Genomic DNA, 55,962 nt, shown 5'->3' with positions numbered 1-55,962 from the left:
CGTACTCGTCCTGACCGACGAGCTTCCAGCGCTCGTACTCGTCGAGCTGCTGGTGCACCTCGATGAACTCGCCGCCGGGGAGGCGGACGATGCGGCCGGACTCGAAGCCGTGCAGCGCGATCTCGCGGTCCTTCTTCTGCAACGCCAGGCAGATGCGCTTGGTGATGAAGTACGCGATGAACGGACCCGCAATGAGCAGGAACTGCAGGCTGTGGATCACGCCCTCCATCGTGAGGTGGAAGTGCGTCGCGATGAGGTCGGACGACGCGGCGGCCCAGAGGACGGCGTAGAAGCTGACTCCGGCGGCGCCGATCGCGGTGCGGGTCGCGGCGTTGCGCGGGCGGTCGAGCAGGTGGTGCTCGCGCTTGTCACCGGTGATCCACGCCTCGAGGAACGGGTAGAGCATGACCACGGCGATGAACAGTCCGAGACCGACGAGCGGGATCAGGATGTTGAATGACAGGGTTCCGATGCCCGGGATGGCCCACTCGAGTCCCGGCGGGACGAGGCGCAGGGCGCCGTCGGCGAACCCGATGTACCAGTCGGGCTGGGTTCCCGCGGAGACGGGCGAGGGGTCGTACGGGCCGTAGTTCCAGATCGGGTTGATCGTGAACAGCGAGGCGATGAGGACGACGACGCCGAAGACGATGAAGAAGAATCCACCGGCCTTCGCGGCGTAGACCGGCAGCACCGGGTAGCCGACGACGTTCTGCTCGGTCTTGCCCGCACCGGGGAACTGGGTGTGCTTGTGGACGACCACGAACACGAGGTGGAGGGCGATGAACGCGAGCACCAGCGCCGGCAGCAGCAGGATGTGCAGCGTGTAGAGGCGGCCGACGATGTCGGTGCCCGGGAACTCGCCGCCGAAGAGCAGGAACGAGATCCAGGTGCCGACGATCGGGATGCCCTTGACCATGCCGTCGATGATGCGGAGGCCGTTGCCCGAGAGCAGGTCGTCGGGGAGCGAGTAGCCGGTGAAGCCCTCGGCCATCGCGAGGATGAAGAGGACGAAGCCGATGACCCAGTTGAGCTCGCGGGGCTTGCGGAACGCACCGGTGAAGAAGATGCGCAGCATGTGCAGGCCGATCGAGGCCACGAACAGCAGTGCCGCCCAGTGGTGGATCTGCCGCATCAGCAGGCCGCCGCGGATGTCGAAGGAGATGTCGAGCGAGGACGACATCGCCGCCGACATCTCGATGCCCTTGAGGGGCAGATAGCTGCCCTCGTAGTGCGTCTCGACCATCGAGGCCTGGAAGAAGAAGGTGAGGAACGTGCCCGACAGCAGGATGATGACGAAGCTGTAGAGCGCGACCTCGCCGAGGAGGAAGGACCAGTGGTCGGGGAAGATCTTGCGACCGAACTCCTTGACGACCGCGGAGATGCTCGTGCGCTCGTCGATGTAGTTCGACGCCGCTCCGACGTACCCCTTCTGGAACTTGCCGGATCCGAGGATGACGCCGTCCTCGGGCTCCGCGGGGGAGCTGGAGGGGCGTGAGGGGGTGGTGGTGGACATGTGAGTCATCGCTCCCAGAAGGACGGTCCGACGGGCTCCGTGAAGTCGCTTCTGGCGACCAGGTAACCCTCGGCGTCGACGGTGATGGGGAGCTGCGGAAGCGGACGCTTCGCCGGGCCGAAGATGACGGCGGCCTCGCGCGTGATGTCGAATTGCGACTGGTGGCACGGGCACAGCAGGTGGTGGGTCTGCTGCTCGTACAGCGCCACGGGGCAGCCGACGTGCGTGCAGATCTTGGAGTAGGCGACGATTCCGTCGTAGTTCCAGGTCTCGCGACCCTCACTGACGATGAGGTCCTCCGGCTTCAGGCGCATCAGGAGGACGGCGGCCTTGGCCTTCTCCTCCAGCTTGCCCTCGGCGTCGTTGAGGCCCTCGGGGATGACGTGGAAGGCGGATCCGAGTGTGACGTCCGATGCGAGGATCGGCGCTCCCGACGGGTCCAGGGTGAGCCTCGTGCCCTCTTCCCACAGGGTGGTCTTGAGGAGGGTGACGGGGTTCTGGTCCTGCGGGCCGAGGCCCCGGAACAGGATCACGGCGGGCAGGGGGAACACGACGAGGGAGGCGATCAGGCTGTTCCGGACGAGGGAGCGGCGGCCGAAGCCGGACTCCTTGTCGGACTGGTCGAAGATCTCGAGCGCACGGGCGCGGGTGGGCTCCGCGCTGCGGACGGGGTGGCGGATGTCGATGCCCTCGTGGTCCGACATCAGCTGCTTGCCCCAGTGGACGGCGGCGATGCCGATGCCCAGGAGCGCGAGGGACATGCCCAGGCCGATGAACAGCGTGTTCAGCCGGACCGACGCGACGTCCTCGGTGATCGGGAATGCCATGTAGGCGGCTACCGCAAAGATCGAGCCCGCGAAGGAGAGGTAGAAGAGCGTGTACACCGTGCGCTCGGCACGCTTCTCGACCTTGGGGTCGAGGTCGGTCATCCGGGGGCGGTGCGGCGGGAGGCCCGGGTCCTGGACGCGGTCCCGCGTCACGACCGCGGTGCCGGCCGGAGCCGTTCCGTGCCCGGTGGCCGACGAGGTGGCGAGGTCCGTGCCACCCTCATCGTGCTCTGCCATGGTTCTCCTTTTCACGCCGTGTCGGCACCAGTCGGTGCCGTGGGTCAGTCGCGCCCGTCAGGGCGCTGCAGTCGTCTAGTTGGATCGGGCGGTGATCCACACCGTCAGGGCCACGATCGCGCCGAGGCCGAAGATCCAGAGGAACAGGCCCTCCGCGACCGGCCCGAGGGAGCCGAGCGCGAATCCGCCCGGGGACGGGTTGGCCTCGATGTACTTGAGGTACGAGATGATGTCGCGCTTGTCCTCGGGCGAGATGTTCAGGTCGTTGAAGACCGGCATGTTCTGCGGGCCGGTGACCATCGCCTCGTAGATGTGCGCCTCGGTCACGCCGCCCAGCGGGGGAGCGAACTTGCCCTCGGTGAGCGCGCCGCCGGCTCCGGCGACGTTGTGGCACATGGCGCAGTTGATGCGGAACAGCTCGGCGCCGTTCGCCGCGTCGCCCTGTCCGTCGAGGACCTCGCCCTCGGGGATCGCGGGGCCGGGGGCCAGCGACGCGACGTAGGCGGCGAGCTCGCCGACCTGCTCGTCGGTGAACTGCACCGGCTTCTCGAGCGCCTGGGGGCCGTGCATCTGCATCGGCATGCGGCCGGTGCCGACCTGGAAGTCGACCGACGCCGCGCCCACTCCGATGAGGGAGGGAGCGTTGTCGGTGCCCGCGGCGTCGAGGCCGTGGCAGGTGGCGCAGTTCGCGGCGAAGAGCTTCGAGCCCTCGTCGATCGTCTGCTGGCTGGTGGACGACGTCTCCGCCGAGGCGGACGTCGCGACGCCAACCGCGGCGTAGGTCCCGCCGGTGAGCCCGAGGCCGATGGCGATCAGGGCCAGGGTGGCGAGCGGGTGGCGGCGACCCTTCTTGGCTCGGCTCTTCGTCTTCGGGGAGGCCATCGAGGCGTCCTTCCTGCGGGGGTCGGGAGTGGAGTGGGGCATCGGCGGGCGCGTCACTTGAGGAAGTAGATGACGGCGAACAGGCCGACCCAGACGACGTCGACGAAGTGCCAGTAGTACGAGACGACGATGGCGCTCGTCGCCTCCTTGTGGCCGAAGTTCTTGACCGCGAAGCCGCGGCCGATGACGAGGAGGAACGCGATGAGGCCGCCGGTGACGTGCAGGGCGTGGAAGCCGGTCGTCAGGTAGAAGGCGGAGCCGTAGGCGTTGCTGGAGAGCGTGACGCCCTCGGAGACGAGGGTCGCGTACTCGAGCACCTGGCCGGAGACGAAGACCGCGCCCAGGGCGTAGGTGAGGAAGAACCACTCGACCATGCCCCACTTGAACGGGCTGAGGCCCGTCGCACGCGGCTGCAGCCGCTCGGCGGCGAACACGCCGAACTGGCAGCTGAACGACGAGGCCACGAGGATCACCGTGTTCACGCCCGCGTAGGGGACGTTGAGGATCTGGGTCTCGGCGCCCCAGAGCTCGGGAGAGGTGCTGCGCAGGGTGAAGTAGATCGCGAAGAGGCCCGCGAAGAACATGACCTCGCTGCCCAGCCAGACGATCGTTCCGACCGCGACCGGGTTGGGTCGGTTCACTACGGGCGCGGTGGCCGTGGGGGAGAGAGAGGTGCTCGTCACACAGACCATTATGGCCGATGGCAGGGGAGGGAAGTCGCACTAGCCGGGAGGCGATCCTCGTCGCATAATCTGGGAGCCATGTCGGAAACCCTGTCCTGGCCGCACGTTCTCAGCGCACTCCTCGAGTCCTCCGATCTGAGCGTCTCCGAGGCGACGTGGGCCATGGAGCAGGTGATGGAGGGCGCGGCGACTCCGGCGCAGCTCGCCGGACTGCTGGTGGCCCTCCGGGCGAAGGGCGAGACCGTCGACGAGATCGTCGGCTTCCGCGACGCGATCCTCGACCACGCGGTGCCGCTGGACGTGGACCCGATGGCCCTGGACATCGTCGGGACGGGCGGGGACCGCTTCGGGACCGTCAACATCTCCTCCACCGCGTCGATCATCGCGGCCGCCGCCGGCACGCCCGTCGTGAAGCACGGGAACAAGGCCGCGTCCTCCTCCTCCGGCTCCTCCGACGTGCTCGCGGCACTCGGGGTCGACCTCTCCCTCTCCCCCGAGCGGGTGGCCGAGGTGTTCCGGCGGACGGGGATCGCCTTCGTCTTCGCGTCCCTCTTCCACCCCGGCTTCCGGCACGCCGGTCCGGTGCGCGCCGAGCTGGGCGTGCCGACGGTCTTCAACTTCCTCGGCCCGCTCTGCAATCCGGCGCGTCCCGAGGCCTCTGCGGTCGGGGTGGCGCACCTCGACCGGGTGCCGCTGGTCGTCGGCGTGTTCCGGACGCGCGGGGCGACGGCTCTGGTGTTCCGCGGGGACGACGGCCTCGACGAGCTCACGACCACGGGTCACAGCCACATCTGGGAGGTGTCGCGCGGCTCCGTGGTCGAGCACGACCTCGACCCGCGCGACCTGGGCCTGCCCCGCGCGCGGATCGACGAGCTGCGCGGCCGCGACGCCGCCTACAACGCGAGCGTGGTGCGCTCGGTGCTCGCGGGAGACGGCGGCCCCGTCCGCGACATCGTCCTTCTGAACGCGGCCGCGGGCCTCGCGGCGTTCGACCTGGCGCGCGACCCGGACCTGGTGCGCACGCCCGTCCTGGAGCGCCTGCGGACGTCGATGGACCGCGCGGCGGAGGCCGTCGACTCCGGGGCCGCCACGGCCAAGCTCGAGGAGTGGGTCCGCGAGACGCAGCGCGCCGTCGTCCCGCTGCCGTAGGCGCGAGCGCAGGGCGTAACGTGGGGCTGCTGTCCGCGACGGTGCGGGCGGCGATCCACCACGCGCCGGATCGCCCGCAGGTCACGGGACGCCCGAGTGGTGGCCCGATCCTGGAGGAGACCTCGATGAAGAAGCTCATCAACGACCCGAAGAACGTCGTCACGGAGTCGGTGGCCGGCTTCGGCCTGGCGCACGCCGACCTGGTCCGGGTGGTGTCGGATCCCCTGTTCGTGGTGCGGGCCGACGCGCCCCGCTCGGGCAAGGTGGGCATCGTCAGCGGTGGCGGCAGCGGGCACGAGCCGCTGCACGCGGGCTTCGTCGGATTCGGGATGCTGGACGCCGCCGTCCCCGGTCCCGTCTTCACCTCGCCCACGCCCGATCCGATCGTCGCGGCCACGCAGGCCGTCGACGGCGGCGCGGGTGTGCTGCACATCGTGAAGAACTACACGGGCGACGTCCTGAACTTCGAGACCGCGGCCGACCTCGCCGGCGCCGAGGGGATCGAGGTGCGCAGCGTGATCGTCGACGACGACGTCGCGGTGAAGGACTCGCTCTACACCGCGGGCCGCCGCGGCGTGGCCGGCACCGTGCTGGTCGAGCGGATCGCGGGCGCCGCGGCCGAGCGGGGCGACTCCCTCGACGAGGTCGCGACGATCGCCGAGACGGTGATCGCGAACGTGCGCTCGATGGGCGTCGCCCTCACGCCGTGCATCGTCCCGCACGCGGGCGAGCCGAGCTTCGAGCTGGGCGAGGACGAGATCGAGATCGGCATCGGCATCCACGGCGAGCCCGGCCGGGAGAAGATCGCGCTGGAGCCGGCCGACCGCATCGTCGACCGGATCCTCGGCCCGATCCTGGAGGACCTGCCGTTCTCCTCCGGGGACGAGGTGCTGCTCCTGGTGAACGGCATGGGCGGCACGCCGCAGATCGAGCTGTACCTCGCCTACCGCCGCGCAGCCGAGGCGCTGGCCGAGAAGGGGATCACCGTCGCACGCAGCCTCGTCGGCAACTACACGACGTCGCTCGAGATGCAGGGCTTCTCGCTCACCGTCCTCAAGCTCGACGACGCCCTGACCGAGCTGTGGGACTCCCCGGTGCAGACCGCGGCGCTGCGGTGGGGACGCTGAGCGCCCGCGCGCACACCATGACCGGAACGACAGCCGCAGGAGCGGCCCACGAGGAGGAGACGACCATGCAGGACGCACAGGGAGCCGGGCTCGACGCGGCGTGGGCGACGGCGTGGATCCGCCGCGCCGCCGAGTCGATCGCGGAGCACCGGGTCGAGCTGATCACGCTCGACCGGGCGATCGGCGACGGGGACCACGGCGAGAACATGGACCGCGGCTTCCAGGCCGTGGTCTCGAAGCTGGACGCGGCGCCGGAGCAGGGGCTCCCGGCGGACGTGCTCAAGCTGGTCGCGACGACGCTCATCTCCACCGTCGGCGGCGCCTCGGGCCCGCTGTTCGGCACGGCGTTCCTGAAGGCCTCCGCCGCGGTCGCGGGCGAGGACGCGCTCGAGGGCGCTGACGTCGCAGCTCTCCTGGCCGCGGCGAGGGACGGCATCGTGCTCCGCGGCAAGGCCGAGGTGGGCGACAAGACGATGGTGGACGCATGGACGCCGGCGGTCGACGCGGCCGCGGCCGCCGCCGAGGAGGGAGCGGCTCCGGCCGACGTCCTCGCCGCGGCGGCGGAGGCGGCGCAGAGGGGAGCGGAGTCGACGGACCCGCTGGTCGCCCGCAAGGGACGCGCCAGCTACCTCGGCGAGCGCGCCATCGGGCACCGTGATCCCGGCAGCGTGTCGACCGTTCTCCTGCTCCGCGCAGCAGCCGAGGCGGCGGCGTGAGCGTCGGGCTGGTCCTGGTCTCGCACAGCGCGCAGCTGGCGGAGGGGCTGGTCGAGCTCGCGGAGCAGATGGCGGCCTCGGTCGCGCTGGTCGCAGCGGGCGGGACGGACGACGGCGGCATCGGCACCAGCTTCGACCGCATCACGGCGGCCCTGGCGGAAGCGGACTCCGGCGAGGGGGTCGTCGTCCTCTGCGACCTCGGCTCGGCGATCATGACGGCGGAGACCGCGGTCGAGTTCCTCGACGACGACGCGCGCGCCCGGGTCCGGATCGCCGACGCCCCGCTGGTGGAGGGCGCGGTCGCGGCCGCCGTCGCCGCGGGCACGGGGGCGTCGCTGGACGAGGTGCTCGCCGCCGCGGAGTCGGCCCGGGGCGAGGCGCTCGCGGCTCCCGCCGAGGAGGCTCCGCCCGGTGACGAGCGCGTGCAGCGCCGCGTCCGCCTCATCAACCCGAACGGCCTGCACGCCCGTCCCGCGGCCGACTTCGTCACGCTCGCCGCCACCTTCGACGCCCGGATCGACGCGAACGGCAAGGACGCCACGAGCCTGCTCGGCGTGATGTCGCTGGGGCTCGACCGCGGGGACGAGGTCGTCCTCTCGGCGTCGGGGCCGCAGGCCCAGGAGGCGGTCGGCCGACTCGGCGATCTGGTCGAGTCGGGCTTCGGCGAGGTGTAGCGCGCCGTCGACCGGTCCAGGGACCGCGGAGGCGCCTCCTCCTACGCTGAGCGCATGGCCCTCCGCGGAACCCGACCCCCGTCCGTCCTGCTCCGCCGACTCGTCACCGTCCCGCGCGTCGTGCGCCGGGCGGACGCTCGTGCGGCCCGGCGGCTGAACGCCCGTCGCCCGTCGACCGTCGTCGACGGGGCGCTCGTGGGGCTCTCCCGGGCCGCGGACCACGGAGTCCTCTGGGCCGGCGTCGGCGTCCTGCTGCTCCTGGCGGGCCGTCCCCGCGAGGCTCTGCGGGGGACCGCCTCGCTCGCCGCGGCCAGCGCGCTCGCGAACCTGGTCGGCAAGCGCGTGTTCGGCGGCGACCGGCCGCTCCTCGTCGACGTCCCGGTCGGCCGGCGCCTGGCGACGGTGCCGACGTCGGCGTCCTTCCCCTCGGGGCACGCGGCGAGCGCCGCCGCCTTCGCCGCCGGGGTCGCGCTCGAGTCGCCCCGAGTGGGGGCGGCGGTCGCCCCGCTCGCCGCCGCCGTGGTCTTCTCCCGCCTGCACGTCGGCGTCCACTGGCTCTCGGACGTCCTCGGCGGCGCGGCGCTCGGCGCGGCGGTCGCGGTCGTCGGCCGAGCCGTCCTGCCGGCCGAGCCGCGCCACGTGCCCGTCTCGGAGCGCGCGACCCGGCCCCCCGTCGACCGCAGCCCGCTGGGGGACGGCGCCGCCCTCCTCGTGGTCCTCAACCCCGGCGCGGGCCGGGACTCGCACCGCCCCGATCCCGAGCCGCTGGTCCGAGCCCGGTTCCCGAAGGCGCGCGTGCACCGGCTGACCGAGGGGGAGGACCTCGCCGACGTGGTGCGCGAGGCGCGCTCGGGGGACTCTCCGCCCCGGGTGCTCGGGATCTACGGCGGGGACGGGACCATGTCGGTCGGTGCCGCTCTCGCCCGCGCCGAGGGGATGACGCTGCTCGTGCTGCCGGGCGGGACCATGAACCACTTCGCGAAGGCGCTGGGGCTGCTCACCGTCCAGGACGCGCTCGACGCGGCGACGATCGGCGAGCGCCGCGACGTCGACGTGGCCGAGGTCGTCGCGGACGGGGGAGACCCGGTCACGGTGCTCAACACGGTCTCGATCGGCGTCTACCCGGAGTTCGTCGCGGCCCGCGAGAAGCGCGAGAAGCGGATCGGGAAGCCGCTCGCCGCCGTGATCGCGGCCCTCTCGGTCGTGCGGCGCACCGATCCGTTCGAGCTCCGGCGCGACGGGCGCACGCAGCTCGTCTGGTCGTACTTCGTCGGGGTGAACCAGGAGCACCCGCGCACGGCCGCCCCGCTCGCCCGGCGTCGGCTCGACGACGGCCACCTCGACGTGCGCATCCTGCACTCAGGACGGACTCCGCGCACTCGGGGAGCGTTCTCGCTCCTGCTCGGCCGTACGGCGACCCCGGTGGTCGGCCGTGTGCCCGGCTGGCGGGCACCGGTGGTGGAGTCGTTCTCGACACCGGAGATCACCGTCGGCGCGCGCCGGCCCGCGGGGGACGACCCCGAGTGGGCGCACGACGGCGAGACCGAGCGCTTCGACGGCTCCCGCGACGGATTCGACGAGGCCGTGGTGCGGATCGTGCCGCTGGGCCTGCGGGTCTACGCGACCGCCGACTAGGGAGCGGTGCCGGCCCGGTCCCCGCCGTCCGGATCCGCCAGCAGCTCGGCCAGCGCGTCGAGGGCGGCGACCTGCCCGGCCACCACCAGCGAGCGGGCCTCGTCGAGCGGGTGCCACCGGGCGTCCTCCAGCTCGGGGAAGCTGCGCAGCACGCCGGAGCCCCGCGGCCACTCCAGCTCGAAGGTGTTGCTCGCGACGAAGGCGGTGTCCGCGAGTCCGCGCCCGGCGAAGACGGTGACGGTCTTGGCCGCGCTCTGCCGGAACGCACCGAGGAGGGTCAGCTCCCCGTCGGGCGGAGGAGCGCCGGTCTCCTCCTCGAATTCTCGGCGCGCGGCGTCCAGCGGCGTCTCGTCGCCCGTGTGCACGCCCTTCGGGATCGTCCACGCGCGGGGGCGCCGGGTCCAGAAGGGGCCGCCCATCCGCCCGAGGAACACCTCGGTGCCGGAGGGGCCCTCGCGGTGCAGCAGGATCCCCGCGCTCGTCACCGCGGCCATCGCGTCTCTCCGGTCATCCCGCCATCCTGCCCCGCGCCCGTGGAAGGATCGGCAGGACCCGCCCGCGACCGCACGGAGTGAACATGCACGACCACGAGATCCTCCGACAGCTGCGCGACGCGCTCGGCGACGCGGTCCTGACCGAGGGCCCCCGGTTCGAGGCCGTGCACACCGACAAGTCGGGCTTCTCCGCACCGGGTCGTGCGCTCGCGCTCGTCGCTGCCCGCTCGGTCGAGGACGTGCAGGCGGCGCTGCGCATAGCGACGGAGCACCGGCTCCCGGTCGTGCCGCGCGGAGCGGGAACGGGCCTCGCTGCCGGGGGAGTGGCGAGCGAGGGAGCGCTCGTCCTCTCGACCGCCGCCATGGACCGCATCCTCGAGGTGTCGCTCGAGGACGAGCTGGCGGTGGTCGAGCCCGGGGTCATCAATCAGGCGCTGTCGGACGCCGTCGCTCCGCACGGCCTCGTCTTCTCGCCCGACCCCGCGAGCCGCGCGATCTCGAGCATCGGCGGCAACATCGCGACGAACGCCGGGGGGCTGCTGTGCGCCAAGTACGGCGTGACCCGGGAGGCGGTGCTCGGGTTGACGGTCGTCCTCCCCGACGGGCGACTGCTCCCCACCGGCCGCCGCAGCGTGAAGGGAGTCACCGGGTACGACCTCACCGCGCTCCTGACCGGCTCCGAGGGGACGCTGGGCGTCATCGTGGAGGCCACCGTGAAGCTCCGCCCGATCCCGACCGGGCGCGTGGTCACGGTCGGCGCGTACTTCCCGAGCGTCGTCGCCGCGGCCGCCGCCTCCGCCGCGATCACCGCCGCGCGGCTCCGTCCCGCGGTGATGGAGCTGATGGACGAGGCGGCGCTCGCCGCGATCTCGCGCTACACCGGAGCGATGCTGGACCGCGGTGCCGCCTACCTCCTCGTCCAGACGGACGGCGGAGGAGCGGCGGAGGAGTCGCAGCGCGTCCTCGAGATCGTGACCGCCTCCGGGGGCGCCGCCGAGGCGACCGAGGACCCGGCCGAGGGCGAGGCTCTGCTGGCCGTCCGCCGGGCCTTCCACCCGGCGCTCGAGGCGGAGGGCCGGGTGCTGATCGAGGACGTCTGCGTGCCCCGCTCGGCGCTGCCGGCGATGTTCGCGGCGATCCGCGGCATCGAGGAGCGGACGGGGCTCAGCATCCCCACCGTCGCCCACGCGGGGGACGGGAACCTCCATCCGAACTTCGTGCTGCCCGCGGGGGACGGACCCGTGGGGGAGGACGTCTGGGGCGCCGCGGCGGAGCTCTTCCGCACGGCCCTGGCCCTCGGCGGCACGCTCACGGGCGAGCACGGCGTGGGACTGCTCAAGCGGCGCTGGCTGGCGGAGGAGCTGGGCGAGGACTCGCTGGCGCTCCAGCGCGGGATCAAGGCCGTGTTCGACCCGCTGGGGATCATGAACCCGGGGAAGGTCTTCTGAGGAGGGCGCCCCGGGCTACAGCAGCTCTGCCGTGATCATCGAGGCGGTGAGCACGATCGTCGCCGCGGACATGAGCCAGTAGAGGACCGTCTCGCGCCAGGACCCGGCGGAGCCCAGCACGGGCAGCGCGGCGTAGCCGCCGGTGGTCCAGACGTGGCGCAGCGGTGTCCGGCGCAGGCGCCGCGGCAGGCGCACGCGCAGCGGCCACAGCCAGTTGATCCCGCCGGTCGTGAGGGCGTCGCCGGCCACGTGCACGAGGTAGCCCAGCGTCGCGGAGACCCGGAGCCACGCCCAGGTGCCGTCGGCGAGCGCGACGAGCAGGACCGTGACGACCGTCGCCCCGGCCCAGGCGATGCGCCAGGAGGGGGCGGCCCGGACGGCCTTCGCGGCGAACGCGAGGGCGGGCAGCGTGAGCACGGCGGCCACGGCGACGGGGCCGACGACCGGCACCGGGAAGCGCAGCGCCGTGAGCACCGGCACCAGGTACCAGACGACGGCGACCGCGAGCAGCGAGTGCATCCCGTGCCGGTGCCCTCCGCTGATCCGGCCCGCGGTCGCCGTGAGCAGGGAGGCGCCCGGCGCCGAGCGGGAGACGGTCGCGCTCGCGTGGTCCGCGTCGGGCACCAGGGCCCAGCCGGCGGCGACTCCGAGGCCGACCAGTCGGAGGTCGAGCGGGAGACCCGCGAGGCCGAGGGGCCCGGCGACGGCGGGCACGGAGGCGGCGACGGCCCAGGCGAGCGCACCGGAGACGGCGTGCGAGCGGCCCATCATCGCGGGTCGGCTCCTTCGACTGGGCGCTGCGAGGCCGAGGACGACCGCGGCGGCACGAGAGAACCCCCGGCCGAGTGCGTGAGCACGGACCGGGGGTGAGGGTGGGCGATACCGGACTCGAACCGATGACCTCTTCCGTGTGAAGGAAGCGCGCTACCAACTGCGCCAATCGCCCAGGGGGACGTGCTGGACGACCCGAGAGACGATCGTAGCGGATCCGCGGGGCCCGGATGCACCGCCGACGCCCGCCACGCCCGGGTGAACGGACGGTGACGAGCCGGTTTCGCGCGGAAAGACGCGGATCGGACTCCGAGCGGCGGGATCGGCGTCCGCTCGATTTGGATTCCGGCGCCGCTGTCGTATACATTCTTCTAGGTCGAGCCGGGCAGCGAAAGCGCCGGACAGACAGCAAGACAGCACGACACGCAAAACGGCAACACCAGTACGACCTACATGCGGATGTGGCGCAGCGGTAGCGCATCACCTTGCCAAGGTGAGGGTCGCGAGTTCGAATCTCGTCATCCGCTCGAACACCGGTCCTCGGACCGGCGTCATCGGGACGGCACCCTCGGGTGCCTCCCACCTGGTCGGCCCTCGGGCCGCCGACACCGAATCCCGTACACGGTGGATTGGCCGAGAGGCGAGGCAGCGGCCTGCAAAGCCGTATACACGGGTTCGAATCCCGTATCCACCTCGATCGTTCACCGAACGAGGTGCTCCGCACGGAGCAACGGGCGATTGGCGCAGCGGTAGCGCGCTTCCCTGACACGGAAGAGGTCACTGGTTCGATCCCAGTATCGCCCACCACGAGAACCCCCGGCCCCTGGCCGGGGGTTCTGTCGTTCCCGGCTCCGGCGCTACCCTCGCAGGATGCCCGCCCCGATCCCCGTCGACGACCAGGGCACCCTCCTGCGGCTCGTCTCGCGGGACGACGGACCGGCCCTCGCCGCCGCGTACCGGCGCAACCGCCGGCACCTCGCGCCCTGGGAGCCGACGCGCTCGACCCGCTTCTTCGAGGCGGGGGGCCAGACCGACGCCGTCGCTGACGCACTCGCCGCGCACCGTGCCGGCAGCGTCCTCCCGCTCGTCCTCGACGCGGGCGGCGTGATCGTCGGTCGGCTGACTCTCGCGAACATCGTCCGCGGCGCCTTCGACAGCGGCGATCTCGGCTACTGGCTCGACAGCGGTCTGCAGGGCCGCGGCGTGATGACCCGCGCGGTCGGAGCCGTCCTGCGCACCGCGCGTGAGGATCTGGGGCTGCACCGCGTGCAGGCCGGGACGCTCCTCCACAACGTCGGATCGCAGACCGTGCTGCAGCGCAACGGCTTCGAGCGGATCGGCGTCGCGCGGCGCTACCTGCGGATCGCCGGGGAGTGGCAGGACCACGTCCTCTTCCAGGCGCTGCTCGAGGGCGGCCCGCTCCAGCCTCCGCCGACTCCGCTCGTCTAGGGTGAGCGGCGCCGGCCTTCTCCCGGCGCTCCGAGCGGGAGGGACGCGCCCATGACCACGCGGCACATCGGCGGACGAGAGTTCGACTTCGAGCGGCAGGTGGCCGTGATGGCGGTCGTGAACCGCACACCCGACTCCTTCTACGACAAGGGCTCCACCTTCGCCCTGGACAGCGCCATCGCGGCCGCCGTGCGCGCCGCGGAGCTCGGCGCCGACTGGGTCGACATCGGCGGAGTGCCGTTCGGCCGCGGCCCCGCTGTCACGCTCCAGGAGGAGCTCGACCGGGTCGTCCCCGTCGTGGCGGGCATCGCGGAGCGGAGCGACGTGGTCGTCTCGGTGGACACGACGAGCGCCGAGGTCGCGCGCGCGAGCATCGCCGCGGGCGCCTCCGTCATCAACGACACGAGCGGGCTGCACGACCCCCGGATGCTCGAGGTCGTCGCCTCCTCCTCCGCCCAGCTCGTCATCACCCACAGCGTGGGCGCCCCCCGCAGCGAGCCGGAGAGACCCGAGTACGACGACGTCGTGGCGACCGTGGTCGACCATCTGCGGAGCCGCGTCGATCGCGCGCTCTCGGGTGGAGTGCCTGCCGGGAGGATCATCGTCGATCCGGGTCACGACCTGAACAAGAACACCCTGCACACGCTCGAGCTCACCCGCCGGCTGGGCGAGGTGGCAGCGCTCGGCTTCCCGGTGCTCGCCGCGGTCTCCAACAAGGACTTCATCGGCGAGGCGCTGGACCGGCCGCAGGGGGAGCGCCTCGAGGGCTCCCTCGCCGCCGCGGTGATCTGCATCCTGAACGGTGCGCGGATCGTGCGCATGCACGACGTGCGCCAGGCGGTGGACGCCGTGCGGATGACGGAGGCGGTGCTGGGCTGGCGGGCGCCCGCCTTCCTCCGCCACAACGTGGAGCCGGCGGCGTGAGCGCCCGCATCGACGGCCTGTCGCCGGCCGGGCAGGACCTGTCCGACGAGGCTCTGCTGGCCCTCTACGCGGACGGGGCGGGCGAGGAGTGGCTCCGGGTCAACTTCGTCGCGAGCGTCGACGGAGCGGTCACCCGTGACGGCGTCTCGGGCGATCTCGGGGGCGCGGCGGACCTGCGCGTGTTCGACCTGCTCCGCCGGCTCGCCGACGTCGTGCTCGTCGCGGCCGGCACGGTGCGGACCGAGGGCTACGGCCCGATGGTGCTGAGCGACGAGTCCGTGCGGGCCCGGCTCGGCACCGGGCTCGCCCCGCAGCCCGTCTTCGCGATCGTCTCGGGGTCGCTCGACCTCGATCCCGCTTCGCGGATCTTCACCGAGGCGCCGGTGCGTCCGATCGTCGTGACCACCGGCTCCTCGTCGGCCCGCCGCCGCGCGGAGCTCGCCGAGGTCGCCGACGTGCTCGTCTGCGGCGACGCACGGCTCGACGCGACGCGGATGCGGGCGCAGCTCGCAGAGCGGGGGCTCGGCAGGATCCACTGCGAGGGTGGTCCGTCGCTGCTCGGGACCCTCCTCGCCGCGGACGCCGTCGACGAGCTCTGCCTGACCGTCGCTCCGACGCTCGAGGCGGGGGACTCCGGGAGGCTCGCCCGCGGCGACGTCCCCGGACCTCGCCCGCAGCACCTGGCGCACGTGCTCAGCGCCGGCGACACGCTGCTCCTGCGCTACCTCCGCCGGCGCTGACCCGCCCTACTCGCGGCGCCGCTCGTTCTCGTCGCGCTTGGCCTCGGAGGCCGGACGGGCGGCGATCACGGGGTGGGCGCCGGTGAAGCCGTCCCGGGCGGACGCGATCGCCAGGATGCGCGGCTTCGCGACGTGCCAGCCCACGATCAGGGCGGGCACGCCGACCACCGCGACGATCCCCACGGTCCAGGTGCCGGTCGGGAAGTCGACGGCGATGAGGACCACCACGATCACCAGGAACGCCAGGGTGAGCCACGAGGTCACCGGGGCGCCGGGCATCCGGAAGGACGGGCGCTCCAGGCGCCCGTGGGCCGCCCAGCGCTGCAGCTGCATCTGGCAGAGGACGATCATGCCCCAGCCCGTGACGATGCCCAGCGCCGAGACGTTGAGGACGATCTCGAAGGCCTCGGACGGCACGAAGAGGTTCAGCACGATACCGATCAGGGTGATGCTCGCCGTGAGCAGGATGCCTCCGTAGGGGACGCCCTGCTTGTTCATCCGGCCGGTGAAGGCGGGGGCGGAGCCGTTGAGCGCCATGGAGCGGAGGATGCGGCCGGTCGAGTAGAGCCCGGCGTTGATGCTGGAGAGCGCGGCCGTCAGCACGACGAAGTTCATGATCGATCCGGCGATCTCGCCCGAGGAGCCGTCGCCCAGTGAGCTGAAGAACGTGACGAACGGGCTCTCGCCCTTCGAGTAGGCCGTGTAGGGCAGCAGCAGCGTCAGCAGCAGCACGGAGCCGACGTAGAAGACGGCGATGCGCAGGATGACCGAGTTGATCGCGCGCGGGATGACCTTCGCCGGCTCCGCGGTCTCGCCCGCCGCCGTGCCGACCAGCTCGACTCCGGAGTAGGCGAACACCACGCCCTGGACGACCAGGACGCTGGCGATCAGGCCGCCGGGCAGGATGCCGCCGTTGTCGTTCCAGAGGCTGACCCCGGGGTCCACGGCGACGCCGCCGGACTGCAGCGGCCAGCCCGCGGCGAGCACGACGACGCCGATCACCAGGAAGACCACCAGCGCCGTGACCTTGATCAGCGCGAACCAGAACTCCAGCTCCCCGAAGACCTTGACCGAGACGAGGTTCAGCGAGAGCACGACGACCAGGGCGATGAGTGCGAGGAGCCACTGGGGCACGGAGGAGAAGAGCGACCAGTACTTCACGTACAGGGCCACCGCGGTGACGTCGGCGATCGCGGTCATCGCCCAGTTCAGGAAGTACATCCATCCGGCGACGAAGGCGGCCTTCTCGCCCAGGAACTCGCGGGCGTAGGAGATGAAGGAGCCCGAGCTCGGCCGGTGCAGGACCAGCTCGCCGAGCGCGCGGAGGATCAGGTAGGCGAAGACGCCGCAGACCGCGTACACGACGACGAGCGAGGGACCGGCGGTGGCGAGTCGGCCGCCCGCGCCGAGGAAGAGGCCGGTGCCGATCGCGCCGCCGATGGCGATCATCTGCAGCTGCCGGGGCTTGAGCCCGGGACGGTAGCCCTCCTGCTCCTTCGAGAAGTCGGGCTGCACGGGCCCGCGGTCGTCGTCGCTCTGCGTCACGGGGGCTCCCTCGTCACCGGATCGCGCCGGGCGGCTGCTCCGGCACGCCCGTCAGGGTAAGGGCGCGCTGCTCGGAGGAGGCGGGTGGCGCGGTCCGCGGCATGCGGATCCTCTCAGGATCGGGGCGCCTACCCTGGAGGCATGAGCGGTCCCGACCTCGCACGGCAGTCCTCGCTCGAGGGCGTCCGGATCCCGTCGCCGGCGAGGCGCCTGAACGGCGGCACCGATCCGGCGCTCGTCTGGCGCAACAAGCTCGACGGGCTGACCTTCCGCGTGGACGCCGGGTACCTGAAGTGGAATCCCCGGTCCACGGGCGTCGACCTCCGTCGCGAGATCGCGCGTCTGCGCTGGCTGGAGGGGCGGATCGACGCGCCCCGGATCCTGGAGGCGGGCGAGGACGAGGAGGGGCAGTGGCTCCTCACCGCACCGCTGCCCGGGCGGAGCGCCGTCGATCCGAAGTGGACAGCCCGGCCGGAGGAGGCCGTCCGCGCGATCGCGGCCGGCCTGCGGGCGGTCCACGCGCTCCCCGTCGACGCGGTGCCCGAAGAGCTGCGCGGCGACTCCTGGTTCGCGCGCCGGCCGTCGGCGCTCGGCGCGGCTCCGGAGCTCGTGGACCCCGTCGTGGTGCACGGCGACGCGTGCGCTCCGAACACGCTGGTCGACGACGACGGACGCTGGAGCGGCATGGTCGACGTCGGCGACCTGGGGGTGGGCGACCGCTGGGCGGATCTGGCGGTCGCCGCGGTCAGCCTCGGCTGGAACTACGGCCCCGGCCACACCCCGCTGCTCCTCGCGGAGTACGGAGCGGATCCGGACGACGAGCGCGCGGCCTACTACCGCGCGCTCTGGTCGTCCGAGTCCTGAGTCATTTCTTCTTCGCGGCCTCGTCGTCCTGGGCCGCGCCCTCGTCGCTGCGGTTCTCGCTCGCCAGGCGCAGCCAGCGTCCGTCGCGGACGTCCTTCTCGTGCACGGCCGCCTTCTTGTCGCTCGCGGCGGTGTCGCGCGGGGGGAGCTGGATGGTCTCCTCCGCCTCGATGCCCGCCTGCAGCTCGCGTCCGCGCTCGAGCTCGGCGTCGAACTCCGCGCCGAAGAGCAGGGCGATGTTGGTGATCCAGATCCAGAGGAGGAAGACGATCACCGCGCCGAGCGAGCCGTAGGTCTTGTTGTAGTTGGAGAAGTTGGCCACGTAGAACGCGAAGCCGGTCGAGGCGATCAGCCAGATCGCCAGGGCGACGATCGATCCGATGCTGATCCAGCGGAACTTCGGCTGGCGGATGTTGGGCGCCCAGTAGTACAGGGTCGCGACGATCACGATCGCGATGACCACGAGCACCGGCCATTTCGCGATGTTCCACACGGTGAGGGCGGCGGGGCCGAGGCCCACGACGTCGCCGACGGCGGTCGCGACCGGTCCGCTGAGCACCAGGATGAGCGCCGCGATCACGATCAGGACGACCGTCACCACGGTCACGCCGAGCATCGTCGGGCGGAGCTTCCAGAAGGGGCGCCCCTCGTCGATCTGGTAGACGCGGTTCATCGCGCGGCCGAAGGCGCCGACGTAGCCGGAGGCGGACCAGATCGCTCCGACGACACCGGTCACGAAGGCGAGACCCGCGGCGGAGGAGCTGGTCAGCGCCTGGATCGGGTCGCGCAGCAGGTCGACGACCTCGCTCGACGCGAGGTTCCCGATCAGGTCGAGCACCAGATCGGTGGTGGCCTGCGCCTGGCCGAAGAGCCCCAGCACCGACACGATCGCGAGCAGGGCGGGGAAGAGCGCGAGCACGGCGTAGTAGGTGAGCGCGGCGGCGAGGTCGGTGCACTGGTCCGCGCCGAACTCGCGGGCCGTCTTCTTGAGGACGTAGAACCAGGAGCGCTTGGTGATGTCGGTGACGTCGTCGGGCTTCCGGGAATCGTCGGGATCGGGCGCTGTCTTCTCGCGGGTCGTGCTCTGCTCGGCCATGCGGACACGCTACGGGGCCGACAGTCGTCGGACGGCCCCCTTGACGGCGCGGCCGGTCGTGTCGCGGGTCAGGCCCGGCGCTGGCGCGCGGCGGCGAGGGTGCCGAAGAGGAGGAAGGAGCAGGTCGTGGCGAGGACGGTCAGCAGGGGAGCCTCCCAGCCGCCGCTCGCGTCGTGCGCGAAGCCGATGACGGTCGGGGCGGTGGCGGCCACGGCGTAGCCGATGCCCTGCACCGTGGCCGAGAGCCGCGACGCGTGGGCGTCGGAGCGGGAGAGCCGCACGACGAGCACGAAGACCACCGTGAATCCTCCGCCCTGGGCCGCGCCGCCCAGCACGCACCAGAGCGCCCAGAGCTGCGGGGCGAGCAGCAGCCCCGCCGGCACCGTGCACCAGAGGAGGCCGACGAGCACGATGCTCCCCAGCGGTCCGAGCCTGCGGACCAGGAGCGGGACGCCGAGGGCGCCGGCGACCGCGGCGAGCTGGAACACCGAGGCGCTCGCGCCCGCGGTCGCGATCGAGAAGCCGTTACGGTCGACGAGCAGCGAGGGGAGCCACGCCGTCACTCCGTAGTACGAGAACGCCTGGCTCGAGAAGCAGAGCGCGAGCGCCAGCACGGTCGCGCTGCGGAAGATCCGCGGAGCCGGTGCGGCCGGTGCGCGGTCGGCGCGGGCCGGGCGGGGAGTCGGACGCAGGGCCGCCCGAGGCCCCACGGCCACGAGCCAGCCGGCCAGAGCGAGGGCGTTGAGGGCGAGCCAGACGAGCAGGGCGCCGCGCCAGCCGAGGGTTAGAGCGAGCGGAGCGGTGCCGAGCGAGGTGATCGTCGAGCCGATGTTGAGGGCCGCGGTGTAGACGCCCGTCGTGAGGTCGACGCGCTCGGGAGCGACGTCCCGCCGGATCACGACGGGGAGGACGACGTTGCCGATCGTGATGGAGACGCCGATCAGGACGGTGCCCGCCACGGCCGGTCCCACGTCGCCGATCGATCGGACGATCGTGCCGAGCGCGACGCCGATCACCGTGACGGTCACGGCGGCGTCGGGTCCCGCGCGGCGGATCACCAGGAGGGCGAGCGGAGTCGCCAGGGCGAAGCAGAGTACGGGGATGCTGGTGAGGATCCCCGCCTGGCCCGCGGACAGCGCGAGGTCCTCGCGCACCTCGTCGATGATGGGCGCGACGGCGACGATCGGACCGCGCAGGACCAGCGCGACCAGGGCGACCGCCACGACGAGGAGCCAGGGAGCGCTCCGGCGCGCGGTCATCGGGGCGTCGAGGGCCGCGGCACCCCGGTCAGCCGGTCAGGCCGGGGACCCCGGCCGAGAGGTTGCCGACGATGGTGAAGACGCCCGACACCAGACCGAGGATCCCGGTGACGAGTCCGGCCGTCGCGAGCCCGCGACCGCCTAAGACGAGCGGTGCGGCCGCCCGGCCCTTCGCCGAGAAGACGATGGCGAGGATCGAGGGGATCAGCAGCGGATTGATCAGCAGGCTCAGGACGCCGAGCACGAGGCTCGCGATCGCCATGGGGTTGCGGCCCGCCGCGGAGGACGGGGCGGACGGATAGGCGTACAGCTCCTGCTCCGGAGCGCCCGGGGGCGTGCCGTAGGCGGGAGCGGGCGCCGAGGAGGACGGGCGGGACCGGTCCGTCCACGCCGCGCCGTCCCAGTAGAGCTCCGAGCCGAGGTCGGCCGGGTGCGGGTACCACCCGGGCGCGGGCAGCGGAGCGGAGTCGTCGGGCATGGGGCGAGTCTAGAGCGGCGCCGATCAGCTCTTGGGCTGCTCGAAGCCGAGCGCGTTCCCGTCGGGATCGAGGATCCAGGCCGCCCAGACGCTGCCGCGGTCGGCCACGCCGTTCTCGGTGCGCAGCTCGTCGCTGTCGTAGTCCTCCGGAGCCACGCCCCGAGTCGCCAGCGCGTCCAGCTCGGCGCGCAGGTCGGCCACCCGCCAGGCGGCCTTGGTCTGCTCGTCCTTCGAGCCCGTGGTGCTGGCGGTGACGGTGAGCCGCGTGCCGCCGCAGGAGTAGGCGATCGCCGACTCGCTCTCCTCGAGGACCTTCAGTCCCAGGGAGCCGGCGTAGAAAGCGCGGGAGGCGGCGAGGTCGCGGGAGAGCAGAACGGGGCCGATGGGGGAGTCGGAGAGCACGGTGAGTCCTTTCGTCGGTGGGCCTCCAGTCGACGCCCGCTGCGTTCCGGCGCGGAAGGGGTTGCCACCGGGTCGGCCGGAGGGGGCTGGCGCGGCAGAATGGCCTCGGCCGTGCCCGCCGCGCGGCCGGGAGGAGCCCTCATGAGCTGGACCATCGACGAGGTGGCGTGGACCCACCCGGACGCCGAGCGTCTGCGCGACGCGCAGCGGCGCGAGCTCGACGAGCGCTACGGCAACGACGACCACGAGCCCGGTACGCCGCCCTCGGCCGACGACGTGCCCGTCTTCCTCGTCGCCCGCGACGCGAGCGGCACGGCGGTGGCCTGCGGCGGACTGCGGCCTCTCGACGACGACGTCCTCGGACCGGGGGCGATCGAGGTGAAGCGGATGTTCGCCGACCCCGCCGCCCGCGGCACCGGAGCGGCCACGGCCGTCCTGCGCGCGCTCGAGGCGCGGGCGGCCGCTCTGGGCACGACGCGCCTGGTGCTGGAGACCGGGACGCTCCAGCCCGACGCGATGCGGTTCTACCTCCGGGAGGGCTACCACGCCATCCCGCCGTTCGGCGCCTACATCGGGTCCGAGCACTCGGTCTGCTACGCCCGCGATCTCGCTCCCGGCGCCTGAGCGTCAGCGGCGCAGGGTCTCCACCGGGTACTCGCCGAAGCGGCGGTGGTACGCCCCCGAGAAGCGGCCCTGGTTGAGGAAGCCCCAGCGCGCGGAGACGGCGCGCACGGTCTCCTCGCCCGGAGCGGCCTCGCGAAGCTCGACGCGCGCCCGGTCGAGACGCACGCCGCGCAGGTAGCCGAGCGGAGTGTCGCCGAAGTGCCTCCGGAACGCGGCCTGCAGCGCCCGCGGAGTGAGCCCCGCCGCTGCCGCGATGTCGGACACGGTGACGGGTGATGCGGCGAACGCGTGCAGGAACTCGGCGGCCCGCAGCAGGTGCTCGAGCCCCGGCCGCAGCACCTGCGGCGGGACGACGACCGGCCGGTGCGCGAAGGTCGCGAGCAGGTGCAGAGCGACGCCGCGCTCCGCCGCCACGAGCTGCAGCGCGGTCGCCTCGCGGCCCGACCGCAGGACGCCCGCGAAGTCGTCGACCGCCCGCCACCAGCCCGGGAGTGCCGACAGGGAGGCGATCGAGCGGTGGTCGAAGACGAGCGGCAGCGGCACGCCGTCGCCGGCCTCGGACGCGACCTGCTCGAGGAGGCCGGCGGCCACGTGCACGAGCCGCTGCTGGAAGTCGCGGCTGACGAACTCGAACGGACGCGCGCTGGGGAACACGACCGGCCGCCCCGGCAGGTGGACGATCCGATCGCCCTCCGGGTCCACCACGCTCGTGCCGGAGAGGAACCACGAGACGACGTACTCGCCCTCCGGACGCAGCCCCCCGGACACGGAGCCCCGGAACACCGACGTCCGCAGGCTCACGCCCTCGCTCCCGGAGACGTCGTAGCGGAAGGAGAAGGGCCGCTCGACCGTCTCCGTCCGGAATCCCGACCCGCCGTAGCCGTCCGAGTAGAAGCGCCGCGCCTCGTCCAGGTCGGCCCCGGAGCGCGTGAAGCGCTGCAGCGCAGGACCGGCACCCATCTGACCAGGATGACACCTGGACGGATTGCGCACCGGTCGCCGCCGCGCCCCTCTCCGGGGCACGTCCTGTCGGCAGGGTGACGGGGTCGGACGACACGGACGGAGACGCATGGAGATCAGCGCACGCAGACTCGCGGCACGCGACGCGGTGGCCGTCGTCGCCGTGCTCGCCGCACTCGAGGGGGCGCTCGCCGTGGACTCCCTGCCGCCCGGCCTGGAGGAGGTCCTCCTGCACCAGCTCGAGCGCAGCTCGCTCGTGCTCCCCGGCGCCGACCGGGACGAGCTCGCCTCCGCTCTGCGCGCGCTCGGCGTCCGCGTGCGCGACGCGCTCGGGTAGAGGCCGCCGCCGACTACAGTCGAGGGGTCAACCGAGCCCGAGGAGTGCCCGCACGTGTCGAACGAACCGTCGAATCCCGCAGAGAACGAGTCCCACTCGGTCGTCACCGAGGCGGGCACGGGATTCACGCACTTCACCGACCGGGCCGTGGTCGCGATCCGCGTCAACGGGGAGCTCAAGGACCTCGCCGCCGACGTCGTGCCGGGCGACCGCATCGAGCCGGTGCTCATCTCCTCGCCGGACGGGCTGAACATCCTCCGCCACTCCGCGGCCCACGTGCTCGCGCAGGCGGTGCAGCAGATCAACCCGGAGGCGAAGCTGGGCATCGGCCCGCCCGTCACCGACGGCTTCTACTACGACTTCGACGTCGAGGAGCCCTTCACGCCCGAGGCGATGAAGGCGCTCGAGAAGGCGATGGACCGCATCGTCCGCCAGGGCCAGCGGTTCGTGCGCCGCGTCGTCTCCGAGGAGGAGGCGCGCGCCGAGCTCGCCGGCGAGCCCTACAAGCTCGAGCTGATCGGGATCAAGGGCGGGGGAGCCGAGGACGAGAGCGTCGAGGTCGGCGGCGCCGAGCTCACCATCTACGACAACGTCGACCCGCGTTCCGGCGAGACGGTCTGGAAGGACCTCTGCCGCGGCCCGCATCTGCCCAACACCCGCATGATCGGCAACGGCTACGCCCTGACCCGCAACGCTGCCGCCTACTGGCGCGGCTCGGAGAAGAACCCGCAGCTGCAGCGCGTCTACGGCACCGCGTGGCCCACGAAGGACGAGCTGCGCGAGCACCAGGCCCGCCTCGAGGAGGCGGCGCGCCGCGACCACCGCAAGCTCGGCCACGAGCTCGACCTGTTCTCCTTCCCGGACGAGATCGGCTCCGGCCTCGCGGTCTTCCACCCCAAGGGCGGGATCATCCGCTACGAGATCGAGCAGTACATGCGCGAGCAGCTGCTCGCCCACGACTACGAGCTCGTCTACACGCCGCACATCACCAAGGGCGACCTGTTCCTCACGAGCGGGCACCTGCAGTGGTACTCCGAGGGGATGTTCCCCCCGATGCACCTCGACGAGCTGCAGGACGAGGACGGCAACGTCACCCGCCAGGGCCAGGACTACTACCTCAAGCCCATGAACTGCCCGTTCCACAACCTGATCTTCCGCTCGCGCGGCCGCAGCTACCGCGAGCTCCCGTTGCGCCTGGCCGAGTTCGGCACCGTGTACCGCTACGAGAAGAGCGGCACCCTGCAGGGCCTCACCCGCGTGCGCGGCCTGACCCAGGACGACGCCCACATCTACGTCGCGCAGGAGGACGTGTCGGCCGAGCTGACCCGCAACCTCGAGTTCGTGCTGCAGGTGCTGCGCGACTACGGCCTCGACGACTTCTACCTCGAGCTGTCCACGAACGAGGAGGGCAACCCGAAGTTCGTCGGTGCGCCCGAGCAGTGGGAGGAGGCGATCGAGTCGCTGCGCGCGGTCGCCGTCGCCTCCGGTCTCGAGCTGGTGCCGGATCCGGGAGGAGCGGCGTTCTACGGTCCGAAGATCTCGGTGCAGGCGCGCGACGCCATCGGCCGCACCTGGCAGATGTCGACCATCCAGCTCGACTTCAACCAGCCCGAGCGCTTCGAGCTCGAGTACACGGCCTCGGACGGCTCGAAGAAGCGGCCCGTGATGATCCACCGCGCGCTCTTCGGCTCCATCGAGCGCTTCTTCGCGATCCTCACCGAGCACTACGCCGGGGCGTTCCCGGTCTGGCTGTCGCCGGTCCAGGTCGTGGGCATCCCGATCGCCGACGAGTACCTGCCCTACCTCGAGGAGGTCGTCGGCGAGCTCAAGCGGTCGGGCATCCGCGCCGAGATCGACTACTCCAGCGACCGGATGCAGAAGAAGATCCGCAACGCCACGCTGCAGAAGGTGCCCTTCCAGATGATCGTGGGGGAGAAGGACCGCGACGCCGGAGCCGTCAGCTTCCGCTTCCGCGACGGCACGCAGGAGAACGGGATCCCGGTCGCCGACGCCGTCGCGCGCATCCGCGAGGCCGTCGCCTCGAAGGCGCAGGTCTGAGCGTGAGCGACGGCAACGTGCCCGAGGGAGCGGAGGGCTCGGCGCACCTCGCCGGGGTTCCCGACGAGTTCCAGCGCCTGTGGACGCCGCACCGGATGGTCTACATCCAGAAGGGGCAGCCCGGAGCCGACGACTGCCCCTTCTGCGTGGCGCCGACGCTGAGCGACGAGGAGGCCCTCATCGTCGCCCGCGGGGAGCACGCCTACGTCCTGCTGAACCTGTTCCCGTACAACTCCGGCCACCTCCTGGTCTGCCCGTACCGGCACATCCCGCTCTACGACGAGGCCACTCCCGAGGAAGTGGCCGAGATCGGAGCGCTCACGCAGACGGCCATGCGCGTCGTCCGCTCGGTCTCGAACAACGACGGCTTCAACCTCGGGATGAACCAGGGCGCGGTCGCGGGAGCGGGGATCGCCGCGCACCTGCACCAGCACGTGGTTCCGCGCTGGGCGACCGACGCGAACTTCTTCCCGATCATCGCCCGCACGAAGGCGCTCCCGCAGCTGCTCGGCGACGTGCGGGCGAGCCTCGCGGCGGCCTGGCCGAGCCTCTAGACCGCCGCCCGGCCCCCTGTCCAGCGCCGCGGACGGCGGGCGCCGTCTCGTAGACTCGGAGCTGCCGTCGGCGGAAGTCGCCGCACAGAACAGGACTCGCGAACATGACCGACACCACCACTCCGTCCTCGTCCGCTCCCGAGCAGTTCGGCTCGAGCCGCGTCAAGCGCGGTCTCGCCGAGATGCTCAAGGGCGGCGTCATCATGGACGTCGTCGACGCCGATCAGGCCCGCATCGCGGAGGACGCCGGCGCGGTCGCCGTCATGGCGCTCGAGCGCGTCCCCGCCGACATCCGCTCGCAGGGCGGCGTCGCACGCATGAGCGACCCCGACCTGATCGACGGCATCGTCTCCGCCGTGTCGATCCCCGTCATGGCGAAGGCGCGCATCGGCCACTTCGTCGAGGCGCAGATCCTGCAGGAGCTCGGCGTCGACTACATCGACGAGTCCGAGGTCCTCTCGCCCGCCGACTACGTGAACCACATCGACAAGTGGAACTTCACCGTCCCCTTCGTCTGCGGAGCGACCAACCTGGGCGAGGCGCTGCGCCGCATCACCGAGGGCGCAGCGATGATCCGCTCGAAGGGCGAGGCCGGCACCGGCGACGTCTCCGAGGCGACCAAGCACATCCGCACGATCTCCGGCGAGGTCAATCGCCTGAAGGCGATGACCAAGGACGAGCTCTACGTCGCCGCCAAGGAGCTGCAGGCCCCCTACGACCTGGTCGTCGAGATCGCCCGGACCGGCAAGCTCCCCGTCGTCCTCTTCACCGCCGGCGGGGTCGCGACCCCGGCCGACGCGGCGCTGATGATGCAGCTGGGCGCCGACGGCGTGTTCGTCGGCTCCGGCGTCTTCAAGTCGGGCGAGCCCGCCAAGCGCGCGGCCGCGATCGTGAAGGCGACCACCTTCTTCGACGACGCGAAGGTCGTCGCGGAGGCCTCGCGCGGCCTGGGCGAGGCGATGGTCGGCATCAACGTGGCCGACGTGCCCGCGCCGCACCGCCTCGCCGAGCGTGGCTGGTAGCGCCGACGCGCCGCTCGCCGGCGCAGGACCGACGCGGGAGTCCCTCGAGGGGCTCCGCGTCGGCGTCCTCGCGCTGCAGGGCGACTTCCGCGAGCACGCGCACGTCCTGCGCGAGCTGGGCGCCGAGGTGGTGCTGGTGCGCCGCCCGGAGGAACTGGCCGCCGTCGCGGGGCTGGTCATCCCGGGCGGCGAGTCCACGGTGATGGACAAGCTGTCGCGCCTCTTCGGCCTCGCGGAGCCGGTCGTCGAGGCGATCGGGGCGGGGATGCCCGTCTACGGGACCTGCGCCGGGCTGATCATGCTCGCCGACCGGGTCCTCGACCGCATCGACGGCCAGAGCAGCTTCGGCGGCCTGGACGTGTCGGTCCGGAGGAACGCGTTCGGCAACCAGCTCGACTCCTTCGAGACCGATCTCGACGTGCCGGCCATCGGCGATCCGCCGGTGCACGCGGTCTTCATCCGCGCACCGGTCGTGGAGGAGCTGGGGGAGCGGGCGACCGCTCTCGCCAGCGTCGCCGACGGGCGGGTGGTCGCGGTCGAGCAGGGCAACCTCCTCGGGACGGCGTTCCATCCCGAGATCACCGGCGACTACCGGTTCCACGAGCTGTTCCTGCGGAAGGTCGCGGCGACGCGCTTCGGCGACTGACCCGCTGCCGTCCCCTCCGCCAGGGGTGGACGGCGCGGGAACCGCGGGCCAGGGTGGTCGCATGCCCGAACTCCCCGAGGTCCAGGCCCTCGCCTTCGATCTCGACGCGCGCCTGGGCGGACGCGTCCTCGAGCGGCTCGACGTGTTCGCGATCTCCGCCCTCAAGACCGTCGCCATCCCGCCGTCGGCTCTGTCCGGCGAGACCGTCCACGGAGTATCGCGGCACGGCAAGTTCCTCGACCTCGCAGTCGGCGAGGCCCACGTCCTCCTGCACCTCGCCCGCGCCGGCTGGGTCCGCTGGCGGCCCGAGCGGCCGACGGCTCCGGCGAAGCCCGGCCGGGGCCCGCTCGCCGCTCGGCTGGTCCTCGACGACGGGTCGGGGTTCGACGTGACGGAGGCCGGCACCAAGAAGAGCCTCGCGCTCTCGATCGTCGCCGATCCGCTCGACGTCCCGGGCGTCGCCCGGCTGGGTCCCGATCCGCTGGACCCGGAGTTCACCGAGGAGATCCTCGGCGCGATCCTCGCCACGGCGGGCCGGGCGCAGGTGAAGGGCGTCCTCCGCGACCAGTCCCGCATCGCCGGCATCGGCAACGCCTACTCGGACGAGATCCTCCACGTGGCGCGCATGTCGCCCTTCAAGCCCGCCGCGCTCACCGCCGACGAGCTGGACCGCCTCTACGCGGCCCTCCGCTACACACTCGAGGAGGCGCTCGCCCGCGCCGAGGGCCTGCACGCGGCCGACCTCAAGCGCGAGAAGAAGCTCGGCATGCGCGTCCACGGCCGCACAGGAGAGGCGTGCCCCGTCTGCGGCGACACGATCCGCCAGGTGGTCTTCCACGACTCCACGCTCCAGTACTGCCCCACCTGCCAGACCGACGGCAGGATCCTCGCCGACCGGCTGCTGTCGCGGCTGATCAGATAGCGAGCCGGTCCCTGCCCGGCTCGCCGCGGTCGGCTCTCGGGGGTGGCTGGGTGGGTGGAGCGGGTCGCGTTCGCCTACAGCGATCCGCTGGTACGCGGATCACTGGTTCGGCTGTGCATGTGGGGAGCCGGTCCCTGCCCGGCTCGCCGCGGTCGGCTTTCGGGGGTCGCGGGGTGGGTGGAGCGGGTCGCGTCCGCCTAGCGCGATCCGCTGGGACGCGGATCGTGCGTTCGGCGGTGCGGGGGCTGCCGAGACGGCGGCTCGTCTCCGGCGAGGAGGGTGTGGAAGTCTCGGTGCTCGGGCCGAGACGGGCGCGGACCGGCTCTCGAATAGACTGGCCCCTGCCATCAGCGGCGCCCTCGGGGGCCGCACGCAACGAGATTTCCGAGGGAGCACCGTGTCCGGGCATTCCAAGTGGGCCACGACCAAGCACCAGAAGGCGATCAAGGACTCGCGCCGCGCGAAGTCCTTCGCCAAGCTGATCAAGAACATCGAGGTGGCCGCCAAGATCGGCGGCGCCGACCTCTCCGGCAACCCGACGCTCGTCGACGCCGTGCAGAAGGCGAAGAAGACCTCGGTGCCGAACGACAACATCGACCGCGCGATCAAGCGCGGCGCCGGCCTCACCGGCGAGGTCATCGACTACACGACGATCATGTACGAGGCCTACGGCCCCAACGGCATCGCCCTGCTCGTCGAGTGCCTCACCGACAACAAGAACCGCGCCGCGGCGGACGTCCGCACCGCGATGACCCGCAACGGCGGCACCATGGCCGACCCGGGCAGCGTCGCCTACAACTTCGCGCGCAAGGGCGTCATCTCCGTGCCCCACGGAGAGAGCGTCACCGAGGACGACGTGCTCGGCGCGGTCCTCGACTTCGGCGTCGACGACGTGCTCGACCACGGCGAGAGCTTCGAGGTCCGCGTCGAGCCGAGCGAGCTCGTCCCGGCCCGCTCGGCCCTGCAGGAGGCAGGCATCGACTACGACTCCGCCGACATCGAGTTCGTCGCCTCCCTCCAGGTCGAGGCCGACGCCGAGACGGCCCGCAAGGTCTTCCGCCTGATCGACGCGCTCGAGGACTCGGACGACGTGCAGAACGTCTACACCAACCTCGACATCACCGCCGAGGTGCGCGCCGAGCTCGAGAACGAGGAGTGACGCGGTGAGCCCGGCCCGATCCCGAGGGGCGGCCTGATGCGCGTCCTCGGGATCGACCCCGGGCTCACCCGCTGCGGCGTCGGCATCGTCGACGTCTCGCGCGACCGCCGCGCGACCCTCGTGCACGTGACGGTCCTCCGGACACCGCCCGATGACGCGCTGGAGCGCCGCCTGCTGGCCCTGGGCGACGGGCTCGAGGCGCTGCTCGACGAGCACCGCCCCGACGCCGTCGCGATCGAGCGGGTCTTCGCGCAGAACAACGTCAGCACCGTGATGGGCATCGCGCAGATCAGCGGCGTCGCCCTCGTCGCGGCGGCCCGGCGCGGGCTCCCGGTCGGGATGCACACTCCGAGCGAGGTGAAGGCCGCCGTCACCGGCTACGGAGCCGCGGACAAGCGCCAGGTCACCGCGATGATCCAGCGCGTCCTCCGGCTCGACGCCCCGCCGCGGCCGGCCGACGCGGCCGACGCCCTCGCCCTGGCCGTCTGCCACGCCTGGCGGGCCCCTCTCGCGCCCTCCTCCGGGTCGGCGGGAGCCGGTGCCGACGGAGCGGCGGGCGGCACAGCAGCGCAGCGGGCGTGGCGCGCCGCCGAGGCCGCGAGTCGAACGCCTGTTCGAGCATCTAGACTGACGCGGTGATCTCCTCCCTCCGCGGCACCGTCCTCTCCGCCCGCGGGAGTCTCGCCGTCCTCGACGTCCACGGCGTCGGCTACGCGGTGAACGTGACCCCGCAGCACGCGCTCGAGATGCGCGTCGGCGACGAGACCACGGTCAGCACCGTGCTCGTCGTCCGCGAGGACTCGCTCACCCTCTACGGCTTCCCCGACGAGGAGCAGCTCGAGATCTTCGAGCTGCTGATCGGCGTGACCGGCGTCGGCCCGAAGTCCGCCCTCGGCGTGCTCGGCGCGGTCGAGCCGGACCGGATCGCGCAGGCGGTCGCCGACGAGGACGACGGGGTGTTCCGGAAGGTCAGCGGCATCGGCCCGAAGACGGCGAAGCTGATCATCCTGTCCCTCGCCGGCAAGGTGACCGTCCGTCCGCGCGCCGCCCGCGGTTCCGGTCCCGCCGCCACCGCCGCGCAGAACGTGCTCGCGGCGCTCGTCGGCCTCGGCTGGCCCGAGCGCACCGCGGCCGACGTGGTCGACGAGATCCTGCTCGACGCGCAGGCCTCCGACGCCGCGAACGTGCAGGCGCTGCTCCGGCTCGCCCTCGCCCGCCTCGGCCCGGCGGCCCGCTCGTGAGCGACGAGGTGCTGGGCGCCGAGGTCGCCTCGGAGGCCGAGGTCGCCTTCGAGGGTGCACTGCGCCCCAGGAACCTCAGCGAGTTCGTCGGCCAGCGCAAGGTGCGCGGCCAGCTCGAGCTGCTGCTCAAGGCCGCGGCCATGCAGGGCCGGACCCCCGACCACATCCTGCTCGCGGGCCCGCCCGGGCTCGGCAAGACGACCCTCGCGATGATCGTGGCGGAGGAGAGCTCCTCGCCCCTGCGGCTCTCCAGCGGCCCCGCGATCCAGCACGCGGGCGACCTCGCCGCCGTCCTCTCCTCGCTGCTGCCCGGCGAGATCCTCTTCATCGACGAGATCCACCGCATGGCGCGCTCCGCGGAGGAGATGCTCTACCTCGCGATGGAGGACTTCCGGATCGACATCATGGTCGGCAAGGGGGCGGGAGCGACGTCCGTCCCGCTGGATCTCGCCCCGTTCACGCTCGTCGGCGCCACGACCCGCTCCGGCCTGCTGCCCAATCCGCTCCGCGACCGCTTCGGCTTCACCGCGCACCTCGAGTTCTACGCGGAGGACGAGCTGCGGCAGGTGCTCGCCCGGGCGGCACGGCTGCTCGAGCTCGACATCGACGCGGACGCGATCGCCGAGATCGCCGGCCGCTGCCGAGGCACCCCGCGCATCGCCAACCGCCTGCTCCGGCGGGTGCGGGACTTCGCCCTGGTCCACGGCGGACGGGCCGACGTGACCGCCGTCCGCGCGGCGCTGGAGCTCTACGACGTCGACGCGCTCGGACTCGATCGGCTCGACCGCGCGGTGATGGAGATCGTGCTGACCCGCTTCGACGGCGGGCCGGTCGGCCTGAACACCCTCGCCGTGTCGGTGGGGGAGGAGGCGGAGACGGTCGAGGCCGTCGTCGAGCCGTTCCTCGTGCGGATCGGATTGCTGACCCGGACGCCGCGCGGCCGCGTGGCGACCCCCGCCGCCTACCGCCACTTCGGCATCGACCCACGGGGGACGGCGGCTCAGCCGCCCCTGTTCCCCGATGATCTATGATTCTCTAGGCCCGACGGGCCGCTCGATCCGCTCCGCCTCGACCTGAGGCCGCGCGGCGGATCGCCCATCCACTCCGGAAGGCCCACCCATGGATCCGACGATCATCCTGCTCGTCCTGCTGCTCGCCGTGATGATCATCTTCATGTTCCGCAACAACAAGAAGCGCCAGCGCGACGCGGAGAGCATGAAGAACAACCTCCAGCCGGGGGTGGAGCTGATGACCGGCTCCGGCCTCTTCGGCACCGTCGTGTCGATCGACGACGAGGCGAACAAGATCGTCATCGAGTCGACCCCCGGCACGCTGCTGACCATCCACCGTCAGGCGATCGCCCGGCTCATCGACCCGAGCGAGAACGCCGTCGTCGTCGAGACCGAGGACGAGGCCGACCCGCTGACCGCGACCGGCTCGCCCGAGTTCGGCGAGCGCGACTCCGCGCACCGCGACCCGCTGGTGGACCCGGTCGAGCGCGACCGCCGCCCCGACGCGCAGTAGTCTCCTGGGCGGGCCGGGCGCATCGGCGCCCGCCCGCCCTTCTCCACACCCGGGCGTCCCCGGGCCGATCACCGTCGACCGAAGAGAAAGCTGAGCCCTGGGTGGCCGCATCAACCCCCGTCCGGAAGGCCCGCCGCTCCCTGAGCTGGCTCGGTGTCCTGATCCTCGCTCTCGTCGGACTCAATACGGCGGCCGTCCTCTGGGGCGGCGGCTCCTGGACGCCGAAGCTCGCCCTCGACCTCGAGGGCGGCACGCAGATCGTCCTGCAGCCGCAGCTGAACGACGGCGACACCGTCTCGTCGGAGCAGCTGACGCAGGCCGTCTCGATCATCCGCCAGCGCATCGACGCGTCCGGCGTCTCCGAGGCCGAGATCACGACCCAGGGCTCGAGCAACATCGTCGTCTCGATCCCCGGCACGCCCGACGACGAGACGCTCCAGCGCATCGAGGCCTCGGCGAAGCTCGACTTCCGCCCGGTCCTCGTCGCGAGCCAGGCCACCAACAGCTCGGTCGGCGGCGACGCGACGTCCTCGCCCACGCCGACACCCGTCGACCCGTCGCTCGCGACGGAGCCGACCGCCTCGCCGACGAACGCGAGCGACCTCGCCTACCTCACGCCGGCGCTCGAGGCCCAGTACACCTCGTTCGACTGCGCGTACCTCAACGGCCAGGACCCGAACCTCGCCCCGGCCGACCAGCCGCTCATCACCTGCGACGACAGCGGGACGGTGAAATACGTCCTCGGCCCGGTGGAGATCACCGGCGAGGACATCTCGGACGCCTCGAACGGCCTGATGACGACTTCCTCCGGTGCCAGCACCGGCACCTGGGCCGTCAACCTCTCGTTCGACGACCAGGGCACGCAGGCCTTCGGCGCCACGACCTCGCGCCTCGTGGCGCTGCAGGGTGCGCAGAACCAGTTCGCGATCGTCCTCGACGGCCGGGTCATCTCGGCCCCGTCGACGAACGCCGCCATCACGGACGGCAACGCGCAGATCTCGGGCTCCTTCACGCAGGAGTCGTCGAAGACGCTCGCCGACCAGCTCAAGTACGGCGCGCTGCCGATCGGCTTCCAGGTCCAGAGCTCGGACAGCATCTCGGCGACGCTCGGCTCCGCCCAGCTCGCCAGCGGCCTGCTCGCCGGCCTCATCGGCCTGATACTCGTCATCGTCTACTCCATCGCGCAGTACCGCGTGCTCGGAGCCGTCACGATCGCCTCGCTGCTCGTCGCGGCGATCGTCACCTACCTCGTCGTCACGCTGCTGTCCTGGCGGGAGGGACTGCGCCTCTCGCTCGCAGGAGTCGCGGGTCTCATCGTCGCGATCGGCATCACGGCCGACTCGTTCATCGTGTACTTCGAGCGCATCCGCGACGAGCTCCGCGACGGACGCGGCCTCGAGTCCGCCGTCGAGTCCGGCTGGCGGCGCGCGCTGCGCACGATCTTCGCGTCCGACATGGTGAACCTGCTCGCCGCGGTGGTCCTCTTCTTCCTCGCCGTCGGCAGTGTCCGCGGCTTCGCGCTCACCCTCGGGATCACGACGATCATCGACCTGATCGTGGTGGCGCTGTTCACCCACCCGATCCTGCAGCTGATGGCCACGAGACCGTTCTTCGCCGAGGGGCACAAGGCCTCGGGCCTGGATCCCCGGGCGCTCGGGGCCGTGTACCGCGGCCGAGCCGCCTTCCGTCCGCAGGACCAGGTGGTCGCCGGCAAGCGCGCCTCCGCGTCCCGTGAGGCGGCCAAGCGCCAGACCATCGCCGAGCGGAAGGCCGCCGAGGCGGCCGGCCTGCGCGACTCCAACGACTCGAACGGGAAGGACGCGTGATGGCCAGCTTCTCGCAGTTCGGAAACGACCTCTACACCGGTGCGCGATCGATCGACTTCGTCGGCCGGCGCCGCACGTGGTACCTCGTCTCGCTCGCCCTGATCCTGATCACGCTGCTCGGGACGGTCGCCCGCGGCGGCTTCAACTTCGGCATCGAGTTCACCGGCGGCTCGCAGTTCACGGTGTCCTCGCCGTCGAGCCTCGAGCAGGCGACGGCGACGGATGCGGTGACCTCGGTCGCTCCCGAGACCGTGCCGCGAGTGTCCATCGTCGGCGACGACTCCATCCGCGTGCAGACCGGCCAGCTCTCGACAGACGAGTCGACCGCGGTGCGGAACGCCCTGTCGGAGGCCTACGACGTGCCCACCGACCAGGTCGCCTCCTCCTTCATCGGAGCGGCGTGGGGCAACGACGTGACCCAGCAGGCCCTGCGCGGCCTGGTGATCTTCGTGGTCCTCGCGGCCCTGGCCATGTGGGCGTACTTCCGCACCTGGAAGATGTCGCTCGCGGCGATCGTCGCGCTCCTGCACGACCTCGTGATCGTGGCGGGCGTCTACGGCATCACCGGCACCGAGGTGTCGCCGGCGGCGGTGATCGGACTGCTGACGATCCTCGGCTACTCGCTCTACGACACGGTCGTGGTCTTCGACAAGATCCGCGAGAACACCGTGGAGGCGCTCGGCAGCACGACCCGCACCTTCTCCGAGACGGTGAACCTGGCCGAGAACCAGACTCTCGTGCGCTCCATCAACACCTCGATCGTCGCCGCCCTCCCGGTGGCCGCGATCCTCGTGATCGGTGCGTTCGTCCTCGGCGCGGGCACGCTCCGCGACATCTCGCTCGCCCTGCTGATCGGCATCATCGTCGGCACGTACTCGACGATCTTCGTCGCGGCGCCGCTGTACGCCCAGCTGCGCAGCCGGGAGCCCGAGATCTCCAAGCACGACAAGCGCGTGGAGTCGGCCCGGGCGAAGGCGACCGCTCCGGCCGCGCCGGCCGTGCAGGGCTGAGCCGTGGCCGACTACGCACAGGTCACCGCGGGCGACGCCGTCGGACTCGTCGCGCGCGACGAGGTCTGGCTGCTCGACGTCCGGGAGCCGCACGAGTGGGCGGCGGGGCACGCTCCGGCCGCCCATCACATCCCGATGGGGGAGATCGGCGCCCGGCAGGACGAGCTCCCGGCCGACACGGCGATCCTGGTGGTCTGCCACTCCGGAGTCCGCTCCGCGATGGTGACGCAGGCCCTCGAGGGCGCCGGATACGAGGTCGCCAACGTCGACGCCGGCATGACCGCCTGGGCCGCGGCGGGCGGCGACGTGGTCGACGGCGAGGGGCGCCCCGGACGCATCGGCTGACGCCGGCGCCGTCCGCCCCGGGCGGAACGGTCATCGGCACCGTCCGCACGGGCGATAATGGGGCGATGGAGATCCTCGCGTGACGGAAACGACGACGACGTCCTCGACCGCTGCCCTGCGCAGACTGGTCCCGCGGATCTTCTCGCGCGCGCAGCCCTCCGGTGCTGTCGACACCCTCGTCCGCACCGTCCGGATGCACCATCCGAAGAGCGACATCGCGCTGATCGAGCGCGCGTACTCGGTCGCGGAGCGGGCGCACGCGAACCAGAAGCGCCGCAGCGGCGAGCCCTACATCACTCATCCGCTGGCCGTCGCGCAGATCCTCGCCGACCTCGGCATCGGCTCGAAGACGATCGCCGCCGCGCTGCTGCACGACACCGTCGAGGACACCGATTACCAGCTCGACGAGCTCCGCGCGGACTTCGGCGACGAGGTCGCGATGCTCGTCGACGGCGTCACCAAGCTCGACAAGGTCAAGTACGGCGACAGCGCGCAGGCCGAGACCGTCCGCAAGATGATCGTGGCGATGTCGAAGGACATCCGCGTCCTGATCATCAAGCTCGCCGACCGCCTCCACAACGCGCGGACCTGGGGCTTCGTCCCCGCCGAATCCGCCGCCCGCAAGGCCACCGAGACTCTCGAGATCTACGCGCCGCTGGCGCACCGCCTCGGCATCCAGGCGATCAAGTGGGAGCTCGAGGACCTGTCCTTCGCGGTGCTCTACCCCAAGATCTACAACGAGATCGAGAGCCTGGTGAAGCGGCGGACGCCGCAACGCGAGGAGTTCGTGCAGAACGTCATCGACCTGATCAGCGAGGACCTGCGGGCCGGGCGGATCCGCGGTCGCGTCGTCGGCCGGCCGAAGCAGTACTACTCGATCTACCAGAAGATGGTCGTCCGCGGTCGCGAGTTCGACGAGATCTACGACCTGGTCGGCATCCGCGTCCTCGTGAACTCGGTGCGCGACTGCTACGCCGTGCTCGGCTCGATCCACGCCCGCTGGACGCCGATGCCGGGCCGGTTCAAGGACTACATCGCCACTCCGAAGTTCAACCTCTACCAGTCGCTGCACACGACGGTCGTCGGGCCGAAGGGCCGCGCGGTCGAGATCCAGATCCGCACCAACGAGATGCACCAGCACGCGGAGTTCGGCATCGCGGCGCACTGGAAGTACAAGGAGCAGATGGCCACCGGCAAGGTGCCCACCTCCGGATCGAACGACACCGACCTCGCCTGGCTCGCGCACCTCTCGGACTGGCAGTCGGAGACCACCGACCCGAACGAGTTCCTCGACTCCCTCCGCTTCGAGATCGGCGCCAAGGAGGTCTACGTCTTCACGCCGAAGGGACGCGTGATCGGCCTGCCGACCGGCGCGACCCCGGTCGACTTCGCCTACGCGGTGCACACCGAGGTCGGGCACCGGACGATGGGCGCCAAGGTCAACGGGCGCCTCGTGCCGCTGGAGTCGGCTCTGACGACGGGCGACGTGGTCGAGGTCTTCACCTCGAAGAACCCCGACTCGGGACCGAGCCAGGACTGGCTCCACTTCGTGCAGAGCCCGCGGGCCCGCAACAAGATCCGGCAGTGGTTCACCAAGGAGCGGCGCGACGAGGCGATCGAGCAGGGCAAGGACTCCATCGCCCGGGCGATGCGGAAGCAGAACCTGCCGCTGCAGAAGCTGATGAGCCAGGACACCTTCACCGAGGTGGCCAGCCAGCTGCGCTACAACGACGTCGAGGCGCTCTACGCGGCCGTCGGCGAGGGCCACGTCTCGACCCAGTCGGTGCTCGAGAAGGTCGTCTCCTCCATCCAGGGCGATCCGGAGTCGGACGAGAACGAGGTCACCCTCCCGCGCTCGCCCCGGCCGCGGAGCCGGAGCAGCGAGTCGGGCGTCCTCGTGAAGGGCGCGCCGGACATCCTCGTGAAGCTCGCGAAGTGCTGCACTCCGGTTCCGGGCGATCAGATCGTCGGATTCGTGACGCGGGGAGCCGGCGTCTCCGTGCACCAGGCGAACTGCCACAACGTGCAGGAGCTGCTGAAGGAACCGGAGCGGATCGTCGACGTCGAGTGGGCGCCGTCCTCCAAGAGCATCTTCCTCGTGCAGATCCAGGTCGAAGCGCTGGACCGCTCGGGCCTGCTGAGCGACGTGACGCGCGTGCTCTCGGAGCACCACGTCAACATCCTCTCGGCGACGGTCTCGACCTCGAGCGACCGGCTGGCGATCAGCCGGTTCGTCTTCGAGATGGGCGACACCACCCACCTGGACCGCGTGCTGAACGCCGTGCGCCGGATCGACGCCGTCTACGACGTCTACCGGGTGAACGCGGGCTGATCCCCGGGCGGCGCCTCGCCGAGCGCCGCCCGCAGCCGTCGTCCGACGATCCTCCGTCCGGCGACGGCGCTGCCCTCCTCCAGCCTCGCGAGGACGGCGTCGAGGCCGGTCCGGGTGCTCCGAGAGAGCGCCCGGAGGATCCGGCCCGCGTCCTCCGTCCGGGCGAGGTCGATCAGCGTGCGAGCAGGCGACGTGACCGGCGCGCCGCCGAGGAGGACGACGTCGTCCTCGTCGAGCAGGACCTCGTGGCACCGCAGGCGGGGGTTCGACGGCGCCTGCCGGCGCTTCCGCCGGTCGATCGAGGCGCTGTGCACCGGCGGCGGACGGTTCGTCGCTCCGTGCACCCACGCGGCGGAGAGACGATCGGCGACGGCGCCGCGGGGGAGCAGCGAGCGCAGGGAGGCGGCCCGCTCGGACGCCCCCAGGGGCAGGTCCGCGACGAGGAAGCCCTCGTCGAGCGCGACCAGCTCGCCGTCGAGGCGGGCGGCGCACAGCTCCGCGAGAGGAAGGTGCCCAGGGAGGAGCACGGAGGGGAGGCGCATCCGGCCATGCTGGCCGATGCGCCTCCCCTCCGGAGCGTCGCGAGCGGATCTGTGGAGGGATCCGCCGGAGCGGGTCTAGCCGATCGCGTCGAGCCAGACCTTGCGGGCGTCGAGCGCCTCCTGAGCCTGGGCGATCGCGTCGCGGTCGCCGCGCGCCTTCGCCTCGTCGAGCTCGTCCTGGAGCTTCTGGATCGCGGCGGTCAGCTGCGAGGCGAGACCCTCGGAGCGGGCCTTGCGCTCCGGGTTGCTGCGGTTCCAGTGCTCCTCGTCGAGCTTGCGGACGTGCGCCTCGACCTTGCGGAGGCGGTCCTCGACGGTGCGCACCTGCTCGCGCGGCACGCGGCCGACGGCGTCCCAGCGCTCCTGGATCGAGAGCAGCACCCGCTTGGCCTTCTCGCGGTCCTGCTCCTGCAGGAGCGGCTCCGCCTCCTCGAGGAGGGCGAGCTTGAGGTCGAGGTTCTCGGTGTACTCGACGCTCTCCTGCGCGACGATCTCGGCCTTGGCGCCGTAGATCGCGTCGCCGGCGGCCTTGAAGCGCGCCCAGAGCGCGTCGTCGAACCGCTTGCCTGCACGGCCGGCGACCCGCCAGCGCTCGAGGAGCGCGCGGTAGTCCGGGATGGCGTCGGCGCCCTGGGGCACCAGCGCCTCGGCCTGGTCGATGAGCGCCTGCTTGGCCTGCTTGGCCTCGCGGTGCGCGGAGTCGAGGTCGGCGAAGAACGCCTTGCGGTTCTGCTCGATCGTGGTGCGCGCACCGCGGAACCGGCGCCACAGCTCGTTCGCGTCGTTCTTGGGCAGGCGCGGGCCCTGCTGCTGGTGGTTCTGCCAGCGGGCGAAGAGGTCGTCGATCGCGGCGCTGGCCTGCTTCCACTGCGTCTTCGCCGGGTCGACAGCCGCCAGGGCCTCGGCCTCAGCGACGATGGCCTCGCGGTAGGCGAGGGCCTCGGACAGCGCGGCCTTCGACTCGGCCGCCTGCTGCTCGGTCAGATCCTCGACGGAGCCGCTCAGCGCGTCGACCCGGGTCTGCAGCGACTCGAGGTCGCCGACCGCGTTCGCCTGCGCGATGGCCGCGGACAGCGACTGCACCGTGCGGGCGACGTCTCCGGCGGGTGCGCCCCGCTTGGCGCGCTGCTCGAGCAGGGAGACCTGCCCGGCGAGCTCCGTGTACTTGCGCTCGTAGTAGGCGAGCGCCTCCTCGGGAGTCGCATCGGGGTACTGGCCGACCTCTCGCTCCCCGTCGCCGACGCGGACGTAGACCGTCCCGTCGTCGCCGACCCGTCCCCACGGCTGCTGGTCACTCATCGCTCGGAGCCTCACCTTGCTGTTCGATGTCGTGCTTCTCGGTGCCCGTCGCGTCGTCGGCCGGTGGGGCTCGACGGCCGGAGGGCCGAAGACCGCGCTCGGCCGCGAACGGGCAGTGACGACAAGCCTATTGCACTCCCCGCGCGGGCGGACCGTGACGACGCCGCGGGTGCGGCTACTCGACGGAGACGGAGGTGATGGTCACGGGCTCGGCGGGGGCGCCGTCACCCGATCCGTCGGCCGTGCCCTTCGACACGACGTCGCTGACGAGCGCGTCCAGTCCCGAGGTGACCTGCCCGAGCACGGTGTACCCGCCGGCCGCGTCGGCGGGCAGGGTCGTGTCCTGGTAGACGACGAAGAACTGGCTGCCCTGGCTGTAGCCGTTGCCGCCCTGGCGGGCCATCGCGATGGTCCCGGCCGGGTAGACGCCGTCCTCGGGCGCGTTCTCGACGGGGCCGTAGCTGTAGCCCGGTCCGCCGGTGCCGTCGCCGTCCGGGTCGCCGCACTGGAGGACGTAGAGGCCCTCCGTGGTGAGGCGGTGGCAGGAGACGCCGTCGTAGAAGCCGGACTGCGTCAGCGAGATGAAGGAGGACACCGCCTGCGGGGCGGCGGCGCCGGCGAGCGTGATGCCCAGCGGGTCCTCGCCGATCGTGAGCGTGCCCGTCCAGTCGCGGCCCTCGGCGATGTCGGAGGAGGGGACGTCGCCGGTGTTCGACCCCGTCGCCTCGGGCGTCGGGGTCGCGGAGGAGGAGGAGGTCGGCTCGGCGACCGGGGTGCCGGGGCCGCCGGAGAAGTAGAGGATCTGGGCGACGACCGCGAGCCCGATCACGACGACGGCGGCGATCGCCGCGATCACGTTGTCGCGCACGCGCCGCTTCTGCCTCGAGCGGTGGAGGCTCTGACGGGCCTGGTAGGCCCGGAGCCGGGTGCGCGCCTCGCGGTCGTTCGACTTGCCCTGGGCCACGTGATCCTCCGACGTCCTCGTCCGCGCGGCTTCGGCGCGGCGGCCCGCGCACGCAGGCCGCGTCGAGCCTACGAGAACCGCCGGAGGCGCGACAAACGCCGCTCCGTCGCGCCGGGCAGTCGGGCCGGGGCTCTGTCGGAGGCCGTCGTTACGCTGGGGGCATGACCATGCAGCAGGCCGGACTCCGCTCCGGGGCGACTCCGCTCGCCGTGCGGATGCGGCCGCGCAGCCTCGAGGAGGTCGCCGGCCAGCGCCACCTCCTGACGCCCGGCTCGCCCCTGGTCGCCCTCGCCGCCGACACGACGGGGGAGCGGGGAGCGGTGTCCGTGATCCTCTGGGGCCCTCCCGGCACGGGCAAGACCACGCTCGCGCAGGCGGTGGCCCACTCCAGCGGCCGCCGCTTCGTCGAGCTCTCCGCCGTCACGGCGGGCGTGAAGGACGTGCGGCAGGTGATGGAGGAGGCGCTCTCCACCCGCGACCTCTACGGCACGTCCACCGTGCTCTTCCTCGACGAGATCCACCGCTTCACCAAGGCGCAGCAGGACGCACTGCTGCCCGGGGTCGAGAACGGGTGGGTCATCCTCATCGCGGCCACGACCGAGAACCCCTCGTTCTCGGTGATCGCGCCGCTGCTCTCGCGCTCGCTCCTGCTGACCCTCGAGCCGCTCAGCGACGACGACCTGGGCGTCCTGGTCGACCGCGCCCTGCACGACGAGCGGGGTCTGCGCGACTCGGTGACGCTGGAGGAGGAGGCCCGGGCGAGCATCGTGCGGCTCGCCTCCGGAGACGCCCGGCGGGCGCTGACCGCGCTCGAGGCCGCCGCCACCTCCGCCCGCTCGGAGGCCCGCGAGGCCGACCGGGTCGCCCGCGCCGCCGCCGCGGAGGACCCGGACGAGGAGGACGAGGACGACGAGGGCGCTCCCGTCGAGGCCGCCGCCGAGGAGCCCGCGCTCCCCGTGATCACGACCGAGGTCGTCGCGCGCGCCGTCGACCGCGCCCTGCTGCGCTACGACCGCAACGGCGACGAGCACTACGACGTCATCAGCGCCTTCATCAAGTCCATCCGGGGCTCGGACGTGGACGCGGCGCTGCACTACCTGGCCCGGATGATCGAGGCGGGGGAGGATCCGCGGTTCATCGCCCGCCGCATCATCGTCTCCGCGTCCGAGGACATCGGCATGGCCGACCCGCAGGCGCTCGTCGTCGCGATCGCCGCGGCCGACGCCGTGCAGTTCATCGGCATGCCGGAGGGGCGCATCCCGCTCGCCCAGGCGGTCGTGCACCTGGCGACCGCCCCGAAGTCGAACGCGTCCTACTCCGCCATCGACGCGGCCATCGCGGACGTGCGCGCGGGCCGCGCGGGTCGGGTGCCGGCGCACCTGCGCGACGCGCACTACCCCGGCGCCAAGAAGCTCGGCCACGGGAAGGGCTACCGGTACCCGCACGACGCCGACCTCGGCGTCCTCGAGCAGCAGTACCTCCCGGACCCGCTCCAGGGCGCGCGGTACTACCGGCCCACCGAGCACGGCAACGAGCGCGACGTCTCCGCACGACTGGCGAAGCTCCTGCGCATCATCCGCGGCGACCGGGGCTGACCCCGCCGACCGCGAGCTCGCGCGACCCGCACGGGAGGCCGTGGCCTGATAGTCTTGCGAGGTTGCCCACCGCTCTGTAGCCGAGCGGAGCAGCGCATCCCTCTGAATCGCGCAGCCCGCCACTGCGGTCACACTTCCCCCGCACCCGCGGAGGACACGACCGCGGCGTCCGCCCTCCTCCCGGAGCCGGCGGTCGAGAGCTGCGACCGAACCTCTCAGACCTTGGAAGGACCACTGTGTCGACCACGTCCCGTACCCGCTCGAAGACGCGCCTCTCGCGCGCCCTCGGCATCCCCCTGACCCCGAAGGCCGCCCGCTACCTCGAGAAGCGTCCCTACGCTCCTGGCGAGCACGGCCGCTCGAAGCGCAAGGCCGACTCCGACTATGCGGTCCGCCTGCGTGAGAAGCAGCGTCTGCGCGCCCAGTACGGCATCCGCGAGAAGCAGCTCCGCATCGCCTTCCAGGAGGCGCGCCGCACCCAGGGCCTGACCGGTGAGAACCTGGTCGAGCTCCTCGAGATGCGCCTCGACGCCCTCGTCCTGCGCTCGGGCTTCGCCCGTACCACCGCGCAGGCCCGCCAGTTCGTCACCCACCGCCACATCATGGTGGACGGCAAGACGGTCGACCGCCCCTCCTTCCGCGTGAAGCCGGGCCAGGTCATCCACGTCAAGACCCGCTCCGAGGGCACCGAGCCCTTCCAGGTCGCCGCCGCCGGTGGACACGTCGACGTCCTCCCCAAGACCCCGGGCTACCTCGAGGTCGAGATCGACAAGCTGCAGGCGACGCTCCTGCGCCGCCCGAAGCGCGCCGAGGTCCCCGTGACCTGCGAAGTGCAGCTCGTCGTCGAGTACTACGCGGCCCGCTGAGTCCAGCCCCGCAGAGAAAGGCCCCGGTGTCCGCACCGGGGCCTTTCCCGTTCCCGGGGTCGCGATCCGGAGTGCCCGCCGCGCTCCGAGAGTCCCGCGCTGCGCCCGATCCGGCCGTCGCGCCCGAGCCGAGCGCCCGTCCCCGCGTCCGACCCTCTCGCGGCCCGTCGGTAGGCTGGAGTGCCGCGCTGGGCGGCATCGAACGGAGGTCACCGTGACCGGTGGAGACATCGCAGGGCTCATCGCCGCGGGGGTGTTCGCGATCCTGGTGGCGATCACCGCCGTCCCGCTCTGGAAGCTCGGGCGCGTCTTCGACAGCACGAGCGAGGCCATCAAGCAGGCCAGCGACGGCCTGACGCCGATCCTCGACGAGTCGGCCTCCACCCTCCGCGAGGCCAACCACCAGCTCGCGCGGGTGGACACGATCACCAAGGACGTCGCCGAGGTCACCGGCAACGTCAACGCGCTCGTCGCTCTCACGGCCGCGACCGTCGGCGGTCCGCTCATCAAACTCGCCGGCTTCACCGCCGGAGTCCGCGCCGTGCTGGTCGCCGGACGGACGGCCGACAAGGCCGGAGCCGCGGTCGGCCGCTCCGCCGCGAAGCGCACGAAGCGCCCGCGCTCGAAGTAGCGCCGCGCCCGCGCCCTAGAATCGAACGGGTCGTCGCGCCGTCGCGCCCGCCCCGCCGCTGTGGAAGGACACCCCGTGAAGAACATCCTCCTGATCGTCATCGGGATCGGCCTCGGATTCGCGGTCGCCCACCAGGTCTCGCGCACCGAGGCGGGCGCCCGGCTCTTCGCCGATATCAACCGCACCGCGAAGGAGCTCGGCGAGGCCGTCTCCGAGGGCTACCACCAGCGCGAGGCCGAACTGAAGGCCGCCATCGGCGAGGGCTGACGCCCCGCCGCCCGACATCCGCGTCGTCACCGACCGAACCGTAACGGAACCCATGCAGACCGCAGACATCCGCAACCGCTGGCTCGACTTCTTCGGGAGCCGCGGCCACACCGTGGTCCCCTCCGCCTCCCTCGTGAGCGAGGACCCGAGCCTCCTCTTCACCGTCGCCGGCATGGTGCCGTTCGTGCCCTACCTCACCGGAGTGGTCCCCGCGCCCTACCCGCGTGCCACCAGCGTGCAGAAGTGCATCCGCACCAACGACATCGAGGAGGTCGGCAAGACGCCTCGTCACGGCACCTTCTTCCAGATGAACGGCAACTTCTCCTTCGGCGACTACTTCAAGGAGGGGGCGATCGGCTACGCCTGGGAGCTGCTCACCGGCGCCGAGAGCGACGGGGGACTGGGCTTCGACGAGAAGGACCTCTGGGTCACCGTCTACAAGGACGACGACGAGGCGATCGCGCTCTGGAAGACGATCGCGGGACTGCCGGACGAGCGCATCCAGCGCCTGGACAAGGACACCAACTACTGGTCGACCGGCCAGCCCGGCCCCGCCGGCCCCTGCTCCGAGATCTTCTTCGACCGCGGCCCCGCCTACGGGATCGACGGCGGCCCGGCGACGGACGACGACCGCTACGTGGAGATCTGGAACCTCGTCTTCATGCAGTACCTCCGCGGCGAGGGCACGAGCAAGGTCGACTTCGACATCCTCGGCGAGCTGCCGCGCAAGAACATCGACACCGGCATGGGCCTCGAGCGCGTCGCCTTCCTCAAGCAGGGCGTCGAGAACATGTACGAGATCGACCAGGTCCGTCCGGTCCTCGATCGCGCCGCCGAGCTCTCGGGCCGCCGCTACGGAGCCGTCCACGAGGACGACGTCCGCATGCGCGTCATCGCCGACCACGTGCGCTCCTCGCTGATGCTGCTGTCGGACGGCGTGACGCCGTCGAACGAGGGGCGCGGCTACATCCTCCGCCGCCTGATGCGCCGCACGGTGCGCGCCATGCGCCTGCTCGGAGTGGACACCGCGACGTTCCCCGAGCTCTTCGCCGCCTCGCGCGACGCGATGGCGTCGGCCTACCCCGAGGTGTCCACGGAGTTCGAGCGCCTCTCGACCAGCGCCTACGGCGAGGAGGAGGCGTTCCTGCGCACCCTCGCGGCCGGCACCGAGATCCTCGACCTCGCGGTCCTGAAGACGAAGAAGGCCGAGTCGCCGACGCTGCCGGGCGACACCGCGTTCCTCCTGCACGACACCTTCGGGTTCCCGATCGACCTCACCCTCGAGATCGCCGAGGAGTCGGGTCTGACGGTCGACCGCGAGGCGTTCGATTCCCTCATGACCGCGCAGCGCACGCGTGCGAAGGCCGACGCGAAGTCGAAGAAGTCGGCGCTGGCCGATCTCTCGGTCTACGCCGACTTCCGCGCCCACGGCGAGACGCTGTTCACCGGCTACGACGTGCTCGACACCGAGACGCGCATCCTCGGCCTCATCGTCGGCGGGCACTCCGTCACGAAGGCGGTCGCGGGCGACATCGCCGAGGTGATCCTCGAGGCGACCAGCCTCTACGCGGAGTCGGGCGGCCAGGAGGCCGACGCCGGCCGCATCGTCGGCTCCGGCTTCGATCTCGAGGTCCTCGACGTGCAGAAGCCCGTCAAGGGGCTCATCAGCCACAAGGTCCAGGTCGCCAGCGGCGAGGTCGGAGTGGGCGACGCCGCCACCTCCGTCGTCGACCGCGACTGGCGCCGGGGCGCCACGCAGGCGCACTCGGGCACGCACCTCATCCACGCCGCGCTGCGCCAGGTGCTCGGTCCGCAGGCGCACCAGTCCGGCTCCTACAACAAGGCGGGCTACCTGCGCCTGGACTTCTCGTGGAACCAGGCCCTCTCGCTCGAGACCCGCAGCGAGATCGAGGAGATCGCCAACACGGCGATCCGTGACAACCTCGAGGTCGTCACGCGCGAGCTCCCGATCGACGAGGCGAAGGCGCTCGGCGCGATGGCCCTCTTCGGCGAGAAGTACGGCGACGTCGTCCGCGTGGTCGACATCGGCGGGCCCTGGTCGCGCGAGCTCTGCGCGGGCACCCACGTCGGGCGCTCGTCCGAGGTCGGCGTGATCAGCCTGGTCAGCGAGTCCTCGGTCGGATCGACCAACCGCCGCGTCGAGTCGCTCGTGGGCCGCGAGGCCTTCCAGGAGCTCGCCGCCGAGCGCGCCCTCGTCAGCACGATCTCGTCCTCGCTGAAGACCCCGCGCGAGCAGCTCCCCGAGCGGATCGGCGAGCTCGTCGCGAGCCTCAAGGCCGCCGAGAAGCGGATCGCCGCGTTCGAGGCCAAGGCCCTCGCCGACCGGGTGCCCGCCCTCGCCGCGACCCGTCGCACGGTGGGCGGCACGACCGTCGTCGCCGAGAGCATCGGCACCGCGGGATCGACCGACGAGCTGCGCTCCCTCGTGACCTCCGTCCGCGAGCGGCTCGGCCAGGAGCCGGCCGTCGTCGCGCTCGCCGCCGACGTCTCGGGCAAGCCCGCGGTGATCGTCGCCACCAACCAGGCCGCCCGCGACCAGGGCCGCCGCGCGGGTGCGCTCGCCAAGCGCGCCGCCGGGATCCTCGGTGGCGGCGGAGGCGGCAAGGACGACCTCGCCCAGGGCGGCGGCTCCGACGTCTCCGCCATCGGCGCGGCGCTCGAGGCCGTGGTGCAGGAAGCGACCAGCTGAATGAGCCGGTTCGGCGTCCGGCTCGGCATCGATGTGGGCCGTGCCCGCATCGGGGTCGCCCGCTGCGACGCCGACGGCCTGCTCGCGGTGCCCGTCGAGACGGTCGCGAGGGCGGGCACTGACGGCGGATCCTCGGACGTCTCCCGAATCGCGCACCTCGCCGCCGAGTACGATGCCCAGGCGATCATCGTCGGACTGCCGTTGTCGCTGTCGGGGGCCGAGACGGCCTCGACGGAGGACGCGCGCGGATTCGCTCGACTGCTCGCCGAGGCGGTGCCCACCGCTCCGGTGCGGCTCGTCGACGAGCGGCTGTCGACGGTCACCGCTCAGAGCGCCCTGCACCGCTCCGGACGCACCACCCGCGGCTCCCGAGCCGTGATCGACCAGGTCGCCGCCGTGGTGATCCTGCAGCACGCCATCGATTCCGAGCGCTCGGCCGGCACCCCGGCCGGGGTCCTGCTCGAACCGAACGAAGGACCTCCTCGTGACCGACGTCCCCCCGAGCCGCCGCGACGCCCGCGCCGCCGAGCAGGCGCAGCCGACTCCGCCCGACCCGACTCCGGAGCAGCAGCCCGCGCCGACTGAGGCGCACGATCCTCTGGGCCGCCTCTTCACCGGGCCCGACGTGCCCGAGCCCCGCGGCCGCGACGACGCGGCCGCGTTCGACCCGGACGCGCGCCCGAAGCGTCGCCGCGCGGCTCGCGCGACGGGTGGCGCGAAGAAGCGCCGCAGCCGCCGCGGGCTCATCGGCGGGCTTCTGGCCTTCGGCGTCTTCGCCGCGCTCGTCGCCATCGCGGTGACGATCTTCCTCGAGCCCGTGCGCGGCCTGTTCGCCGAGCCCGAGCCGACCGACTTCACCGGCACCGGCTCGAGCGAGGTGCTGTTCACGATCCACCAGGGCGACGGCGGCAGCGACATCGCCAACAACCTCGTCTCGGACGGGGTCATCAAGTCGTACGACCCCTTCTACGACCTGCTCCTCGCCCAGAGCCCGGAGCCCGTCTTCCAGCCCGGTGCGTACTCGCTCAAGGCCGAGATGAGCGCCAAGGCCGCACTGTCGGCGCTGCTCGACTCCGAGTCGACGCGCCTCGCGAACACCTTCGTCATCCCCGAGGGGACGGCGCTCAAGGAGGCGCTGCCGCTCATCGCGGACGGTACCGGGGTCGCGCTGACGGATCTCGAGGCGGCCGCCGCCGACTGGGGCTCGTTCGGGCTCCCGGCCGGGGCGACGAGCCTCGAGGGGTTCCTGTTCCCCGCGACGTACGACATCGACCCGTCGACACCGGCGCACGACATCCTGAAGACCCTGGTCGACCGGATGTACCAGTCGCTCGACCAGGCCGGCGTGCCGGTGGACGACCGCTACCGCGTCGTGGTGTTCGCGTCCCTCGTGCAGCGCGAGGCCCGCGTCGCCGAGGACTTCCCGAAGGTCGCGCGCGTGTTCCAGAACCGCCTCGACCAGGGGTGGCGCCTGCAGTCGGACGCGACCGTGGCGTACGGCACCGGCGCGACCGACCGCGTCTCGACCACGGACGCCGAGCGGAACGACGCCGGCAACGTCTACAACACCTACCAGCGCGACGGCCTGCCGCCCGCGCCGATCTCGAACCCGGGCGACGTGGCGATCGACGCGGTCATGCACCCCGCGGACGGCACCTGGATGTACTTCGTCACGGTGAACCTCGAGACGGGCGAGACGGTCTACTCCACCACCGACGCCGAGCACAACGCGGCCGTCGACCAGTGGCAGGCCTGGATGCGGGACCACCCGGAGTACCAGTGACGGCCGCCGGGTACCGCCTCGCGGTCCTCGGCGCGCCGATCGCGCACTCGAAGTCGCCCGCGCTGCACGCGGCCGCGTACCGGGTGCTCGGACTCGACTGGAGCTACCGCGCCGTCGAGACGACGGAGGCGACCCTCTCCGAGGTCGTGTCCGGTGAGCCCTGGCACGGCCTGTCGCTGACCATGCCGCTCAAGCACGCGGTGCGCCCGCTGCTGGCGGAGGAGGACGCGGTCGCCCGGGCCACCGGCGCGGTCAACACCGTGCTGGTCGACCGCTCCGGCCCGGCACCCCGCCTCCGCGGGTTCAACACCGACGTCGCGGGCATCGTGCGCGCCCTCGCCGAGGCGGGCGTCGTCTCGGCGGAGCGCGTCCAGGTGCTCGGCGGGGGAGCGACCGCCGCCTCCGCCCTGGCCGCCGCCGCCGAGCTGGGCGCGGCGCGGGTCGACCTCGTCCTGCGGACGGCGTCGAGGGCCGTCGAGCTCGCTCCGCTCGCGGAGTCGCTCGGCGTCCTGATCTCGGTCCGCTCCTTCGCCGACTGGTCCACCGGAGCGCCGCTGGTGATCTCGACGCTCCCCGGCGGGGCGGCTGACGGCCTCGACGTGCCCGACGCGGCGGTCGCGGGCTCGACCCTGTTCGACGTGGCGTACTCCCCGTGGCCGAGCGCTCTCGCCCGGCGCTGGGAGCAGGGCGGCTCCCCGGTCGTCTCCGGGCTCGGGATGCTGCTCCACCAGGCACTCGTGCAGGTGCGGATCTTCGTCGGCGGCGACCCGGCCCTGCCTCTCGATCGCGAGGACGAGGTGCTCGCGGCGATGCGCCGAGCCGTCTCGGCGGGTCCGGCGCACTGACCTCGTGTGCCAGAATCGGAGGATGCTCCGTTGGCTCACGGCCGGGGAATCCCACGGTCCCGAACTCGTCGCCGTCCTCGAAGGACTGCCGGCGGGCGTCCCCGTCTCCCTCGACGACATCCGCGCCGATCTGGCGCGCCGGAAGCTCGGCTACGGCCGCGGAGCCCGGATGAACTTCGAGCAGGACGAGCTGACGATCTCCTCCGGCGTCCGGCACGGAGCGACGATGGGCAGCCCCATCGCCCTGCGCATCGGCAACACGGAGTGGCCGCGCTGGGTCGACGTCATGTCGGCGGAGCCCCGCGACCCCGAGAGCCTGCCCAAGGGCCGCGGCGCCGCGCTCACCCGGCCCCGCCCGGGCCACGCCGACCTCGTCGGGATGCAGAAGTACGGCTTCCCCGAGTCCCGCAACGTGCTCGAGCGCGCCTCCGCCCGCGAGACCGCGGCCCGCGTCGCCCTCGGGGCCGTCGCCCGCCGCTTCCTCGGCGAGCTCGGCGTCTCGCTCGTCAGCCACACCCTCGCCATCGGGCCTGTCCGCGTGCCCGAGGGCTCGCCGCTGCCCGGCCCGGCCGACGTCGCCGCCCTGGACGCGGATCCGCTGCGCTGCCACGACGCCGCGACCAGCGCCCTCATGGTCGCCGAGGTGGACCGCGCCCACGACGACGGCGACACGCTCGGCGGCGTGGTCGAGGTCCTCGCGTACGATCTCCCGCCCGGACTCGGCTCCTACGTGCACTGGGACCGTCGTCTCGACTCCCAGCTCGCGGCGGCCCTGATGGGGATCCAGGCGATCAAGGGCGTCGAGGTCGGCGACGGCTTCCTCACCACCACCCGCCGCGGCTCGGAGGCGCACGACGAGCTGTTCCAGTCCGCCGCCGGGATCTCCCGGTCCAGCGACCGGGCCGGCGGCACCGAGGGTGGGATGAGCACGGGGACCGTGCTGCGGGTCCGCGCCGGCATGAAGCCGATCGCGACCGTGCCGCACGCGCTGCGCACCGTCGACGTCGCCACCGGCGAGGCGGCCGGCGCCCACCACCAGCGCTCCGACGTCTGCGCGGTGCCGGCGTCCGGTGTCGTCGCGGAGGCGATGGTCGCCCTGGTGCTCGCGAACGCCGTGCTCGAGAAGTTCGGCGGCGACAGCGTCACCGAGACCCGCCGCAACCTGCAGGGCTACCTCGCCGCCATCCCCGACGAGCTCCGCACGGCCGCCGCGAGCGACCCGGCTCTCGGGCTCGACTGATGGCCGCGTCCTCGGCGGCCCGCTGATGGCGGGTCACGATACCGGCGCGGCCCGCGCCCGCCTCGTCCTGATCGGCCCGATGGGGGCCGGCAAGACGACGATCGGCAAGCGGGTCGCGAAGGCGCTGAGCGCCGGGTTCGTCGACTCCGACGCGGAGTTCGTGCGCACCCACGGCCCGATCGCCCCCTACTTCGACGCCCACGGCGAGCCGGCCTTCCGCCGGGAGGAGCGCCGTGTCGTCGAGCGCGCCGTCCGCCGCGACGTGGTGCTGAGCCTCGGCGGGGGAGCGGTGCTCGATCCCGCGACGCGCGCCGACCTCGCGGACGTGCCCGTCGTGCTCCTCACCACCACGGCCGAGGCCGTCCGCGACCGGCTCGGCTCCGGCTCCCGCCCGCTGGTGCGCGGCGGGGTCGGCGACTGGGTCCGCATCTTCGACGAGCGGCGCCCGGTCTACGAGTCCCTCGCGGACACCGTGGTCGACACCTCCCGGCGGCCGATCACCCTGATCGCCGCCGAGATCGCGGAGTGGGTGCGCGCGCAGCGCCCCTCCGCCACCCCTGCACCATCGGACCCGGCGGCCACGAGCCGCCCGAGCGGAAGACAGTCATGAACGACGGCACCACCGCCATCCCCGTCGCCGGAGAGAACGGCTACGACATCCACGTCGGGCGCGGACTCCTCGACGGCCTCGCCGACGCGATCGGCCCCCGGGCCGCGAAGGTGCTCATCGTGCACCCGCCGACCCTCGCGGTCCTCGCCGCCGAGATCCGCGAGAGCCTGCTCGAGCGCTACGAGGTGCTGCTCGCCGAGGTGCCGGACGCCGAGGCCGCGAAGCGCGTGGAGGTGGCGGCCTTCTGCTGGCAGGTGATGGGGCAGTCGGACTTCACCCGCACGGATGCGGTCGTCGGCTTCGGCGGCGGCGCGATCACCGACCTGGCCGGCTTCGTCGCCGCCACCTGGCTCCGCGGGGTCGACCTGGTGCAGGTGCCGACCACCGTGCTCGGGATGGTCGACGCGGCCGTCGGCGGGAAGACCGGCATCAACACGGCCGAGGGCAAGAACCTCGTCGGCGCCTTCCACGCGCCGCGGGCTGTCGTCGCCGACCTCGACGTGCTGACCAGCCTCCCGCGCAACGAGATCCTGGCCGGCTTCGGCGAGATCGTGAAGTACGGGATGATCGCCGAGCCGCGCATCCTCGACATCATCGAGTCCGACATCGACCTGGCCACGGACCCGACGTCGGAGGAGTTCCGCAGCCTGGTCGAGCTGTCGATCGGGATCAAGGCGCGGGTCGTCGGCGAGGACTTCACCGAGAAGGGCCTGCGCGAGATCCTGAACTACGGGCACACCCTCGGGCACGCGGTCGAGCACGCCGAGCGCTACCAGTGGCGCCACGGCGCGGCCGTCTCCGTCGGGATGATGTTCGCAGCCGAGCTCTCGCGCCTGACCGGATCGCTCAGCGACGCGGTCGTGGACCGCCAGCGCCGGGTCCTCGAGTCGCTGACCCTGCCGACGAGCTACCCGCTCGGACGATGGGCGACGCTCCTCGCCTCGATGCAGCGCGACAAGAAGACCCGCGCGGGGATGCTCCGCTTCGTGGTCCTCGACGACATCGCCCGCCCGAGCATCCTGCAGGGGCCGGAGACGTCGCTGCTGTTCGCGGCGTACCAGGAGATCGGATCGTAGGTCCGGCTCGGCTGAGCCTGGGCGGCGCCGTCAGCCTCCGCCCAGGGCGGCCCTCCGCGACTGGGCGTACTCGGCCTCGGTGATCGTGCCCGCCGCTCGCAGCGCCTCCAGCTCGGCGAGCCGGTCCGCCAGCGGGCGGGCGGAGCCGGGACCCTCGCGCGCGAAGCGGGCCGCGACGTCGGTCCGCAGGGTCAGCGGGTCCACTCCGAGCGAGCGCGCCCGGCGCATGTTCACGACGATCAGCACCACGACGAGCACGATCACGACGGCGATGACGATCGGCACCGCGGTGAACACGATCGAGTACCAGGGCGGCACGACTGTGTCGGCGGGAAAGGCGTCCCTGTGCTCCTCCTCGGGGTCGGTCCTCCACCGTCTCGCGCTCCGGCGGACCGGTGGGGCGATTCGCATGCGGCGTCCAGACTCCTCTGCCGACGGGGCCGCGTCGACTACACTCGACGGGTCAGCCGGACCGGCCGATATCGCCGCGCCCGCGTACCGGGCTCGCCGGCGCAGACTTCCACCGAAACGGATCCCCCTTCGCATGGCCTCTACCACCGACATCAAGAACGGCACCGTCCTCAGCATCGACGGCCAGCTCTGGAACGTCATCGACTTCCAGCACGTCAAGCCGGGCAAGGGCGGCGCCTTCGTACGCACCAAGATGAAGAACGTCCTCACGGGCAAGGTCGTCGACAAGACCTTCAACGCGGGCGCCAAGATCGACACGGCCAACGTCGACCGCCGCGACTTCCAGTACCTCTACCGCGACGGCGCGGACTTCGTGTTCATGGACACCAGCGACTACGACCAGATCACCGTTCCCGAGGCGGTCGTCGGCGACGCGGCGAACTTCATGCTCGAGAACCAGAACGTGACCCTCGCCCTGCACGACGGTGACCCGCTCTACATCGACCTCCCCGCCTCGGTCGTCCTCGAGATCACCTACACGGAGCCGGGCCTCCAGGGCGACCGCTCGACCGGCGGCACCAAGCCCGCGACGGTCGAGACCGGCTACCAGATCCAGGTCCCGCTCTTCCTCGAGCAGGGCACGAAGGTCAAGGTCGACACCCGCACGGGCGACTACCTCGGCCGCGTCAGCTGAGCCGGGCCTCCCGTGAGTGCTCGCACGAAGGCGCGCAAGCGCGCCCTCGACATCCTCTACAACGCCGACGTCCGGCAGATCAGCTTCGCCCAGTCGCTGCGCGCCGAGGCCGAGCGGGCGGCGAACGAGCCGGCCCGTGAGGCCTCGTGGCTCTACGCCCGCGAGATCGTCGACGGGGTCATCGACCACGCCGACGAGATCGACGAGCTGATCGCCCGGCTCGCCCAGGGCTGGACACTCTCGCGCATGCCGCTGGTCGACCGCGCGATCCTCCGGATCGGGGTGTGGGAGATCCTGCACAACGACGCGGTGCCCGACGGCGTCGCCATCTCGGAGGCCGTCGAGTCCGCCACGTCGCTGTCGACCGACGACTCGGCGGGCTTCATCAACGGGCTCCTCGCCTCCGTCGCGGAGTCCCGCACGACGGCCTGACCCGCCCCGGAGACCTGCTCGGCCCGCCGGATCCCCGTGATCGGGCGGGCCGAGGTCGTTCCCGGGCTGCCCGTCCGGCGGGCCGCGCGACGGCCCCTATACTCGACACGGCTTTTCCTTTAACAGCCGTCCTGTGAGGCGGGGAAGGAGGTCGGTGTGACGGCACGAATCGTGCTCAACGGCGCTGACATCACGCGAGCGCTCACGCGCATCGCCCACGAGATCCTCGAGTCGAACCGCGGCCCCGAGTCGCTGGTCGTCCTCGGCATCCCGACGCGCGGCGTCGCCCTCGCGAGGCGCATCGCCGAGACGATCGCGCGGATCGAGCCGGACGGTCCCCCCGTCTTCGCCGGCTCCCTCGACGTGACCATGTACCGCGACGACCTCTCCCGGCACCCGGTCCGCACCCCCGCGCGCACCGCCGTCCCCGCGAGCATCGACGGCCGGACAGTGGTCCTCGTCGACGACGTCCTCTTCTCGGGCCGCACCATCCGCGCCGCCCTGGACGCCCTCAGCGACATCGGCCGTCCGCGAGCCGTGCGGCTGGCCGCGCTGGTCGACCGCGGGCACCGCGAGCTCCCGATCCGGGCGGACTTCGTCGGCAAGAACCTGCCGAGCAGCCTGAGCGAGCGGATCAACGTCCGGCTCGTCGAGACGGACGGCGAGGACCTGGTCGCGATCGAGTCGCAGGCCACCGGCGAGGAGACGGCTCCGTGAAGCACCTGCTCTCGACCCGCGACCTCGACCGCGCGAGCGCGATCGCACTCCTCGACATCGCCGAGGACATGGCGGACGTGCAGAACCGCGAGGTCAAGAAGCTGCCGACCCTGCGCGGGAAGACCGTGGTCAACCTCTTCTTCGAGGACTCCACCCGCACGCGGATCTCGTTCGAGGCGGCGGCGAAGCGGCTCTCGGCCGACGTCATCAACTTCAGCGCGAAGGGCTCCAGCGTCTCCAAGGGCGAGAGCCTGAAGGACACCGCGCAGACGCTCGCCGCGATGGGCGCCGACGTCGTGGTCATCCGCCACAGCGCCTCCGGAGCCCCCGCGGTTCTTGCGGCGAGCGGCTGGATCGACGCGTCGATCCTCAACGCCGGTGACGGGACCCACGAGCACCCGACCCAGGCGCTCCTGGACGCGTTCACCATCCGCCGGCGCCTGCACGGCGCCTCCGCGTCCCGCGGCAAGAGCCTCGACGGCGTCGCGGTCACGATCGTGGGCGACGTCCTGCACTCGCGGGTGGCGCGCTCGAACGTCTGGCTGCTGACGGCGCTGGGCGCCGAGGTGACCCTGGTCGCACCGCCGACCCTCGTGCCGGTCGACACGCGCGACTGGCCCGCGACCATCCGCTTCGATCTGGACGAGGCGATCGACACCGGGCTCCCCGACGTCGTGATGCTCCTGCGCATCCAGCTCGAGCGGATGTCGAGCGGGTTCTTCCCCAACGGCCGGGAGTACGCGCGGATCTGGGGCCTCGACGACGAGCGGCTCGCCCGGCTGGGTCCCGATACCATCGTCATGCACCCCGGACCCATGAACAGGGGCGTCGAGATCTCCTCGGCGGCCGCCGATTCGAGCCGCTCCACGGTGCTCGAACAGGTCACGAACGGAGTGTCCGTCCGGATGGCCGCGCTCTACCTGCTGCTGTCCGGCGAACGGGAGGTCCACTGATGAGCACTGCCCAGCCGCATCAGAGCACGGCGCCGGAGCGGATCCTGATCTCGGGGGCGACGCTCGCCGACGAGTCGACCGCCGACCTGCTGATCGACGGGGGCGTGATCGTCGAGATCGGCGCCGACCTCGACTCGCGCGGGGCCCGCGTGATCGACGCCGACGGCCTGCTGGCGCTGCCCGGCCTGGTCGACCTGCACACCCACCTGCGCGAGCCGGGGTTCGAGCAGAGCGAGACGATCCTCACCGGGACGCGAGCTGCGGCTGCCGGAGGCTTCACCGCCGTCTTCGCGATGGCGAACACCTCGCCGGTGCAGGACACCGCGGGCGTGGTCGAGCAGGTGCAGAGCCTGGGCGAGGACGCCGGCTACGCGACGGTCCGCCCGATCGGCGCGGTGACCGTGGGTCTGGCGGGGGAGTCGCTCGCCGAGCTCGGCGCGATGGCCCGCAGCCGCGCGGCCGTGCGGGTCTTCTCGGACGACGGGAAGTGCGTCTCGGACGCGCTGCTGATGCGCCGCGCTCTCGAGTACGTCAAGGCGTTCGACGGAGTCGTCGCCCAGCACGCGCAGGAGCCGCGGCTCACCGTGGGCGCGCAGATGAACGAGGGCGCCGTCTCCAGCGCCCTCGGCCTGCAGGGCTGGCCCGCCGTGGCCGAGGAGGCGATCATCGCCCGCGACGTGCTCCTCGCCGAGCACGTGGGCTCCCGCCTGCACGTCTGCCACGTCTCGACCGCGGGCTCGGTCGACGTCATCCGCTGGGCGAAGGCCCGGGGGATCGACGTGACCGCCGAGGTCACCCCCCACCACCTGCTCCTCACCGAGCAGGCCGTCGCCGGACAGGACGGGCCGAGCTAC

General features: G+C 72.2%; 57 protein-coding genes, 4 tRNA genes and 1 pseudogene (2 of these 62 only partly in view). 45 read left to right on the top strand and 17 right to left on the bottom strand.

From position 1 onward, the window contains the following. The 4 genes from C5C63_RS02675 to C5C63_RS02660 form a co-directional block, all read right to left on the bottom strand. A protein-coding gene (locus C5C63_RS02675; RefSeq protein ID WP_104224650.1) for a ubiquinol-cytochrome c reductase cytochrome b subunit crosses the window boundary here: on the bottom strand, positions 1-1,513 show its 5' portion. It extends 143 nt beyond the left edge of the window; only the first 1,513 of its 1,656 coding nucleotides appear in the window; the start codon lies at positions 1,511-1,513; its stop codon lies off the left edge, out of view. Between the two features lie 5 nt (positions 1,514-1,518). Continuing rightward, a complete protein-coding gene (locus C5C63_RS02670; protein WP_104267388.1) occupies positions 1,519-2,577 on the bottom strand; it encodes a ubiquinol-cytochrome c reductase iron-sulfur subunit in 1,059 nt (352 codons plus the stop codon). A gap of 75 nt (positions 2,578-2,652) precedes the next feature. Next, positions 2,653-3,459, bottom strand: coding sequence for a c-type cytochrome (locus C5C63_RS02665; protein WP_104224648.1), 807 nt, complete (start codon positions 3,457-3,459; stop codon positions 2,653-2,655). Between the two features lie 53 nt (positions 3,460-3,512). After that, a complete protein-coding gene (locus C5C63_RS02660; RefSeq protein WP_104224647.1) occupies positions 3,513-4,151 on the bottom strand; it encodes a heme-copper oxidase subunit III in 639 nt (212 codons plus the stop codon). Between the two features lie 69 nt (positions 4,152-4,220). On the opposite strand from C5C63_RS02660, the gene trpD reads away from it, so the two are divergent. The 5 genes from trpD (at position 4,221) to C5C63_RS02635 (ending at position 9,443) form a co-directional block, all read left to right on the top strand. Continuing rightward, positions 4,221-5,291 (top strand): anthranilate phosphoribosyltransferase, encoded by a 1,071-nt coding sequence (gene trpD / locus C5C63_RS02655; protein WP_104225357.1) that lies wholly within the window; start codon positions 4,221-4,223, stop codon positions 5,289-5,291. Positions 5,292-5,416: 125 nt separating this feature from the next. After that, entirely contained in the window at positions 5,417-6,418 is a 1,002-nt protein-coding gene (dhaK, locus tag C5C63_RS02650) for a dihydroxyacetone kinase subunit DhaK (protein ID WP_104224645.1), read from the top strand. Between the two features lie 65 nt (positions 6,419-6,483). After that, positions 6,484-7,134, top strand: a complete 651-nt coding sequence (dhaL, locus tag C5C63_RS02645) for a dihydroxyacetone kinase subunit DhaL (RefSeq protein ID WP_104325441.1) — start codon at positions 6,484-6,486, stop codon at positions 7,132-7,134. Beyond that, positions 7,131-7,808 carry a dihydroxyacetone kinase phosphoryl donor subunit DhaM gene (dhaM, locus tag C5C63_RS02640; RefSeq protein WP_104256172.1) on the top strand — a complete coding sequence of 226 codons (678 nt, stop codon included), beginning with the start codon at positions 7,131-7,133 and terminating at the stop codon, positions 7,806-7,808. The genes dhaL and dhaM overlap by 4 nt, the downstream gene beginning before the upstream one ends. 54 nt (positions 7,809-7,862) lie before the next feature. Continuing rightward, positions 7,863-9,443, top strand: a complete 1,581-nt coding sequence (locus tag C5C63_RS02635) for a bifunctional phosphatase PAP2/diacylglycerol kinase family protein (RefSeq protein ID WP_104325440.1) — start codon at positions 7,863-7,865, stop codon at positions 9,441-9,443. Here C5C63_RS02635 and C5C63_RS02630 read toward each other — a convergent pair. After that, positions 9,440-9,937, bottom strand: a complete 498-nt coding sequence (locus tag C5C63_RS02630) for an NUDIX domain-containing protein (protein WP_104225352.1) — start codon at positions 9,935-9,937, stop codon at positions 9,440-9,442. The two genes, C5C63_RS02635 and C5C63_RS02630, sit on opposite strands and share 4 nt — an antisense overlap. 83 nt (positions 9,938-10,020) lie before the next feature. On the opposite strand from C5C63_RS02630, the gene C5C63_RS02625 reads away from it, so the two are divergent. Further along, a complete protein-coding gene (locus C5C63_RS02625; protein ID WP_104325479.1) occupies positions 10,021-11,385 on the top strand; it encodes an FAD-binding oxidoreductase in 1,365 nt (454 codons plus the stop codon). A gap of 15 nt (positions 11,386-11,400) precedes the next feature. Here the strand turns inward: C5C63_RS02625 and C5C63_RS02620 are convergent, their stop codons facing one another. Together C5C63_RS02620 and C5C63_RS02615 are read right to left on the bottom strand one after the other, a co-directional pair. Continuing rightward, the gene (locus tag C5C63_RS02620) at positions 11,401-12,156 is read right to left on the bottom strand and encodes a metal-dependent hydrolase (protein WP_104325439.1); all 756 of its coding nucleotides are present in this window, start codon (positions 12,154-12,156) and stop codon (positions 11,401-11,403) included. 102 nt (positions 12,157-12,258) lie between these two features. After that, positions 12,259-12,331 (bottom strand) — tRNA-Val (locus C5C63_RS02615). Between the two features lie 280 nt (positions 12,332-12,611). Between C5C63_RS02615 and C5C63_RS02610 the strand changes: the two genes are divergently transcribed. From C5C63_RS02610 to C5C63_RS02585, 6 genes are all read left to right on the top strand, one after another. Beyond that, positions 12,612-12,683, top strand: a tRNA-Gly gene (locus C5C63_RS02610). 96 nt (positions 12,684-12,779) lie between these two features. Beyond that, positions 12,780-12,850: transfer RNA gene (locus tag C5C63_RS02605), tRNA-Cys, on the top strand. A 38-nt stretch (positions 12,851-12,888) separates the two neighbouring features. Further along, a tRNA-Val gene (locus C5C63_RS02600) sits at positions 12,889-12,963 on the top strand. A 63-nt stretch (positions 12,964-13,026) separates the two neighbouring features. Further along, positions 13,027-13,605 (top strand): GNAT family N-acetyltransferase, encoded by a 579-nt coding sequence (locus C5C63_RS02595; protein WP_104225349.1) that lies wholly within the window; start codon positions 13,027-13,029, stop codon positions 13,603-13,605. A gap of 51 nt (positions 13,606-13,656) precedes the next feature. After that, positions 13,657-14,529, top strand: coding sequence for a dihydropteroate synthase (gene folP, locus C5C63_RS02590; RefSeq protein WP_104224638.1), 873 nt, complete (start codon positions 13,657-13,659; stop codon positions 14,527-14,529). After that, complete coding sequence (locus C5C63_RS02585) at positions 14,526-15,269, top strand: pyrimidine reductase family protein (protein ID WP_104251077.1); 744 nt, start codon at positions 14,526-14,528, stop codon at positions 15,267-15,269. The genes folP and C5C63_RS02585 overlap by 4 nt, the downstream gene beginning before the upstream one ends. A 6-nt stretch (positions 15,270-15,275) precedes the next feature. On the opposite strand, the gene C5C63_RS02580 is transcribed toward C5C63_RS02585, so the two are convergent. Then, positions 15,276-16,814 (bottom strand): amino acid permease, encoded by a 1,539-nt coding sequence (locus tag C5C63_RS02580; RefSeq protein WP_258065372.1) that lies wholly within the window; start codon positions 16,812-16,814, stop codon positions 15,276-15,278. 141 nt (positions 16,815-16,955) lie between these two features. Here C5C63_RS02580 and C5C63_RS02575 point away from each other — a divergent pair, with 141 nt between their 5' ends. Beyond that, on the top strand, positions 16,956-17,678 hold the full coding sequence (locus C5C63_RS02575) for an aminoglycoside 3'-phosphotransferase (protein ID WP_104325438.1): 723 nt from the start codon (positions 16,956-16,958) through the stop codon (positions 17,676-17,678). Position 17,679: 1 nt separating this feature from the next. On the opposite strand, the gene C5C63_RS02570 is transcribed toward C5C63_RS02575, so the two are convergent. The 4 genes from C5C63_RS02570 to C5C63_RS02555 form a co-directional block, all read right to left on the bottom strand. Continuing rightward, positions 17,680-18,774 (bottom strand): YihY/virulence factor BrkB family protein, encoded by a 1,095-nt coding sequence (locus tag C5C63_RS02570; RefSeq protein WP_104225345.1) that lies wholly within the window; start codon positions 18,772-18,774, stop codon positions 17,680-17,682. 68 nt (positions 18,775-18,842) lie between these two features. Beyond that, positions 18,843-20,033, bottom strand: coding sequence for a CynX/NimT family MFS transporter (locus C5C63_RS02565; RefSeq protein WP_104224634.1), 1,191 nt, complete (start codon positions 20,031-20,033; stop codon positions 18,843-18,845). A gap of 28 nt (positions 20,034-20,061) precedes the next feature. Then, positions 20,062-20,511, bottom strand: coding sequence for a DUF2510 domain-containing protein (locus C5C63_RS02560; protein ID WP_104325437.1), 450 nt, complete (start codon positions 20,509-20,511; stop codon positions 20,062-20,064). Positions 20,512-20,535: 24 nt separating this feature from the next. Next, positions 20,536-20,913, bottom strand: coding sequence for a VOC family protein (locus C5C63_RS02555; protein WP_104325436.1), 378 nt, complete (start codon positions 20,911-20,913; stop codon positions 20,536-20,538). Between the two features lie 141 nt (positions 20,914-21,054). On the opposite strand from C5C63_RS02555, the gene C5C63_RS02550 reads away from it, so the two are divergent. Then, a complete protein-coding gene (locus C5C63_RS02550) occupies positions 21,055-21,537 on the top strand; it encodes a GNAT family N-acetyltransferase (protein WP_104233324.1) in 483 nt (160 codons plus the stop codon). Between the two features lie 3 nt (positions 21,538-21,540). Here the strand turns inward: C5C63_RS02550 and C5C63_RS16645 are convergent, their stop codons facing one another. Continuing rightward, positions 21,541-22,497 carry an AraC family transcriptional regulator gene (locus tag C5C63_RS16645; RefSeq protein WP_219812336.1) on the bottom strand — a complete coding sequence of 319 codons (957 nt, stop codon included), beginning with the start codon at positions 22,495-22,497 and terminating at the stop codon, positions 21,541-21,543. A gap of 109 nt (positions 22,498-22,606) precedes the next feature. Between C5C63_RS16645 and C5C63_RS02540 the strand changes: the two genes are divergently transcribed. The 15 genes from C5C63_RS02540 to C5C63_RS02470 all read left to right on the top strand — a co-directional run bounded on the left by C5C63_RS02540 (position 22,607) and on the right by C5C63_RS02470 (position 37,473). Further along, positions 22,607-22,834 carry a hypothetical protein gene (locus C5C63_RS02540; protein ID WP_104225342.1) on the top strand — a complete coding sequence of 76 codons (228 nt, stop codon included), beginning with the start codon at positions 22,607-22,609 and terminating at the stop codon, positions 22,832-22,834. A 147-nt stretch (positions 22,835-22,981) separates the two neighbouring features. Next, positions 22,982-24,892, top strand: a complete 1,911-nt coding sequence (gene thrS / locus C5C63_RS02535) for a threonine--tRNA ligase (RefSeq protein WP_244230674.1) — start codon at positions 22,982-22,984, stop codon at positions 24,890-24,892. Between the two features lie 2 nt (positions 24,893-24,894). Continuing rightward, the gene (locus C5C63_RS02530) at positions 24,895-25,446 is read left to right on the top strand and encodes an HIT domain-containing protein (protein WP_258065371.1); all 552 of its coding nucleotides are present in this window, start codon (positions 24,895-24,897) and stop codon (positions 25,444-25,446) included. Positions 25,447-25,550: 104 nt separating this feature from the next. Further along, positions 25,551-26,468 carry a pyridoxal 5'-phosphate synthase lyase subunit PdxS gene (gene pdxS / locus C5C63_RS02525; RefSeq protein ID WP_104224629.1) on the top strand — a complete coding sequence of 306 codons (918 nt, stop codon included), beginning with the start codon at positions 25,551-25,553 and terminating at the stop codon, positions 26,466-26,468. A gap of 73 nt (positions 26,469-26,541) precedes the next feature. Beyond that, on the top strand, positions 26,542-27,114 hold the full coding sequence (gene pdxT / locus C5C63_RS02520; RefSeq protein WP_374953051.1) for a pyridoxal 5'-phosphate synthase glutaminase subunit PdxT: 573 nt from the start codon (positions 26,542-26,544) through the stop codon (positions 27,112-27,114). 61 nt (positions 27,115-27,175) lie between these two features. After that, positions 27,176-28,036 carry an Fpg/Nei family DNA glycosylase gene (locus tag C5C63_RS02515; protein WP_104325435.1) on the top strand — a complete coding sequence of 287 codons (861 nt, stop codon included), beginning with the start codon at positions 27,176-27,178 and terminating at the stop codon, positions 28,034-28,036. A 397-nt stretch (positions 28,037-28,433) separates the two neighbouring features. Continuing rightward, entirely contained in the window at positions 28,434-29,195 is a 762-nt protein-coding gene (locus tag C5C63_RS02510; RefSeq protein ID WP_104224772.1) for a YebC/PmpR family DNA-binding transcriptional regulator, read from the top strand. A gap of 36 nt (positions 29,196-29,231) precedes the next feature. Beyond that, positions 29,232-29,834 (top strand): crossover junction endodeoxyribonuclease RuvC, encoded by a 603-nt coding sequence (ruvC, locus tag C5C63_RS02505; protein ID WP_104225338.1) that lies wholly within the window; start codon positions 29,232-29,234, stop codon positions 29,832-29,834. Beyond that, positions 29,831-30,436 carry a Holliday junction branch migration protein RuvA gene (gene ruvA / locus C5C63_RS02500; RefSeq protein WP_104225337.1) on the top strand — a complete coding sequence of 202 codons (606 nt, stop codon included), beginning with the start codon at positions 29,831-29,833 and terminating at the stop codon, positions 30,434-30,436. Before ruvC ends, ruvA begins: the two co-directional genes overlap by 4 nt. After that, complete coding sequence (gene ruvB, locus C5C63_RS02495; protein ID WP_104224769.1) at positions 30,433-31,467, top strand: Holliday junction branch migration DNA helicase RuvB; 1,035 nt, start codon at positions 30,433-30,435, stop codon at positions 31,465-31,467. The genes ruvA and ruvB overlap by 4 nt, the downstream gene beginning before the upstream one ends. Before the next feature lie 88 nt (positions 31,468-31,555). Then, positions 31,556-31,960 (top strand): preprotein translocase subunit YajC, encoded by a 405-nt coding sequence (gene yajC, locus C5C63_RS02490; RefSeq protein ID WP_104233318.1) that lies wholly within the window; start codon positions 31,556-31,558, stop codon positions 31,958-31,960. Between the two features lie 101 nt (positions 31,961-32,061). Further along, complete coding sequence (gene secD, locus C5C63_RS02485) at positions 32,062-33,786, top strand: protein translocase subunit SecD (RefSeq protein WP_104292657.1); 1,725 nt, start codon at positions 32,062-32,064, stop codon at positions 33,784-33,786. Continuing rightward, a complete protein-coding gene (gene secF / locus C5C63_RS02480) occupies positions 33,786-34,796 on the top strand; it encodes a protein translocase subunit SecF (RefSeq protein ID WP_104233316.1) in 1,011 nt (336 codons plus the stop codon). The genes secD and secF overlap by 1 nt, the downstream gene beginning before the upstream one ends. A 3-nt stretch (positions 34,797-34,799) precedes the next feature. Further along, positions 34,800-35,141, top strand: a complete 342-nt coding sequence (locus C5C63_RS02475) for a rhodanese-like domain-containing protein (protein ID WP_104257329.1) — start codon at positions 34,800-34,802, stop codon at positions 35,139-35,141. 79 nt (positions 35,142-35,220) lie between these two features. After that, positions 35,221-37,473, top strand: a complete 2,253-nt coding sequence (locus C5C63_RS02470; protein WP_104225334.1) for a bifunctional (p)ppGpp synthetase/guanosine-3',5'-bis(diphosphate) 3'-pyrophosphohydrolase — start codon at positions 35,221-35,223, stop codon at positions 37,471-37,473. Here the strand turns inward: C5C63_RS02470 and C5C63_RS02465 are convergent. The 3 genes from C5C63_RS02465 to C5C63_RS02455 form a co-directional block, all read right to left on the bottom strand. Next, positions 37,452-38,015, bottom strand: a complete 564-nt coding sequence (locus tag C5C63_RS02465; RefSeq protein WP_104292658.1) for a type IV toxin-antitoxin system AbiEi family antitoxin — start codon at positions 38,013-38,015, stop codon at positions 37,452-37,454. The two genes, C5C63_RS02470 and C5C63_RS02465, sit on opposite strands and share 22 nt — an antisense overlap. Before the next feature lie 75 nt (positions 38,016-38,090). Continuing rightward, positions 38,091-39,314: a DUF349 domain-containing protein gene (locus tag C5C63_RS02460; protein ID WP_104224762.1), complete on the bottom strand. Its 1,224-nt coding sequence runs from the start codon at positions 39,312-39,314 to the stop codon at positions 38,091-38,093. Between the two features lie 175 nt (positions 39,315-39,489). Beyond that, on the bottom strand, positions 39,490-40,278 hold the full coding sequence (locus tag C5C63_RS02455; protein WP_104325434.1) for a peptidylprolyl isomerase: 789 nt from the start codon (positions 40,276-40,278) through the stop codon (positions 39,490-39,492). A 161-nt stretch (positions 40,279-40,439) separates the two neighbouring features. Here C5C63_RS02455 and C5C63_RS02450 point away from each other — a divergent pair, with 161 nt between their 5' ends. From C5C63_RS02450 to aroB, 11 genes and pseudogenes are all read left to right on the top strand, one after another. Then, positions 40,440-41,873: a replication-associated recombination protein A gene (locus C5C63_RS02450; RefSeq protein ID WP_104225330.1), complete on the top strand. Its 1,434-nt coding sequence runs from the start codon at positions 40,440-40,442 to the stop codon at positions 41,871-41,873. Positions 41,874-42,109: 236 nt separating this feature from the next. After that, on the top strand, positions 42,110-42,739 hold the full coding sequence (gene rpsD / locus C5C63_RS02445; RefSeq protein ID WP_068210518.1) for a 30S ribosomal protein S4: 630 nt from the start codon (positions 42,110-42,112) through the stop codon (positions 42,737-42,739). 214 nt (positions 42,740-42,953) lie between these two features. Continuing rightward, the gene (locus C5C63_RS02440; protein WP_104224759.1) at positions 42,954-43,370 is read left to right on the top strand and encodes a DUF948 domain-containing protein; all 417 of its coding nucleotides are present in this window, start codon (positions 42,954-42,956) and stop codon (positions 43,368-43,370) included. A gap of 75 nt (positions 43,371-43,445) precedes the next feature. Further along, positions 43,446-43,637, top strand: a complete 192-nt coding sequence (locus tag C5C63_RS02435) for a hypothetical protein (protein WP_104225329.1) — start codon at positions 43,446-43,448, stop codon at positions 43,635-43,637. Positions 43,638-43,689: 52 nt separating this feature from the next. After that, positions 43,690-46,347, top strand: a complete 2,658-nt coding sequence (alaS, locus tag C5C63_RS02430; RefSeq protein WP_104296193.1) for an alanine--tRNA ligase — start codon at positions 43,690-43,692, stop codon at positions 46,345-46,347. Beyond that, a pseudogene (gene ruvX / locus C5C63_RS02425) lies at positions 46,348-46,821 on the top strand (Holliday junction resolvase RuvX); the annotation flags it as partial. Positions 46,822-46,831: 10 nt separating this feature from the next. After that, on the top strand, positions 46,832-48,130 hold the full coding sequence (mltG, locus tag C5C63_RS02420) for an endolytic transglycosylase MltG (protein ID WP_104313171.1): 1,299 nt from the start codon (positions 46,832-46,834) through the stop codon (positions 48,128-48,130). Further along, positions 48,127-48,975 carry a shikimate dehydrogenase gene (locus C5C63_RS02415; protein ID WP_258065370.1) on the top strand — a complete coding sequence of 283 codons (849 nt, stop codon included), beginning with the start codon at positions 48,127-48,129 and terminating at the stop codon, positions 48,973-48,975. The genes mltG and C5C63_RS02415 overlap by 4 nt, the downstream gene beginning before the upstream one ends. A gap of 22 nt (positions 48,976-48,997) precedes the next feature. Beyond that, positions 48,998-50,215 carry a chorismate synthase gene (gene aroC / locus C5C63_RS02410; protein ID WP_104296194.1) on the top strand — a complete coding sequence of 406 codons (1,218 nt, stop codon included), beginning with the start codon at positions 48,998-49,000 and terminating at the stop codon, positions 50,213-50,215. Positions 50,216-50,240: 25 nt separating this feature from the next. Further along, on the top strand, positions 50,241-50,825 hold the full coding sequence (locus tag C5C63_RS02405) for a shikimate kinase (RefSeq protein ID WP_104225325.1): 585 nt from the start codon (positions 50,241-50,243) through the stop codon (positions 50,823-50,825). Further along, positions 50,822-51,901 carry a 3-dehydroquinate synthase gene (aroB, locus tag C5C63_RS02400; RefSeq protein WP_104325433.1) on the top strand — a complete coding sequence of 360 codons (1,080 nt, stop codon included), beginning with the start codon at positions 50,822-50,824 and terminating at the stop codon, positions 51,899-51,901. Before C5C63_RS02405 ends, aroB begins: the two co-directional genes overlap by 4 nt. A 30-nt stretch (positions 51,902-51,931) precedes the next feature. Here the strand turns inward: aroB and C5C63_RS02395 are convergent, their stop codons facing one another. Next, positions 51,932-52,219 carry an SHOCT domain-containing protein gene (locus C5C63_RS02395; RefSeq protein ID WP_104325432.1) on the bottom strand — a complete coding sequence of 96 codons (288 nt, stop codon included), beginning with the start codon at positions 52,217-52,219 and terminating at the stop codon, positions 51,932-51,934. 226 nt (positions 52,220-52,445) lie between these two features. Here C5C63_RS02395 and efp point away from each other — a divergent pair, with 226 nt between their 5' ends. The 5 genes from efp to C5C63_RS02370 all read left to right on the top strand — a co-directional run. Next, on the top strand, positions 52,446-53,006 hold the full coding sequence (efp, locus tag C5C63_RS02390) for an elongation factor P (protein ID WP_068210208.1): 561 nt from the start codon (positions 52,446-52,448) through the stop codon (positions 53,004-53,006). A 12-nt stretch (positions 53,007-53,018) separates the two neighbouring features. Next, positions 53,019-53,438 (top strand): transcription antitermination factor NusB, encoded by a 420-nt coding sequence (nusB, locus tag C5C63_RS02385; RefSeq protein WP_104325431.1) that lies wholly within the window; start codon positions 53,019-53,021, stop codon positions 53,436-53,438. Between the two features lie 156 nt (positions 53,439-53,594). After that, positions 53,595-54,155 (top strand): bifunctional pyr operon transcriptional regulator/uracil phosphoribosyltransferase PyrR, encoded by a 561-nt coding sequence (gene pyrR, locus C5C63_RS02380; RefSeq protein WP_104224750.1) that lies wholly within the window; start codon positions 53,595-53,597, stop codon positions 54,153-54,155. Further along, the gene (locus C5C63_RS02375; RefSeq protein ID WP_104325430.1) at positions 54,152-55,108 is read left to right on the top strand and encodes an aspartate carbamoyltransferase catalytic subunit; all 957 of its coding nucleotides are present in this window, start codon (positions 54,152-54,154) and stop codon (positions 55,106-55,108) included. Before pyrR ends, C5C63_RS02375 begins: the two co-directional genes overlap by 4 nt. Further along, positions 55,108-55,962, top strand: the 5' portion of a protein-coding gene (locus tag C5C63_RS02370) for a dihydroorotase (protein WP_104325429.1). It continues 522 nt past the right edge of the window; 855 of the gene's 1,377 nt are visible here — the first part of the coding sequence; it begins with the start codon at positions 55,108-55,110; the stop codon falls past the right edge of the window. The genes C5C63_RS02375 and C5C63_RS02370 overlap by 1 nt, the downstream gene beginning before the upstream one ends.

The sequence above is a fragment of the Rathayibacter sp. AY1B8 genome (genome assembly GCF_002932775.1).
GTDB lineage: Bacteria > Actinomycetota > Actinomycetes > Actinomycetales > Microbacteriaceae > Rathayibacter.
This window is presented reverse-complemented; position numbering and strand designations above follow the sequence as displayed.

Coding starts and splice junctions, on each gene's coding strand:
- alaS (WP_104296193.1), top strand. CDS start 43,690: ATGCAGACCGCAGACATCCGCAACCGCTGGCTCGACTTCTTCGGGAGC.
- efp (WP_068210208.1), top strand. CDS start 52,446: ATGGCCTCTACCACCGACATCAAGAACGGCACCGTCCTCAGCATCGAC.
- C5C63_RS02540 (WP_104225342.1), top strand. CDS start 22,607: ATGGAGATCAGCGCACGCAGACTCGCGGCACGCGACGCGGTGGCCGTC.
- C5C63_RS02465 (WP_104292658.1), bottom strand. CDS start 38,015: ATGCGCCTCCCCTCCGTGCTCCTCCCTGGGCACCTTCCTCTCGCGGAG.
- aroC (WP_104296194.1), top strand. CDS start 48,998: ATGCTCCGTTGGCTCACGGCCGGGGAATCCCACGGTCCCGAACTCGTC.
- C5C63_RS02515 (WP_104325435.1), top strand. CDS start 27,176: ATGCCCGAACTCCCCGAGGTCCAGGCCCTCGCCTTCGATCTCGACGCG.
- C5C63_RS02570 (WP_104225345.1), bottom strand. CDS start 18,774: ATGGCCGAGCAGAGCACGACCCGCGAGAAGACAGCGCCCGATCCCGAC.
- C5C63_RS02670 (WP_104267388.1), bottom strand. CDS start 2,577: ATGGCAGAGCACGATGAGGGTGGCACGGACCTCGCCACCTCGTCGGCC.
- dhaK (WP_104224645.1), top strand. CDS start 5,417: ATGAAGAAGCTCATCAACGACCCGAAGAACGTCGTCACGGAGTCGGTG.
- C5C63_RS02625 (WP_104325479.1), top strand. CDS start 10,021: ATGCACGACCACGAGATCCTCCGACAGCTGCGCGACGCGCTCGGCGAC.
- secF (WP_104233316.1), top strand. CDS start 33,786: ATGGCCAGCTTCTCGCAGTTCGGAAACGACCTCTACACCGGTGCGCGA.
- ruvC (WP_104225338.1), top strand. CDS start 29,232: ATGCGCGTCCTCGGGATCGACCCCGGGCTCACCCGCTGCGGCGTCGGC.
- C5C63_RS02620 (WP_104325439.1), bottom strand. CDS start 12,156: ATGATGGGCCGCTCGCACGCCGTCTCCGGTGCGCTCGCCTGGGCCGTC.
- trpD (WP_104225357.1), top strand. CDS start 4,221: ATGTCGGAAACCCTGTCCTGGCCGCACGTTCTCAGCGCACTCCTCGAG.
- C5C63_RS02405 (WP_104225325.1), top strand. CDS start 50,241: ATGGCGGGTCACGATACCGGCGCGGCCCGCGCCCGCCTCGTCCTGATC.
- C5C63_RS02550 (WP_104233324.1), top strand. CDS start 21,055: ATGAGCTGGACCATCGACGAGGTGGCGTGGACCCACCCGGACGCCGAG.
- folP (WP_104224638.1), top strand. CDS start 13,657: ATGACCACGCGGCACATCGGCGGACGAGAGTTCGACTTCGAGCGGCAG.
- dhaL (WP_104325441.1), top strand. CDS start 6,484: ATGCAGGACGCACAGGGAGCCGGGCTCGACGCGGCGTGGGCGACGGCG.
- C5C63_RS02450 (WP_104225330.1), top strand. CDS start 40,440: ATGACCATGCAGCAGGCCGGACTCCGCTCCGGGGCGACTCCGCTCGCC.
- C5C63_RS02665 (WP_104224648.1), bottom strand. CDS start 3,459: ATGGCCTCCCCGAAGACGAAGAGCCGAGCCAAGAAGGGTCGCCGCCAC.
- pdxS (WP_104224629.1), top strand. CDS start 25,551: ATGACCGACACCACCACTCCGTCCTCGTCCGCTCCCGAGCAGTTCGGC.
- C5C63_RS02630 (WP_104225352.1), bottom strand. CDS start 9,937: ATGGCCGCGGTGACGAGCGCGGGGATCCTGCTGCACCGCGAGGGCCCC.
- C5C63_RS02635 (WP_104325440.1), top strand. CDS start 7,863: ATGGCCCTCCGCGGAACCCGACCCCCGTCCGTCCTGCTCCGCCGACTC.
- aroB (WP_104325433.1), top strand. CDS start 50,822: ATGAACGACGGCACCACCGCCATCCCCGTCGCCGGAGAGAACGGCTAC.
- C5C63_RS02660 (WP_104224647.1), bottom strand. CDS start 4,151: ATGGTCTGTGTGACGAGCACCTCTCTCTCCCCCACGGCCACCGCGCCC.
- yajC (WP_104233318.1), top strand. CDS start 31,556: ATGGATCCGACGATCATCCTGCTCGTCCTGCTGCTCGCCGTGATGATC.
- C5C63_RS02460 (WP_104224762.1), bottom strand. CDS start 39,314: ATGAGTGACCAGCAGCCGTGGGGACGGGTCGGCGACGACGGGACGGTC.
- C5C63_RS02575 (WP_104325438.1), top strand. CDS start 16,956: ATGAGCGGTCCCGACCTCGCACGGCAGTCCTCGCTCGAGGGCGTCCGG.
- C5C63_RS02565 (WP_104224634.1), bottom strand. CDS start 20,033: ATGACCGCGCGCCGGAGCGCTCCCTGGCTCCTCGTCGTGGCGGTCGCC.
- C5C63_RS02595 (WP_104225349.1), top strand. CDS start 13,027: ATGCCCGCCCCGATCCCCGTCGACGACCAGGGCACCCTCCTGCGGCTC.
- C5C63_RS02560 (WP_104325437.1), bottom strand. CDS start 20,511: ATGCCCGACGACTCCGCTCCGCTGCCCGCGCCCGGGTGGTACCCGCAC.
- C5C63_RS16645 (WP_219812336.1), bottom strand. CDS start 22,497: ATGGGTGCCGGTCCTGCGCTGCAGCGCTTCACGCGCTCCGGGGCCGAC.